At 70.6% G+C, this 53,365-nt stretch carries 43 protein-coding genes and 3 pseudogenes (1 of these 46 running past the window's edge); 26 read left to right on the top strand and 20 right to left on the bottom strand.

Annotation, left to right across the window (positions count from 1 at the left end; genetic code table 11):
• Positions 1-345 (bottom strand): phage holin family protein (locus CLM62_RS19640; protein WP_179382150.1); only part of this gene is annotated, 345 nt, incomplete at its 3' end.
• Positions 346-466: 121 nt separating this feature from the next.
• Here CLM62_RS19640 and CLM62_RS19635 point away from each other — a divergent pair.
• On the top strand, positions 467-1,015 hold the full coding sequence (locus CLM62_RS19635) for a hemerythrin domain-containing protein (protein ID WP_095751191.1): 549 nt from the start codon (positions 467-469) through the stop codon (positions 1,013-1,015).
• A gap of 85 nt (positions 1,016-1,100) precedes the next feature.
• Entirely contained in the window at positions 1,101-1,451 is a 351-nt protein-coding gene (locus CLM62_RS19630) for a VOC family protein (protein WP_095751190.1), read from the top strand.
• Positions 1,452-1,454: 3 nt separating this feature from the next.
• On the opposite strand, the gene CLM62_RS19625 is transcribed toward CLM62_RS19630, so the two are convergent.
• From CLM62_RS19625 to CLM62_RS19600, 6 genes are all read right to left on the bottom strand, one after another.
• Positions 1,455-2,009 (bottom strand): GNAT family N-acetyltransferase, encoded by a 555-nt coding sequence (locus tag CLM62_RS19625; protein WP_095751189.1) that lies wholly within the window; start codon positions 2,007-2,009, stop codon positions 1,455-1,457.
• 142 nt (positions 2,010-2,151) lie between these two features.
• Complete coding sequence (locus tag CLM62_RS19620) at positions 2,152-3,933, bottom strand: CocE/NonD family hydrolase (protein ID WP_373559163.1); 1,782 nt, start codon at positions 3,931-3,933, stop codon at positions 2,152-2,154.
• A 147-nt stretch (positions 3,934-4,080) separates the two neighbouring features.
• Complete coding sequence (locus CLM62_RS19615) at positions 4,081-5,004, bottom strand: LD-carboxypeptidase (RefSeq protein ID WP_095751188.1); 924 nt, start codon at positions 5,002-5,004, stop codon at positions 4,081-4,083.
• A 43-nt stretch (positions 5,005-5,047) separates the two neighbouring features.
• Positions 5,048-6,352, bottom strand: a complete 1,305-nt coding sequence (locus tag CLM62_RS19610; RefSeq protein ID WP_095751187.1) for a M20/M25/M40 family metallo-hydrolase — start codon at positions 6,350-6,352, stop codon at positions 5,048-5,050.
• Positions 6,345-7,178 carry a M55 family metallopeptidase gene (locus tag CLM62_RS19605; protein WP_095751186.1) on the bottom strand — a complete coding sequence of 278 codons (834 nt, stop codon included), beginning with the start codon at positions 7,176-7,178 and terminating at the stop codon, positions 6,345-6,347. The genes CLM62_RS19610 and CLM62_RS19605 overlap by 8 nt, the downstream gene beginning before the upstream one ends.
• Before the next feature lie 257 nt (positions 7,179-7,435).
• Positions 7,436-8,467 (bottom strand): LacI family DNA-binding transcriptional regulator, encoded by a 1,032-nt coding sequence (locus CLM62_RS19600; protein WP_095751185.1) that lies wholly within the window; start codon positions 8,465-8,467, stop codon positions 7,436-7,438.
• Between the two features lie 267 nt (positions 8,468-8,734).
• Between CLM62_RS19600 and CLM62_RS19595 the strand changes: the two genes are divergently transcribed.
• The 5 genes and pseudogenes from CLM62_RS19595 (at position 8,735) to CLM62_RS19575 (ending at position 13,322) form a co-directional block, all read left to right on the top strand.
• Positions 8,735-9,754: a sugar ABC transporter substrate-binding protein gene (locus CLM62_RS19595; RefSeq protein WP_095751184.1), complete on the top strand. Its 1,020-nt coding sequence runs from the start codon at positions 8,735-8,737 to the stop codon at positions 9,752-9,754.
• Positions 9,754-10,059 (top strand): annotated as a pseudogene (locus CLM62_RS19590) (ABC transporter permease); the annotation flags it as partial. The gene CLM62_RS19595 and the pseudogene CLM62_RS19590, both read left to right, overlap by 1 nt.
• A gap of 62 nt (positions 10,060-10,121) precedes the next feature.
• The gene (locus CLM62_RS19585) at positions 10,122-10,979 is read left to right on the top strand and encodes a sugar phosphate isomerase/epimerase (RefSeq protein ID WP_095751183.1); all 858 of its coding nucleotides are present in this window, start codon (positions 10,122-10,124) and stop codon (positions 10,977-10,979) included.
• Positions 10,980-11,100: 121 nt separating this feature from the next.
• Positions 11,101-12,297 carry a Gfo/Idh/MocA family protein gene (locus CLM62_RS19580; RefSeq protein WP_095751182.1) on the top strand — a complete coding sequence of 399 codons (1,197 nt, stop codon included), beginning with the start codon at positions 11,101-11,103 and terminating at the stop codon, positions 12,295-12,297.
• 26 nt (positions 12,298-12,323) lie between these two features.
• On the top strand, positions 12,324-13,322 hold the full coding sequence (locus CLM62_RS19575; RefSeq protein ID WP_095751181.1) for a sugar phosphate isomerase/epimerase: 999 nt from the start codon (positions 12,324-12,326) through the stop codon (positions 13,320-13,322).
• Positions 13,323-13,411: 89 nt separating this feature from the next.
• On the opposite strand, the gene CLM62_RS19570 is transcribed toward CLM62_RS19575, so the two are convergent.
• Positions 13,412-14,470, bottom strand: a complete 1,059-nt coding sequence (locus tag CLM62_RS19570; protein WP_373559162.1) for a hemin ABC transporter substrate-binding protein — start codon at positions 14,468-14,470, stop codon at positions 13,412-13,414.
• A 144-nt stretch (positions 14,471-14,614) separates the two neighbouring features.
• Here CLM62_RS19570 and CLM62_RS19565 point away from each other — a divergent pair, with 144 nt between their 5' ends.
• The 4 genes from CLM62_RS19565 (at position 14,615) to CLM62_RS19550 (ending at position 19,652) form a co-directional block, all read left to right on the top strand.
• A complete protein-coding gene (locus CLM62_RS19565; protein ID WP_257003928.1) occupies positions 14,615-15,352 on the top strand; it encodes an LPXTG cell wall anchor domain-containing protein in 738 nt (245 codons plus the stop codon).
• Positions 15,353-15,413: 61 nt separating this feature from the next.
• A complete protein-coding gene (locus CLM62_RS19560; RefSeq protein ID WP_095751178.1) occupies positions 15,414-16,520 on the top strand; it encodes an HtaA domain-containing protein in 1,107 nt (368 codons plus the stop codon).
• A gap of 10 nt (positions 16,521-16,530) precedes the next feature.
• Positions 16,531-17,049, top strand: a complete 519-nt coding sequence (locus CLM62_RS19555; RefSeq protein WP_095751203.1) for a hypothetical protein — start codon at positions 16,531-16,533, stop codon at positions 17,047-17,049.
• Between the two features lie 56 nt (positions 17,050-17,105).
• Positions 17,106-19,652 (top strand): immunoglobulin I-set domain protein, encoded by a 2,547-nt coding sequence (locus tag CLM62_RS19550; RefSeq protein ID WP_095751177.1) that lies wholly within the window; start codon positions 17,106-17,108, stop codon positions 19,650-19,652.
• A 61-nt stretch (positions 19,653-19,713) separates the two neighbouring features.
• Here CLM62_RS19550 and CLM62_RS19545 read toward each other — a convergent pair whose 3' ends face one another.
• From CLM62_RS19545 to CLM62_RS19525, 5 genes and pseudogenes are all read right to left on the bottom strand, one after another.
• Positions 19,714-20,661: an SMP-30/gluconolactonase/LRE family protein gene (locus CLM62_RS19545; protein ID WP_095751202.1), complete on the bottom strand. Its 948-nt coding sequence runs from the start codon at positions 20,659-20,661 to the stop codon at positions 19,714-19,716.
• A 122-nt stretch (positions 20,662-20,783) separates the two neighbouring features.
• The gene (locus tag CLM62_RS19540) at positions 20,784-21,509 is read right to left on the bottom strand and encodes a class I SAM-dependent methyltransferase (RefSeq protein ID WP_095751176.1); all 726 of its coding nucleotides are present in this window, start codon (positions 21,507-21,509) and stop codon (positions 20,784-20,786) included.
• Positions 21,510-21,691: 182 nt separating this feature from the next.
• Positions 21,692-24,173 (bottom strand): annotated as a pseudogene (locus tag CLM62_RS19535) (SpoIIE family protein phosphatase).
• Between the two features lie 613 nt (positions 24,174-24,786).
• Complete coding sequence (locus tag CLM62_RS19530; RefSeq protein ID WP_095751175.1) at positions 24,787-27,189, bottom strand: MFS transporter; 2,403 nt, start codon at positions 27,187-27,189, stop codon at positions 24,787-24,789.
• Positions 27,190-27,340: 151 nt separating this feature from the next.
• Complete coding sequence (locus CLM62_RS19525) at positions 27,341-27,784, bottom strand: SRPBCC family protein (protein WP_095751174.1); 444 nt, start codon at positions 27,782-27,784, stop codon at positions 27,341-27,343.
• 170 nt (positions 27,785-27,954) lie between these two features.
• Between CLM62_RS19525 and CLM62_RS19520 the strand changes: the two genes are divergently transcribed.
• From CLM62_RS19520 to CLM62_RS19510, 3 genes are all read left to right on the top strand, one after another.
• Positions 27,955-28,992, top strand: a complete 1,038-nt coding sequence (locus CLM62_RS19520; RefSeq protein ID WP_095751173.1) for an Rv2578c family radical SAM protein — start codon at positions 27,955-27,957, stop codon at positions 28,990-28,992.
• A gap of 136 nt (positions 28,993-29,128) precedes the next feature.
• On the top strand, positions 29,129-30,706 hold the full coding sequence (locus CLM62_RS19515) for an alpha/beta hydrolase (protein ID WP_095751172.1): 1,578 nt from the start codon (positions 29,129-29,131) through the stop codon (positions 30,704-30,706).
• A 158-nt stretch (positions 30,707-30,864) separates the two neighbouring features.
• Positions 30,865-31,365, top strand: a complete 501-nt coding sequence (locus tag CLM62_RS19510) for an N-acetyltransferase family protein (RefSeq protein WP_373559164.1) — start codon at positions 30,865-30,867, stop codon at positions 31,363-31,365.
• Positions 31,366-31,369: 4 nt separating this feature from the next.
• Here CLM62_RS19510 and CLM62_RS19505 read toward each other — a convergent pair whose 3' ends face one another.
• The gene (locus CLM62_RS19505; protein WP_095751170.1) at positions 31,370-31,945 is read right to left on the bottom strand and encodes an adenylosuccinate lyase; all 576 of its coding nucleotides are present in this window, start codon (positions 31,943-31,945) and stop codon (positions 31,370-31,372) included.
• Positions 31,946-32,338: 393 nt separating this feature from the next.
• Between CLM62_RS19505 and CLM62_RS19500 the strand changes: the two genes are divergently transcribed.
• From CLM62_RS19500 to pssA, 9 genes are all read left to right on the top strand, one after another.
• Positions 32,339-34,144, top strand: coding sequence for a 3-hydroxyacyl-CoA dehydrogenase family protein (locus tag CLM62_RS19500; RefSeq protein ID WP_095751169.1), 1,806 nt, complete (start codon positions 32,339-32,341; stop codon positions 34,142-34,144).
• Between the two features lie 184 nt (positions 34,145-34,328).
• A complete protein-coding gene (locus tag CLM62_RS19495; RefSeq protein WP_179382151.1) occupies positions 34,329-35,138 on the top strand; it encodes a TetR family transcriptional regulator in 810 nt (269 codons plus the stop codon).
• Positions 35,139-35,524: 386 nt separating this feature from the next.
• Entirely contained in the window at positions 35,525-36,862 is a 1,338-nt protein-coding gene (gene ccrA / locus CLM62_RS19490) for a crotonyl-CoA carboxylase/reductase (protein WP_095751201.1), read from the top strand.
• 99 nt (positions 36,863-36,961) lie between these two features.
• Positions 36,962-39,028: a protein meaA gene (locus CLM62_RS19485; RefSeq protein ID WP_257003932.1), complete on the top strand. Its 2,067-nt coding sequence runs from the start codon at positions 36,962-36,964 to the stop codon at positions 39,026-39,028.
• The gene (locus CLM62_RS19480; RefSeq protein ID WP_257003926.1) at positions 39,025-40,038 is read left to right on the top strand and encodes a CoA ester lyase; all 1,014 of its coding nucleotides are present in this window, start codon (positions 39,025-39,027) and stop codon (positions 40,036-40,038) included. Before CLM62_RS19485 ends, CLM62_RS19480 begins: the two co-directional genes overlap by 4 nt.
• Before the next feature lie 16 nt (positions 40,039-40,054).
• A complete protein-coding gene (locus CLM62_RS19475) occupies positions 40,055-40,567 on the top strand; it encodes a MaoC family dehydratase (protein WP_095751166.1) in 513 nt (170 codons plus the stop codon).
• Entirely contained in the window at positions 40,567-41,772 is a 1,206-nt protein-coding gene (locus tag CLM62_RS19470; RefSeq protein ID WP_095751165.1) for an acyl-CoA dehydrogenase family protein, read from the top strand. The genes CLM62_RS19475 and CLM62_RS19470 overlap by 1 nt, the downstream gene beginning before the upstream one ends.
• Before the next feature lie 170 nt (positions 41,773-41,942).
• Entirely contained in the window at positions 41,943-42,599 is a 657-nt protein-coding gene (locus CLM62_RS19465; protein WP_095751164.1) for a phosphatidylserine decarboxylase, read from the top strand.
• A gap of 22 nt (positions 42,600-42,621) precedes the next feature.
• Positions 42,622-43,440 carry a CDP-diacylglycerol--serine O-phosphatidyltransferase gene (pssA, locus tag CLM62_RS19460; RefSeq protein WP_095751163.1) on the top strand — a complete coding sequence of 273 codons (819 nt, stop codon included), beginning with the start codon at positions 42,622-42,624 and terminating at the stop codon, positions 43,438-43,440.
• 70 nt (positions 43,441-43,510) lie between these two features.
• Here pssA and CLM62_RS19455 read toward each other — a convergent pair whose 3' ends face one another.
• The gene (locus CLM62_RS19455) at positions 43,511-44,629 is read right to left on the bottom strand and encodes a glycerate kinase (RefSeq protein WP_095751199.1); all 1,119 of its coding nucleotides are present in this window, start codon (positions 44,627-44,629) and stop codon (positions 43,511-43,513) included.
• 214 nt (positions 44,630-44,843) lie between these two features.
• Here CLM62_RS19455 and CLM62_RS19450 point away from each other — a divergent pair, with 214 nt between their 5' ends.
• The gene (locus tag CLM62_RS19450; RefSeq protein ID WP_095751162.1) at positions 44,844-45,917 is read left to right on the top strand and encodes an ADP-ribosylglycohydrolase family protein; all 1,074 of its coding nucleotides are present in this window, start codon (positions 44,844-44,846) and stop codon (positions 45,915-45,917) included.
• 22 nt (positions 45,918-45,939) lie between these two features.
• Positions 45,940-46,433 (top strand): annotated as a pseudogene (locus CLM62_RS19445) (NUDIX domain-containing protein).
• A 19-nt stretch (positions 46,434-46,452) separates the two neighbouring features.
• Here CLM62_RS19445 and CLM62_RS19440 read toward each other — a convergent pair.
• Positions 46,453-46,656 (bottom strand): type II toxin-antitoxin system VapB family antitoxin, encoded by a 204-nt coding sequence (locus tag CLM62_RS19440; protein ID WP_095751161.1) that lies wholly within the window; start codon positions 46,654-46,656, stop codon positions 46,453-46,455.
• 100 nt (positions 46,657-46,756) lie between these two features.
• On the opposite strand from CLM62_RS19440, the gene CLM62_RS19435 reads away from it, so the two are divergent.
• Positions 46,757-47,488: a Sir2 family NAD-dependent protein deacetylase gene (locus CLM62_RS19435; protein ID WP_095751160.1), complete on the top strand. Its 732-nt coding sequence runs from the start codon at positions 46,757-46,759 to the stop codon at positions 47,486-47,488.
• Between the two features lie 97 nt (positions 47,489-47,585).
• On the opposite strand, the gene CLM62_RS19430 is transcribed toward CLM62_RS19435, so the two are convergent.
• The 4 genes from CLM62_RS19430 to CLM62_RS19415 all read right to left on the bottom strand — a co-directional run.
• Positions 47,586-47,966, bottom strand: coding sequence for a VOC family protein (locus CLM62_RS19430; RefSeq protein ID WP_095751159.1), 381 nt, complete (start codon positions 47,964-47,966; stop codon positions 47,586-47,588).
• 195 nt (positions 47,967-48,161) lie between these two features.
• Complete coding sequence (locus CLM62_RS19425; protein WP_095751198.1) at positions 48,162-48,653, bottom strand: methylated-DNA--[protein]-cysteine S-methyltransferase; 492 nt, start codon at positions 48,651-48,653, stop codon at positions 48,162-48,164.
• Between the two features lie 11 nt (positions 48,654-48,664).
• Positions 48,665-50,134, bottom strand: a complete 1,470-nt coding sequence (locus tag CLM62_RS19420; RefSeq protein WP_095751197.1) for an AlkA N-terminal domain-containing protein — start codon at positions 50,132-50,134, stop codon at positions 48,665-48,667.
• A gap of 214 nt (positions 50,135-50,348) precedes the next feature.
• Positions 50,349-53,365, bottom strand: the 3' portion of a protein-coding gene (locus CLM62_RS19415; protein WP_095751158.1) for a glycoside hydrolase family 2 TIM barrel-domain containing protein. 886 nt of this gene lie beyond the right edge of the window; the window shows 3,017 of its 3,903 coding nt (coding positions 887-3,903); the start codon falls outside the window, past its right edge; its stop codon occupies positions 50,349-50,351.

Here is a 53,365-nt window from a genome sequence, read left to right as displayed (position 1 = left end):
GCGGTCCCCCTCCGCGGCCAGTTCCGCCGCGCGTTCGGGCGTCGGACGGGACGCCGAGGGCCGCGCGGCACCGCGCAGCACATACGCCACGACGCCGAGGATCACGGCGGTGATCAGGGCGGCGGCCCAGTCCGGCAGACCGGCGGCGAGGGCCAGACCCACGGTGAGCGCGAGGGCCGCGCCCGCGTACAGGGCGACGGCGCCGGACGCGGCGTACAGCATGGCCGTACGGCGTCGCCTGCGTGTCTGCTCGCGCAGTTCGTCGCGTACGGTCTCCCGCGCCACCTGCGCCAGCTCGTCGACCAGATGCTTGTCCAGATGCTCCAGGTGATCCAAGCGGTCCATGGCCGCCGGGTACCCCCGGCCCCGGGCGCGTAACGCTCCTGACCCGGGGTACCCGCCCTGCTCGCAAGCCCCTCATTCAGGGATGAACCCCTTATTCAGGGATTATTCAGGGAGAAAGAGGATGACCGAACGTGTCGACGTCGTGGAGTTGCTCAAAGGGCAGCACACGCGGATCCGAGAACTGCTCGACGAGGTGGCGGCCACCAGGGGCGACGAGCGGAAGCAGGCCTTCCACGACCTCGTCCGCCTCCTCGCGGTGCACGAGACCGCCGAGGAAGAGGTCGTCCATCCCTTTGCCCGCACGCACATCGATGATGGCGAAATCGTCGTCGGGGACCGTATCCAGGAGGAGGAGCAGGCCAAGCAGGCGCTGGCGCGTCTGGACGACATGGATCCCGGCTCCCCCGAGTTCTTCGACCACTTCGCGGCCCTGCGCCAGGACGTCCTGGCACACGCCGACAACGAGGAACGCTACGAGTTCGCGCACTTCGACCGGGTCGCCGACCGCGGCCGGCTGGAGACGCTGGCCCGCGCCGTGCAGGCGGCCGAGGCCCTGGCGCCGACCCGCCCGCACCCGGGCACCGACACGGCGCTCAAGAACGTGGCGGCAGGGCCGGTCGCGGCCGTGGTCGACCGTACACGGGATGCCGTACGCAAGGCCATGGGCTGACCTGAGCAGCCTCCAGGGCGGTCGAGGCGGGGGGATCGCGTGAAAACGATCTCCTCACTCGGCGGCCCCAACTAGGCTCGTCCACATGGACATTCTGGGAGCCACGCTGCGCGTCTGCGTCGACGACCTGGAGACCGCGGTCCCCTTCTACGAACGGCTGGCGGGCGGCAGAGCCCTCCGTTTCGAACGCGGCGGCGTGCAGGTCGCCGCGGTCGGCTGCTTCCTGCTGATGAGCGGGCCCGAGGCCGAACTGGAGGTGCTGCGCAAGGTCGCCGCGACGATCGCCGTGAAGGACGTCGACGAGGCCCGCCAAGTGCTCACCGAGATGGGCGCGCACATCATCGCGGGCCCGGTGCCGACGCCGGTGGGCCGCAATCTGATCGCGATGCATCCGGACGGCACGGTGTACGAGTACGCGGACCGCGGCGGAGCATGAAGATCAACTTCCGGCCCGCATCTCGACGGTGATCGCCCAGCGCTCGTGATCCCGCCACGCCCCGTCGATGAAGATCATGTTCGGCGAGAACCCTTCGAGCCGGAACCCGCAGCTGCGGGCGAGCGCGATGGACGCGGCGTTGAGCGGCTGCACATCGATCTCCAGCCGGTGCAGCCGCATCGGCCCGAACGCGTACCCGACGACAAGATCGAGCCCCTCGCGCATCAGCCCGCGCCCGGCGGCGTGCGCGAAGGCGCCGTAGCCCAGGGCGCCGCACTGGAAGCCGCCCTCGACGATGTTGTTGATGTTGATGAACCCGGCGATGGCCCCGCCCTCGCCCTTCTCGCACACCAGGAACCCGGCCTTGGCCGGGTCCTCGATCAGCCGCCCGGCGTACGCGGCATACGCTCGTGCGCTGTCCGGCGGAAACAGCCACGGCCGGTGCAGTTCCCTGCTCTCCCGGACCCGGGCGGTGAACTCGGCACCGTCCTCGTAGGTGAAGTGACGTATCCCCACGCGAGGGCCTTCGGCAAGGTAACGGGAAGCGCTGTCGGGCATCCGGCCACCCTACGACGCGACGCCCTGGCCGCGCCGCTTCATGAAATACGCTCCGCACAGTGCTCGAAGGTCTTCGGGCTCATACCTCCAGGATGTGCCTGCCGACGCCGTCACGCACGGTGAAGGGTGTTCGCCGGGCGGCTCAGCCGCCCGCCACCGGGAGCTCCAGCACCCCCGTCTCCCCCGGCGCGCTCGCCACGGTCACCGGTTTGATGCCCCGGTTGCCGAAGTACGCGTCGTCGCTCGCCGCGATCACGAACTGAAGACGGTGGCCCTTCTCGTAGCGGTGGACGATGCCCGGGAGGGTCACCGTGAAGCTCTTCGTCACGTCGGGGACTCGGACCGGGGCGACAAGGCGGTGGGCCAGGGTCTTGGTGCCGTCGGGGGCGATGTCGTAGAGCTTGGCGAACAGGACCAGCTTGTCGGCGGCGTCGCCCGAGTTCTGGGTGCGTTCGGCCTTCGGGGAGATCACCTTCAGGGTGGCCCTCGGGGCGCCGACGACATCGATCGTGCGTGACAGCGGCTCGCTGGTCCAGCCGAGGTAGGTGCCCTCGGTGTCGTACGGCGCCGGGTCCGGCAGGCCGATGAGGCGGGCCAGCGAGTGCTCCGAATGGCTGGTGGGGACGAGCCGGTTGGTGTAGGTGCGGCTGCCTCGGACGACCTTCCGGCTGTTGTCGACCAGCTTGGCGTCTCCGGAGAGGTACAGCTTCTGGCTGAGGGCGGGGAGGCGGTCGGCGGTGGCGTAGGTGCTGGTGGGGTCGTTGATCCAGTCGCGGAAGTACGCGAAGGCCGGGCCCGTGCTGACGTCGCCGCGCTTGCGCAGGTAGCGGTCGAACCAGGCCAGGATGCGCCTGCCCACGTAGCTGGTCTCCAAGTTGCCTTCGGCGAGGTTGAATTCACCGCTGGCCGGGGCCGTCGTCCCGCCGCTGTGACCCCACGACTGCCAGATCATCTTGGTGGTCGTCCCCCGGGCCGTGAGGGCCTTGTACGTCGCCGTCGCCTCGTTGAGGTTGAAGAGGCTGTCGGCCTGTCCCTGGACCAACAACGTGGGCGCCTCGATCCGGCTCTGGTACGACTTCGGCGACACGCTGTGCGCGTAGGCGAGCAGTTCGGCGGTCCGGTCCGCCGGGTAGCGGCCGGAGTTCAGCGTGTGGATGGTGTCGCAGGCCTTCGGGACGAAGTGCCGGCAGGGCAGGGAGTTGATCCGGGACGGATCGAGGCTCGGCTGCAGCAGCGGCTGTCCCTCGCCGATGAGGTAGAAGCCGTTCGTCCACTGCCATTTGAAGGCGCCGGGCACGCGCCCGGCGCCCACCGCGTTGTTCGGGTCGAGGGAGTACGCCAGGTCGTTCCAGGTGATCATCGGCACGAGCGCGTCGACGCGGTGGTCGACGGCCGCCGTCGCCAGCTGGATGGCGCCCCCGTAGGAGCCGCCCACCATGCCGACCCGCGGGTCGCCCGCGCTGTCGAGGGTCACGAAGTCGGCGTTGGTTCCGTCGTCGGCGGACCGCTTGCCGCCCAGGAAGTCGATGAGCTGCGAGGCCGCCGCGCCGTCGATCGCCGGGTCGTCGAGCGAGATCAGGCAGCCGGACTCGCCGAAGCCGAGCCCGGAGTAGACGAGTGAGACATAGCCGCGCTGGGCGAAGGCCTTGCCGACGGCGTCCGTCTGGCCGTCCACCTTGCTGCCGCCGAAGCCGTTCGTGGCGAGCACGGCAGGTGCGGGGCGGTCGCGGTTCACGTCGGCGGGCCGGTACAGGTCGGCGTCGATCGTGCAGGTGCGGCCGCCTGCCTGGACGGTGAACGTCAGTGCGGTGACGGTGAAGGGGCCGGCCGCGGACGCGGGAGTGGGGAGGGCGAGGGGTGCGGTGAGCGTGACACCGAGCAGAAGCGCGAGCGGGACTCGGAGTCCGGGCACACGACGGGACACGAAGGCCTCCACACTGAGGACGATCACACGGAGAAACAGCCCGACTTACCGGCCAGTAAGTACTGTCGACAGCCATGGTGTGACACGTGTCAGGCGAGGTCAATCGCCGTGACGGGTGTTTCTTGACAGGTATTCAGGGGAACGGGCTCAGCGCAGAGCCGGTGCGTCGAGCGTCACCGTGCCCGCGTCGGCGTCGAGTTCGGCCGTCACTCCGAAGGGGATCGTCAGCGCCCCCTCGCAGTGCCCGAACCCGAACTCCTCCACCACGGGCACCCCGAGTCCGGCGAGCCGGTCGGCGAGGACCGCACGCACTTCGTCGTACGGACCGCACCCGGCCCAGGAGCCGAGCGCGATCCCGGTGACGCCGTCGAGCCATCCGCTGCGCAGGAGCTGGGTCAGCATCCGGTCTATTCGGTACGTCCGTTCGCCCACGTCCTCGATCAGCAGCAGGCCGCCCCGGGCCCCGGTGCGGGCGTGCGGCGTACCGAGGTCGGAGGCGAGCAGGCTCAGACAGCCGCCCAGCGTGACGCCCCGGGCGCGCCCGGGAACCATGGCCGTACCGGCGGAGGCGATCGTACGGACCGTCTCCGGAGCGAACAGCGTGGCCTTCAGGTGCTCCTGCGCCCGGGCGTTCTTGATGAAGTCGACGCCGGCCGCCGCCGGCCCGTGCAGCGTGACCAGGCCCAGCCGGGTGGCGAACGCCTGGTGCAGCACCGTGATGTCGCTGAAGCCCACGAACACCTTCGGTCCGGCCGCCCGCATCGCCGCCCAGTCGAGCAGGTCGACCATCCGCTGCGCCCCGTACCCGCCCCGCGCGCACAGCACCGCGTCCACGGCCGGATCGCACCAGGCGCCCTGCAGATCGGCGGCCCGGTCGGCGTCCGTACCCGCCAGGTATCCGAACTCGCCGTGCCGGGCCGGCACATGGGGCGCCACCACAGGGTCGAGGTCCCAGCCGCGCAGCACGTCGAGCCCGGCCTGCAACCGCTCCTCGGGCACGGGCCCGCTGGGCGCGACGACGGCCACGCGGGCACCGGGGGCGAGCCGGGACGGCCGCAGGAGTTCCTTCACCGGGCCCGCTCCATCGACGTGTTCCTTCACTGTCTCCACTCGCCTAGGCCGTCCGCAGGAAACGGTCGAGCACCCGAACCCCGAAGTGCAGCGCCTCCACCGGGACGCGCTCGTCCACTCCGTGGAAGAGAGCCTGGTAGTCGAAGCCCTCCGGCAGCTTCAGCGGCGCAAAGCCGTAGCCGGTGATGCCGAGGCGTGAGAACTGCTTGGCGTCCGTGCCGCCGGACATGCAGTACGGAACGACGTGCCCCTCCGGCGCGAACTCCTCGACGGCGGCGCGCATCTTCGCGTACGTCGGCGAGTCCACCGGTGCCTGGAGGGCGACCTCGCGGTGCTGGAACTCCCAGTGCACGTCCGGCCCGGTGAGCCGGTCGAGCGTGGCGCGGAACTCGGCCTCGGCGCCGTACAGATACCGCCCGTCGACGTATGCCGCCGCCTCCCCCGGAATCACATTGATCTTGTAGCCGGCGTCCAGCATGGTCGGGTTGGCGCTGTTGCGGACGGTCGCCTCGACGAGCGCCGCCGCCGGGCCCAGCTTGTCCAGCAGCGCGTCCACGTCGCGCAGATCGGTGTCGATGCCGTACAGCGCGGCGAGTTCGGTGAGCGCGGCGCGCACGGTCGGGGTGAGCCGCAGCGGCCACTCGTGCTCGCCGATCCTGGTGATCGCGGCGGCGAGACGGGTCACGGCGTTCTCGCGGTTCACCTTGGAGCCGTGCCCGGCCCGCCCGCGCGCCGTGAGCCTGAGCCAGCCCGTGCCGCGCTCACCGGCCGCGATCGGGTAGATCTGGCGCCCGCCGCCGTCATGAAAGGTGAACGCCCCTGACTCGCTGATGCCCTCCGTGCAGCCCTCGAACAGCCCGGCGTGCCGGTGGGCGAGGAATCCGGAGCCGTCCTCGGCGCTCGCCTCCTCGTCTGCGGTGAAGGCGATGACGAGGTCGCGCCGGGGCCGTACGCCCTCCCGCGCCCAGGCCCGGACGACGGCGAGGATCATCGCGTCCATGTTCTTCATGTCGACGGCGCCGCGCCCCCACACGACGCCGTCGCGGACCTCCCCGGAGAAGGGGTGCACGCTCCAGTCCCGGGCCTCGGCGGGCACGACGTCCAGATGACCGTGGACGAGCAGGGCGTCGGCCGACGGGTCGGTGCCCTCGATGCGGGCGACGACGTTCGTACGGCCCCGAGCCCGCTCCAGCAGGGTGGGCTCCAGGCCCGCCTCGGCGAGGCGGGCGGCGGCGTACTCGGCGGCGGGCCGCTCCTGGCAGTCGCCGCCGCCCCGGTTGGTGGTGTCGATGCGGATGAGGTCGGAGGTGAACTCGACGACCTCGTCCAGGGCCTGCTGGTCAGCCATACTGCTCCTCCACCGCGGCCGAGACGATCGTGGTGACCGCCTTGAAGGTGCGGATCCCCTCGTACATGCGCTCGCTGGTGTACATCACCTTCCGCTCGGCGACGCGGGTCACGCCCGGTACGACGGTGGCGGCCATCGCGAGGTGCTCTGCGTCGAATTCCAGCGCGATCGTGAACGGGCCGCCGCGCACCGGTTCCTGACGGACCGCCAGGGCGGCGGCCTCCTTCGCCGCGGCCCGGATGTCGGCGGCGGTCCTGCCCGGCGTACGGCACACGGCCGCGTACCGCGACACGTGGTCCTTGACGGCGACCTTCAGCGCCTCGGGGGCATAGCCGAGCGCGTCCTCGCAGGCCACGTCGTCGCCGGTGACGAGCACGACCGGCACGCCGTACTCGGCGACGACGTGCGCGTTGAGCAGCCCCTCGCTCGCCCGTACGTCGTTCAGCCACACCCCGGTGATGGAGTTGGCGAGGTAGGTGTGCGCGAGGACGCCCTCCATGCCGGCGCCCGCGTGGTAGCCGACGAAGGCGATGCCGTCCACGTCGCCGTGCTGCACGCCCTCCACCATGGACAGGGACTTGTGCCGCCCGGTGAGCATCTGCGCCCGCTCGTCCAGCTGTTCGAGCAGCAGGTTGCGCATGGTCCAGTGCGCCTCGTTGACGAGCACCTCGTCGGCGCCGCCGTCGAAGAATCCCAGCACGGCGGCGTTGACGTCCGAGGTGAACATCGCCCGGCACCGCTCCCACTGCGGCGTTCCCGGCAGCACGTCGGCGGGCCACGTCACACCGGTGGCTCCTTCCATGTCGGCGCTGATCAGGATCTTCATGCTGCGTCACGTTACGCGCCGACGAGGGAACCTGCCACGAAGGGGACGGGAGGTTCGGCAGCGTTCCCGCGCCGGCGTCAGTAAGGCCGCTTCCCTCCGTCCGGGCCGGAAGTACCTCTCCTGAGGGTGCGTCAGTCCGTCGGTCCAGGCGATTGGGCCGAATGGAAGAGGGGTGACGGCTCCCCCCAACCTGCCGGCCTCTGAGCGAAGCGGGGGCCCGACCGTCCCGCCCACGGCGACAGGGCCGGCGGAGCGTGTCAGGCGGGCTCGGCCGTGGTGCCGCGTACGACGAGATGCGGGGGGAGGACGACCTCGCGGGGGGCGGTGCGGCCCTGGTCGAGGCGTTCGACGGCGGCGGTCACCGCGTGCCACGCCTGCTCCCGGGCGCCCTGGCTCACGGTGGTCAGGTTGAAGCAGCTCAGCCGGGAGAGGGTGTCGTCGTCGTAGCCGACCACGGACACCTCGCCCGGGACGGCGACGCCCGCGCGACCGAGGGCGGTCAGGACGCCGATGGCGCACTGGTCGTTGAAGGCGACCACGGCGGTGGGCAGGCTGTCGCCGTCGAGGAGATCGCGCGCGGCGCGCTCGCCGGCCACTTCGGTGTGGTCGCCGCGCAGCACCCGGATGTACTCGTCCAGGCCGTGACGGCGCATCGCGCCGCGGTAGCCGCGGCGCCGGTCGGTGGCGATGACGCCCTTGCCGCCGTCGACGTACGTGATCGCACGGTGGCCGAGGCCCACCAGATGGTCGACGATCTGGCCCACTCCGTCGTCGTCCGCGGTGCGTACGACGTCCAGGGCGGCGTCGGCGATCCGGCGGCCGACGGCGATGACGGGTGACTTGCGGTCGAGGGCGGCGAGGGTGTCCGCGGGAGCGGTCGGGCCGAGCAGGATCAGCGCCTCGCTGCGGAAGGCCAGCAGCGTCTCGACGGCGGTGTGCTCGTCGCGGGTACGGGTCTGGGTGCTCAGGACGAGGTCGTAGCCGACGTCCTCGGCGGCCGTGTGCAGATGCTCGACCAGTTCGGCGTGGAAGGGACTGTGGATGTCGACCATGACGCCGAGCAGCCTGCTGCGCCTGCTGGCCAGCACGCTCGCGGTGCGGTCCACCTGGTAGCCGAGGTCGGCGGCCGCCTTCAGGACGCGCTGCCGGGTGCGTTCACTGGGCCCGGGCACACCGCGCAGCACCAGGGACACGGAGGCGGTGGACACGCCCACCCGGGCGGCCACGTCCTCCAGCCGAGGACGCTTGTTCGTGCCGTTCCGGTGATGCTCGGCACCGCTGTCGTCCACTTGAGCCTCCTGGCGGCAATCTCCTCGCGCAACACCCTTGACACGCTCACGAAACGAGCCGATAGTACCAGGACTTAAAGCGCTTTAAATTGTCCTGTTGTTCCAACGTAGCCAGCCCGGCAGTGCGGCGCCCCACATCTCGCGCCCTCCGGCTCCCACGGCACCGCGACGCCGACCGAGGCCGTCGCGACCGCCCCGGCCCCACCAAGCAGCCGCGGATCCACCGCCCCCTACCTCCCCTCCCATGCACAGCGAGGTGCATCAGTCATGAGTCGCACATCCCTCCCCCGTTCCCGCGGAATCGTCCCCGCCGTGGCCGTCGCCGCCGCGACCGCCCTCACCCTCGCCGGCTGTTCCAGCGGCTCCGGCGGCAAGAAGGCCGAGGAAGCCGCGAACGACATCTCCGCGGGCAAGGCGAATACGCCCCGCATGACGATCGCGATGGTCACCCACGCGCCCGCGGGCGACACCTTCTGGGACACCATCCGGAAGGGCGCCGAGGCCGCGGCCGCCAAGGACAACGTCAAGCTCGTCTACTCCAACGACGAGAACGCCGCCGACCAGGCCAGCCTGGTCCAGAACGCCATCGACCAGAAGGTCGACGGCATCGCCGTCACCCTCGCCAAGCCCGACGCCCTGAAGGACGTGGTCGCCAAGGCCGAGCAGGCCGGCATCCCGATCGTCGGCTTCAACGCCGGCACCTCCGACTGGAAGGAGCAGGGCCTGCTGTCGTTCTTCGGTCAGGACGAAACCGTCTCCGGCGAGGCGCTCGGCACGAGGCTCAACTCCACCGACGCCAAGCACGCCCTGTGCGTGGTCCAGGTCCAGGGAGCGGTCAACCTGGACCAGCGCTGCGCGGGTGTGGAGAAGGGCTTCAAGGGCAAGACCACCAAGCTGTACGTCAACGGCGCCGACATGCCGTCCGTGAAGTCGACGATCACCGCCAAGCTGAAGCAGGACTCCTCCATCGACGAGGTGGTCACGCTCGCCGCCCCGATCGCGCTGACGGCCGCGCAGTCGGTGGACGAGACCGGCAGCAAGGCGAAGATCGCCACCTTCGACCTCAACAAGGAACTCATCTCGGCCATCGAGAACGACAGTATCCAGTTCGCCGTCGACCAGCAGCCCTACCTCCAGGGCTACCTGGCGGTCGACTCGCTGTGGCTCTACAAGAACAACGGCAACTACAGCGGTGGTGGTGAGCAGCCGGTGCTGACCGGTCCGGCCTTCGTCGACAAGTCCAACGTCGCCAAGATCGCCGGGTACGCCGCGAAGGGCACCAGGTGATGAGCATGGCCCAGACAACGGCTCCGGCGACGGGCTCCCCGTCGCCGGCTCCGCCGGCCGGCGAGAAGGACGGCCGCACGGCGGAACGTCCCCTGGCGCTGCGGCTGCTCGCCCGTCCCGAGGTGGGTGTCTTCCTCGGCGCGGTGGCGGTGTACGTGTTCTTCCTGATCTCGGCGCCGCCGGTGCGTGACGGCAGCTCGATGGCGAACATCCTGTACCAGTCGTCGACGATCGGGATCGTGACCATACCGGTGGCGCTGCTGATGATCGGCGGCGAGTTGGCACAGGTCCGGGGCGTGGACGTCGAGGAACTCCCCGAAGAGGCGGACCTCGCTCTCCAGATCGACGGTCGTTGAAAGGCACCCTCATGAAGATCGCTCTCGACCCCTACATGATCCGCAACGTCCCGCTCCTCGAACTCCCCGGCGCGGTGGCCGAGTTGGGTTACGAGTGGATCGAGCTGTCCCCCCGCGAGGACTTCATCCCGTTCTTCCGGCACCCACGGGTGGACGACGCCACCGTACGGAAGTTCCGCAAGGCGCTGGACGCGGCGGGCGTCGGCATCTCCTCCCTCCTGCCCCTGTTCCGCTGGTCCGGCCCCGACGAGGACGCCCGGCAGGCCGCCGTACGGTATTGGAAGCGGTCGATCCAAATCGCCGCCGACCTCGGAGTGGACAGCATGATCTCCGAGTTCAACGGGCGCCCCGAAGACGCCGACCGCAGCGAGGCGCAGTTCTGGAAGTCGATGGACGAGCTGCTGCCGCTGTTCGAACGCGAGGGCGTCCGCCTCGCCCTGGAACCGCACCCGGACGACTTCATCGAGAACGGCTACGACGCGGTCAACCTGATCCGGGGCGTCAACCACTCCAACGTCACGTTCCTCTACTGCGCCCCGCACACCTTCCACATCGGCGACGACGCCCCCGGCATCATCAAGTACGCGGGACACCTGCTCACGCACGTCCACCTGGCCGACGCCTTCGACCACACCGCGTCCTCCGGCAACCGCTACATCCTCAACCCGCCTGGCACGCCGGCCCGCATCCACCAGCACCTGGACATCGGGCAGGGCGAGGTCGACTTCGACGAGCTCTTCCGCGAGCTGCGTGCGAGCGGCTTCGACGGCACGCTGACGGCGTGCGTCTTCGCCTGGGAGGAACGGGCGAAGGAGTCGTCCCTCTTCATGCGGGAGAAGATCGCGGAGTACCTGGCCGCCGGGGCCTGACACGAGTGTGCCACGGCGTCGACACCCGCTTCGTCGGTACGTCGGACATCGCGCCGACACCGGTGACCGCGCTCATACGCACTCAACCAACAACAGCTCACAGCCCCCGAAAGGCACTCCCATGACCACGTCCGCCAAACCCCTCTCCGTCGCGGTGATCGGCGCCGGTATGGCCGGCCGCAGCCATGCCGCCGGCTACCGCAACGTCAACACGGTCTTCGGGGCGGGCCTGCCGCCGATCCGTCTGGCCGCGATCGCCGACGCCAACGTCGCACTCGGTGAGGATGCCGCCCGCCGGTACGGCTATGAGAAGGCGCTCGCGAGCTGGGAGGCCGTCGCCGAGGACCCGACGATCGACGCCGTCAGCATCGTCGTGGGCAATGCTCTGCACCGGCCGATCGCTCAGGCGCTGATCGCCGCGGGCAAACACGTGCTGTGCGAGAAGCCGCTGGCCGGCTCGCTCGAGGACGCCCGCGCGATGGCCGCGTGGGAGCGCACCGCCGATGTCGTGACCGCCGTCGGGTACACCTTCCGGCGTTCCCCCGGCATCGCCGCGATCCGGGATCACGTGCGGCGCGGCGAGCTGGGCGATCTGTCGCTGTTCAGCGGCCGGTACTGGTGCGACTACGCGACCGACCCGAGCGGGCCGCTGAGCTGGCGGTTCAAGGGCGGCCCCGGTTCCGGTGCGCTCGGCGACATCGGCTCGCACGTCATCGATGTCGCCGAGTACGTCGCCGGGCCCATCGCCGCGGTGTCCGGTGCCTCGCTGTCGACGCAGATCCCCAAGCGGCCGCTGCCGCTGGGCGCGGTCGTCGGGCACAACGCGGCCCCCGTGTCCGACGAGGTGGGAGAGGTCGAGAACGAGGACACCGCGTCCTTCACCGCCCGCTTCGAGTCGGGGCTCGTCGGCACCTTCTCGGTGTCGCGCACCGCGTTCGGCCTGCCCAACGGTCTCGCCTTCGATGTCGTGGGCCTCGGCGGCCGGGCCGCGTTCGACCAGCACCGGCCCGCCGAGTACCTCTTCGACGACGCCCAGCCCGACACCCGTACCCGCGGCGCCCGGCAGATCATCGCCGGCCCGAACCTGCCGTACTTCGCGGGCGGTGTCCCGATGGAGGCGCCGGGTGTCGGCGCAAGCAACGGCGACAACTTCACCTACCAGGCACGCGCGTTCCTCGACCAGGTCGCGGGCGTCGCCGAGCCGCTGCCGGCCTGCCCCACGTTCGCCGACGCGCTGCGCACGATGGAGATCATCCGGGCCGTCGTCGAGTCCTCCGAGAACGCCGGCGCCGCCGTCACGATTCCGCCCGTCGCCTGACCCCCACCCATCGAAGGAGCACCCTCATGGCCCTCAAGCTGGGCGCCTACACCGCCTGTCTGCACGACCGGACGCTCCCCGAGGCCCTCGACATCCTGAAGGCCAACGGCCTGACCTCCGTGGAGGTCAACGCCGGCGGCTTCATCCCCTCCCCGCACTGCCCCGTCGACCTGCTGCTGTCCTCGGCCACCGCGCGCGAGGAGTACCTGGCCACCTTCGCCGACCGCGGGATGGAACTGACCGGGCTCAACTGCAACGGCAACCCGCTCAACCCGCTCCCCGGGGTGGGCCCGAAGCACGCCGACGACCTGCGCCGCACCATCCGGCTCGCCGGTCTGCTCGGCGTCAAGCACGTCGTCACCATGTCCGGCACCCCGGGCTCCGACCCCGATGCCAAGTACCCCTCCTGGGTCGTCAACCCGTGGGACGGCGTCTACATGGACGTCCTGGACTACCAGTGGGGCGTGGCCGTCGAGTTCTGGCAGGAGATCGACGCGCTGGCCCGGGAGAACGACGTCCGGGTCGCCATCGAGATGCACCCGCACAACGTGGTGTTCTCCCCCGTCACCCTCAAGCGGCTCGTCGACGAGACGGGCGCGACGAACATCGGCGCCGAGATGGACCCCTCCCACTTGATGTGGCAGGGCATGGACGTCATCGAGTCGATCAAGTGGCTGGGCCCGCTGGTCTTCCACGCCGCCGCGAAGGACGCCACGCTCTGCCCCGGCGCCGACATCCGCGGCGTACTGGACACCTCGTTCACCCGGGTGCCTGCCGACGCGCCCGACAAGGTGCCCACCGGCTACGGCTTCTGGTGCAACGCCTGGCCGGAGAACCCGGCGTGGAAGTTCGTCGCCGTCGGCCTCGGGAACGACGTCCCCTTCTGGACCGGGTTCCTGCGCGCCCTCGCCGAGATCGACCCGGACATGGCCGTCAACATCGAGCACGAGGACGCCGCCTACTCCCAGACCGAGGGGCTCGCCCTGGCCGCCAAGAACCTGCTCAGCGCCGCGGCCGGCCTGTAACGCACTCCCCTCGTGGCCCCGTTCCCGCCGGCCGGGAACGGGGCCACGGCTGCACCCATCCATTGAGGACAGGGGATACGGCCTTCCGCTCAGCCCCCGTGAATGCGGTCGACGAGGATGTCGATGACCAGCGGCGTGCGCGGCCCGAAACTGAGCAGCACACCGTCCTCCAGGGTGACGACCCGTCGGTTCGCGCCGGCCGGTGTCTCGCGGATGCCCGGGATGTCGACGAGTCCGTCGACGCCGCCGACGGACTCCAGGCCCTTGTCCATCATGAGGATCACGTCCGGCTGGGCGCTGACGAGCGCTTCGCTGGTGAGGGGTGTGAACGGCTTGTCCAGACCCGCCTCGACGCCCGCGTCCACCGCGCCCGCGGCATCGATCAGCGAGTCGGCGCCCGACCCCTTGCCGCCCATGAGATAGACGGCCGCGCTGCCCCGCATGTACAGGAAGGCCACCTTGGGCTCGCTGCCCTTCGGAACGGCGGCGCGGGCCGCCGAAAGTTCCTTGTCCATACGGGCGTTGAGGGCCTTGCCCGCCGCTGGAACGCCGAGGGCCTCGGCGATACGGGTGGTGCGCGTGGAGACGTCGGCCAGCCTGGTGGCCGGGTCGAGGACGACGACCGGGACGCCGGCGTCCCTGATCTGGTCGACGGCCTCCTTCGGCCCGGTGTCGGTGTCGGCCAGCACCACGGTCGGCCTCAGCGACAGCACGCTCTCGGCGCTCACGTCGTGCGCCTTGGTGACCTGCGGGAGCTTCTTCGCCTCCGCGAAGGTGGCGGTGATGTCACGGCCGACGACCCGGTCGCCGAGCCCGAGCGTGAACACGATCTCCGCCACGCCGCCGTTGAGCGGCAGGATGCGCGAGGCGTCCTCGACAGTGACCCGGCGCCCGTCGGAGGAGTCGACGGTGACCGGCAACTCGGGTGTGGGTGCCTTGCCTTCGAGGGGCACGAGGGTGTTCTTGTCGAGCTGTTTCTCGGCCGCCGCCGCCCGCGCGCTCGCGGACACCGGGGACGCGCCGGCCTCCGAGTCCGTCCCCGAGGAGTCGGAGCCGCCGCCCCCGCAGGCGGCCGTCAGCAGCGCGAGGGCCAGGGCGAGGGGGGCAATTCCCCGGCGCCGCAGGGACTTTGGGGAACTTCCGGACATACGCATCGCTCGGCCTTTCGAGTCTCCCGTGTGGCATGCATGCGAGCAGTAGCTTAGGTTAGGTTTACCTTAATTACTCTTGTTGGGGGTGTTGGCGTGAATGGGGCAAGTGGCTTGCGCGGCAGGCGAGTTGCAGGGGCCGCCGTGGTCGCGGCGATCGCTCTGACGCTTCCGACGGCCTCGCCCGCGGCGGCCGCGGGCACCTCGGCGACCGGGCCGGAGGGGCAGAAACTCACCGCCTCCAAGGCCTCCGGACTCGACCCGGCGGGCGAGACCGTGACGGTGTCCGGCACCGGCTACAACACCGAGAAGGGCATCTACGTCGCCTTCTGCGTGGACAACGGCGCCGGCAAGACGCCGACCCCTTGCGTCGGCGGTGTCGACATGTCCGGCGAGTCCGGGGCGTCCGCGTGGATCTCCTCCCACCCGCCGTCGTACGGCGAGGGACTGGCGAAACCGTACGGCGGCAGCGGGCACAAGGGCACGTTCAGCGTGCGGCTCAAGGTCCGCGCCAAGGACGCCAACACCGACTGCACCAAGTCCGGCGTGACCTGTGCCGTGATCACCCGCAACGACCACACGCGCGGCGGTGACCAGACCCAGACGGTCCGCATCCCGGTGACGTTCGGCGGCAGCGGCGGAAGTTCGGCGGGCGACGGCACCTCGGCGACGCCGAGCCCCACCGCGAGCACGAGCGCGAGCGCCACGGGCGGTTCCGGCGACACCGGCGAGAAGACGTCGAGCGGGCCGCTGGCCAGTACCGGTTCGGCCACCCTGACGGTCGGGCTCACCGCGGCCGGGCTGGTCGCGGCCGGCACCGGCACCTGGTTCTGGGCGCGCCGACGCCGGGCCGGGCAGGCGGGCGGCGCGAGCGCCGGCTGACCTCGGGCGCGTGCGCTCGCTGACATCGACTCAACCTCATAGCGCAGAGGGAGAACTGAAGATGGCGAAGAGACCCGGCGCCGCCGCTCTGGCGGGCGGCGCGCTGCTCGCGTTGCTGTGCCCGGGCCCCGCGACCGCACAGGACGGGGAGACGTTTCCCCGCGAGGTGTCCGGCGGTTTCGCGAGCTGGGCCACGGCCGAGGCGGAGCTGACCGACCGCGGCGTGTCGATCGACGTCGCCGAACCCGCCGTACAGGGATCGGGCGACCGCGTCTGGTTCCCGGCGACGGGCGGTGGCACGGACCCCGAAAGCGGCGACGCCGAAGTCGAGTTGGCCGGTACGGCCCGGTTGGCCGGGTCCGCCGCGGCCGTGCGGCCCCTCACACTCGGCGGGCTGCGACTGGAGCTGCGCGGCGGCGGGGGCGCGCTCTTCGCGCGTACGGCCGTCGACGGCGAGGCCCGCGAACTGGCCCTGGCCGATGTGGCGGCAGGCGACGCCTCCCCAGCCGTACGCACGGGCGGCGTGACGTGGACCGGGCTGCGGGCATCCCTCACGGACGACGGCGCACAACTGCTGTCGGAGTGGAGCGGGCAGCGGTTCGCGGCGGGGGACGGACTCGGCCTCCTCGACGTGACGGTGGGGACCGGTGGCGGCGGCGACGCACCCGAACCGCCGGCCGCGCCGGCCGGGACACCTCAGCCGTCGCGGGGCGCCACCGCCCCGGAGAAACAGCGGACGGCGCCGCGGCAACAGCGCGAACCCTCGGCTGCGGTGGCGCACGCCGACCTCGCCGCGGGCAGCGAACAGGAAGTCACCGGCGCGGGTTTCGAGCCCGGTGAGGTGGTGCTCGTCGCGATCGACGAGGACACCCGGTACCAGGTGGTGGCCGACGAAGAGGGCCGTGTCTCCCGGACCTTCCCGGTGTACGGGACCGCCACCGAGGGCGCGCACACCGTCGAGCTCTACACGGCCTCCGGGGAGCGCAGGGCCGTCACGCGGTTCGAGGTCCTGCAACCGGCCGCACGGCCCGCCCCTCGGCCTGCCCAAGTCCCTTTCTACTCCCGGGAGTTGGAAGTTCCATGCGATCCGTTGACAAGCAGCCCGAAATCGTATTTAGGTTTGCCTTACCTAACCCCTTGCGGGATTCCCGCGCACCGAGAAAGGTGAAGTGCTCACCATGAGAGCCATTCCTTCCGCCCTCGCCGTCGCCGCCTCCGCCGCCCTCACTCTGGGCCTGGCGACCTCGGCTTCCGCCGCCACCTCGACCCGCACGATCGTGGACGGCGGCACCACCTACAACCTGTCGGTGACCGCGCCGGACACCGCTGCGGCTGCGGGCCAGGTCATCACCGTCACCGGCTCCGGCTTCAACACCGGCCAGGGCATCTACGTCGGCCTGTGCGTGGTGAACGGCGCCCCGGGCGCGAACAAGCCCACCCCGTGCCTGGGCGGCCAGGACGAGGACGGCTCGACCGGTGCCTCGCACTGGGTCAACAACACCTTCGGCGGGATGTTCGCCAACAGTTCCAAGTTCGGCAGTGGCGGCACCTTCAGCGCGCGGATCTACGTCAAGGCGACCCTCGAGGACGGCCGGGTCTGCGGTGACGACGTCACCTGCGCCATCGTCACGCGTGCCGACCACTTCGACACCAACGACCGCAAGTACGACGTGCACGTCCCGGTCACCTTCCAGTAAGCGTCTGTCCGGCGAGCCCCGGGTGCGGGGCGCACCCGACCAGTGAGGAACTCTCCATGCATCGCAGACGCCCGGCGGCGCTCCTCGGCGCCGCCGCGCTCGTCACCGCTTCCGTTGCCGTCGGCTCCACCGCGCAGGCCGCCGACACGCCGAAGACGGCGCTCGGCAAGGACAGCCAGAAGCTGACCGTCTCCGCCTCTGCCCGCCTCGACCCGGACGGCGAGACCCTCCGCGTCACCGGCTCCGGCTACGACGACACCAAGGGCATCTACGTCGCCGTGTGCAAGGACAACGGCGACAACCGCATCCCCAGCCCCTGCCTCGGCGGTGCCGATCAGAGCGGAACCAGCGGCGCGTCGAAGTGGATCATCCCCGAGGGCGCCCCGGACGAAGGCGCCGGCGACGTCGCCATCCCGTGGGGCGACGGCGGCACCTTCGACGTCGAGCTCGAGGTCAAGGCCAAGGACGGCGGCCTCGACTGCCTCCAGGTCACCTGCTCGGTCGTCACCCGCGTCGACCACAACGGCACCGGCGACCGCTCCCAGGACGTCCGCATCCCCATCGCCTTCGAGGGCCAGGACCCCGGTGACGGCGGCGGCGACGGTGTGGACGTACCGGCGGGCACCGTCAGTTACGCGCGGTCGGCCGAGTTCACCACCGCGGGCCGGCCGCTGGACCTCATGCTGCACCCCGACTCCGGGAAGCTGTACGTCGGTTCGGACAACATCCCCGACACCGCGGACGTGGCCGAGCAGGGCCTGTACGCCCTCGACCCCAAGGACGGCAAGGTCCTCAGCCACATCGCCCAGGCCCCCGGCTCCACCGGCGCCCTGGCCGCCCGGGTGGTCCGCCGTGTCGTCGCACCGCTCCCCGGCGACGGGGTCGTGTTCCACTACCCGCTGCGCGGCATAGGCACCGCCAAGGACGGCGACACGGCCGCGAAGGGCGTCTGGCTCACCGGCACCGAGGTCACCGACATCGGCGCGGGCGCCGACACCGCCGGCGTCCTGGTGGCGCAGGGCCCCGCGCTCTCCGAGGTCGAGACGGCCACGGGCGCCGTCAAGCGGACCCTCACCCTCGACGGCGGCTACCACCTCGGCGTGGACACCGCCCACGACGCCGCCTGGTCCACCGGCCTCACGGGCGGGCAGCTGCGGCGCGTCGACACCGGCTCCTTCAAGGTCACGGCCACGGCGGAACTCCCCGACGCCTCCGTGTTCTTCGTCGAACCGGACCCGGCCACCGGCAACGTCTGGGTGGGCAGCGGGGACGACGTGCTCGTCTTCGACAAGGACGCCAAGCTGCTGACCACCCTGAAGGGCAAGGACCGCCCCACGGCGGCGGGCTTCGACAAGACCACCGGCGAGGCCTTCGTCCTCCGGGAGGACTACGGCAACGCCGACAACGGCGCGGACAACACCGGCTCCCTCCAGGTGTTCGACAGCGTCACCTTCGAGCAGGCGGCCGAGCCCGTCGCCCTGCCCGGCAGCCGCGCCGGCACCTACGCGGGCCTCGCCGTGGCCCCGGGCGCCACCTCCGTCTACCTCACCAACCAGGAGGAGAGCGAGGTCGTGAAGTTCGACCGCCGTATCTCCCCCAAGGTCACCCAGTCCCCCACCGACCAGTCCGTCTCCCCGGGCGACGAGGTGACGTTCGTCGCCGCCGCGGAGGGCACCCCGGAGCCCACCGTGCGCTGGCAGGTCAGCCCGGACGACGGCCAGACCTGGTCCGCGGTCGAGGGCGCGACGAAGAACGCGTACTCCTTCACCGCGAAGGCCTCGCAGGACGGCTACCGATATCGCGCGGAGTTCACCAACTCCGCAGGCACGACCCGCACTTCGCCCCTCACCCTCACGGTCACCGAGGCCCGCGGCGACAACGGCGGCGGTGACGGGGGCGACGGCGGCGACACCGCGCCGTCCGGCACCAAGACGGTCACCGGCCCCGAGGGCCAGAAGCTCACCGTCACCCCGGTCAACAACCTGGCCACCGAGGACCAGACCCTGAAGATCACCGGCTCCGGCTACGACGAGGACAAGGGCATCTACGTCGCCCTGTGCGTCGACAACGGCGCCGGCGAACTGCCCACACCGTGCATCGGCGGCGTCGACATGACCGGCGGGTCCCACTCCTCCGCGTGGATCTCCTCCAACCCGCCGGACTACGGCGAGGAGTTGGCGATCCCGTACGACGAGGGCGGCTCCTTCGAGGTCGAGCTCACCGTGGACGCCAAGGACGAGTTCACCGACTGCTTCAAGGCGACGTGCGTGCTCGCCACGCGCGCCGACCACACCCTCTCCGGCGACCGCTCCCAGGACGTGAAGGTCCCGGTCGGCTTCGTCGGCCAGGACCCGGTGGACACCGACCCCGGCACCGGTGACACGGGCGGTACGGGCGGCTCCGGCACCTCGGGCGGTACCGGCACCACAGGCGGCGGCACCTCCGGCTCCACGACCGGCGGCACCGGCACCACGGGCGGCACGTCGACCGCGGGCGGCAGCCTCGCCTCCACGGGCGTCACCGTGCTGTCCGTCGCCGCGCTCGCGGCCGCGCTGCTGGGCGCGGGCTGGGTGGCGTACCGCCGCGGCCGTGCGGCGGGCTGACGGCGTCCTTTACGGTGATGGGCCCTCCGGCGCCGGAGGGCCCATCACCTCTCGACCGAGGTCAGAGGGAGACCGCGACGGCGTTGTACGTCGTCTCGGGCGTGGGCGGGGTCGTGAAGCGTGCGTTGACCAGGTAGAGGCGGTCACCGAAGCGCGCGGCCGTGGTGGGCACGTCGAAGCGCGGGTCGGTGATCGTCTTGCGCAGGGTGGCGGTGGTGACCTTCTTGTCGAGGTCCCAGACGCTGATCAGGTTGAGGCGGTTCTGTACGACGTACAGCGTGCGGCCGATGCGCCACAGGCCGTCTCCGTTGGCGACAGTGTCCTGTCCGACCAGCTTGATCCTGGTGGCGTGACCGGTCCTGGGGTCGACGTGGTAGAGCTCGCCCGGCGTGCTCTTGACCACGATCAGGCCGCGGCCGTCGGGGGTGCCGACGATGCCGTTGGCGTTGTTGACGTCGGGCAGTTGCACCCAGTCGCCGGTGAGCGGCAGGGTGCGTATCTCGCCGTCCTTGCCGCCGCGCGGGACGGCGTAGAGGGCGGCGGCGCGCGAGTCGGTGAACCAGGCGCGGTCGCCGACCAGAGCGACATCGTTGATGAAGTGGCCGGTGGCCTCGCTCAGTTGGTGGGTGACGAGGAGCTCGCCGGTGCGGGAGTCGTGCACGCGGCCGACGCCGGTGTTCCCGGCGACGTACAGAAGGCCCTCGCGGTCGTCGGCCTTCAGGCCGACGGAGATCAGGCCGGTGCCACCGGCGAAGAGGACCTTGCCCTCGCCGGTGCGCAGGTCGGTGCGGTAGATGGCGCCGTTGGCACGGGATCCCATGTAGGCGTACGGCTTGTCGCCGATGGCGATGCCCTCGGGGAGCCAGCCGTTCGGGAGCGGGAATTCCGTCGGCCAGGTGGCCTTCGGGGTCGCGCTCGCCTGACCGGCGCCGACCGTCACCGCCAGGGCGGCCAGCGCGGTGCCGCCGAGCACGGCACGCCGGGTCGGGCGGGGGTGGGTCGAGGTCATGGTGGGGCCCTCCATGATGTCGGTTTCGTTGACAACTGCATCGACAACTGCGTTGACAATTCCGCGAGTTGACAACGATCCGATGTCCCGGAGAGTTCCCTGCGACCCCGACGCCACGGGCGTCACACCGTGCGCCCCACCACCAGCCACTTCGACGGCAGCTCGATCCGGGTGCCGTCGGGCCGGTACTCCGTGGTGGTGAGCGGCAGTTCACCACTCTCCAGGACGGTCAGCCCGGCCGCGTGGAGATACAGCGGGACCGCGTCGTCGGCGACCTCGCCCGGCGCGATGCCGTGCCGGAAGATCGGCGCCAGCTTGGGCGGCGGGCCTGCCGGGTTCTGGGCGAGGCCCAGCAGGACGGGCTTGGCGGACTCGGAGAGTTCGACGAGGAAGGCACGCCCGCGCTCGCCGACGAGTGCCGCGAGCCCGTCCGCCAGCGGCTGCCGGTCGTCGGGGTCGGCCTGGTGGAGGACGCCTCGCATGTAGACGTTGGCGTCGCCGAGTTCCGCGTGCAGCGTCTTGGCCTCGCCCGTCTCGGCGGCGTCCAGGAGCCGGTACGTCGCCTGACCCGCCGGGTCGGCGCGCCGGGCGTGGTCGAGGGCCGCGGCGGACAGGTCGGCGCCGATGACGTGGGGGAAGCGGTCCGCGAGGAACCGCGTCTGGGTGCCGTTGCCGCAGCCGAGGTCCACCATGGGCAGGCCGTGGTCGACCAGATGGGGCTCGAAGAGGGCGAGGTGTGCACCGGCGGTCAGCATCGGTTCCGCGTCCCAGAGCACGGCCCCCTGCTCGCCCGGAGCCTCACGCCAGAAGCCCTCCCAGGCCTCCCGATAACGACTCGTCACGCTCATGACCAACTCCCCAGGGTGCGACGGCCGCCCGCCGCAAGTGACGGGCCAGTACGGTGTATCGCGCCCCGGTCACGGCGACAAGCGCCCGGCGCATTCCTTCACTGCGCGTTCGACGCAGGTACGCCGTAGTGCATCCCGCGCACCTTGTGCGCCTCCTGCGCGCTGTGCCGCCACGGGGTCTGTCAGCGCCGTGGGAGCGTCAGCTCGAACCAGACGGTCTTGCCGGCCTTCGTCCGGCTGGTGCCCCACTCGCGCGCGAGGGTGCTGACCACGCGCAGGCCGCGCCCGGACTCGTCGCTGGAGCGGGCGTTCAACAGCGTCGGCAGGTCGTGGTCGTCGTCGTCCACCTCGCACAGCAGGGTGTCGCCGCGCACCAGGCGCAGGTCGACGGGGCGGCTGTGGGAGTGCCGTACGGCATTGGTGACGAGCTCGCTGACCAGCAGCTCGGCGGTGTACGCCAGCTTCGCCAGCCCCCAGTCGTGGAGCTGCTCGCGGACCACCGCGCGGGCCCGGCCGACCTCCCCGGGATCGAGGCGGAGCCGCCATTCGGCCACGTCGTCCGGCTCGATGCCGCCCAGTCGGGCCATCAGCAGGGCCACGTCGTCCTTGCGGCCGCCGCGGCCCGCTTTGGAAAATGTCACCGCGAGGGCGCGGATGATCGTGTCGCAGGCGTCGTCCATGGACGCGGCCGGGTGCGCGGCGGACTCGCACAGCGTGGCGAGCCCTACGCCGATGTCCTCGCCGCGCACCTCCACCAGTCCGTCGGTGCATGACGAGCCGGTCGCCGGGCTCCACGCGCACGCGTACCGCCTCGAAGGGCACCCCGCCGACGCCGATGGGCGCGCCCGTCGGCAGGTCGAGCAGCTCGCTGCGGCCGTCCCGGGCGCGGACCAGGACGGGCGGGATGTGACCGGCGTTGGCGAGGTGGAGCTCGCTCGCGATCGGGTCGTAGACGGCGTACAGACAGGTCGCTAGGTAGGTGTCGCCGAGGCGCTGGGCGAGGTCGTCGAGGTGGCGCAGCAGCTGGGCGGGCGGCAGGTCGAGGGCGGCCATGGTCTGTACGGCCGTACGCAACTGGCCCATCATCGCGACGGAGTTGAGGCCGTGACCCATGACGTCGCCCACGACCAGGGCCGTGCGGGCGCCGGGCAGTTTCACCGAGTCGAACCAGTCGCCGCCCACACGCCCGAGGAGCGTGCCGGGCAGATAGCGGGTGGCGATGTCGCAGCCCGCCATGCGCGGCGGGATGTGCGGCAGCATGCTGTCCTGGAGGGTCTCGGCGACGCTCTCCTGGTAGGTGTACATGCGCGCGTTGTCGAGCACGAGGCCCGCGCGGGCGGCGAGTTCGGCGCCGGTGACCCGGTCCATGTCGTTGAACTCGACGCGCTCCGGGTGCCGCAGCAGGATCATGAAGCCGAGGACGACATTGCGTGCCTTGAGCGGTACGACGAGCATGGAGCGGCCCGTGATGAGGGGCCGGATGTCCCGCTTCTCGAACTGCGAGGCGATGGCGTGACCCATCTGCTCGCTGATACGCGGCACGAGGACGGGTTCGCCGCTGGTCATGCACTGGAAGAACGGCGTGTGCGCCGGGAACGGCATCGCTTCGCCGACCGGTACGACGTCGTCCCAGCGGCCGGGTTCGTCGGTGTGCTCGACGGCGACCCGGTGCCACATGGTGGTCGTGTCCGGCACGCCCTCCGGGAAGCCCTCACCGGCGACGACCTGTTCGCGCAGATAGGTGCCGGCGACATCGGTGAAGCGGGGCACGACGGCCTTGCTGACCTCGACGATCGTCCGGGACAGGTCGAGGGAGGTGCCGATGCGGCCGCTGACCTCGTTGAGGAACTCCAGGCGTTCGCGGACGGCGGCGTACTCGAGGTCCTCGCCCTCGTCGGCGAGGTCTTCCGGCAGGGGCTGACCGGCCGCGACCGCGAGCGCCGCCCGTTCCCGGCGGGCCCTGCGCTCGGCGCGCCGGGGCACGCCCCAGTCGGGGGTGACGGGCACTCGGTCGTTCTGGCTGAACTCCAGGACCGGGTAGCCCAGTTCGAGGATCTGCGCGACGATGCGGGCGCCTTCGTCGACGCTCATGCTGGGCAGGATCTCGGGGAGCCGGCGGGCGAGTTCGTCGGCGCCGGGGAAGTCGGTGTGCAGCGCGAAACCGGGTGCGATCCGCTCGAACGCCACGTTCTCGGCGCCCTCTTCGGCGTAGTCCGGCCGCAGCCCGCCCGCGTCGGCGGCCAGCACCAGCAGCCGCTGCCGACCGGGGCCCACCAGAGGGTAGGCCCACCACAGGACGTCGACCCGGTCGCTCCCGGGTACGGTGAGGCGGGCGCGGCCCGCGGCCGGGTAGGACAGCCCTCCGTCGAGGGACGACTCGAGATCGGGTCCGAGGCCGTCGTACGCCGCGTCCGCCCCGTAGGGCGCGGTGTCCTCCTCGGGCAGCGCTCCGGAGACGGGCAGCAGATCGACCGCCTGCCGTCCGATCGCCTCCTCCTTGGCGGCACCGAACAGGCGTCGCGCACCTGTGCTCCAGTGGGACACCAGGCCGTCACGGTCCACCACGACCACGGCCAGCGGGATACGGCCGACGGCGGTGTGTCCCGCCGCGCCGTCCCCAGCTCCGCGGCTGGGAGGTGCGTCCCTCTCGGTGCCACGGTCCATGGCCCAGGCCCTCTCTCCCCACGGCTCCGCAAGATCTGTGCCGCCGCCACCACCGTACGGCGCCCGTCGGTCACGATGTGCGGCAACGGGGGAATTGCTTTCAGGGGGATCGCACCGGCGCACGAACTCACACGCGGCGCGCGCCGGAGCTCGTGCTCGCGGCTGGGCGCGGGGGCGTGTGGGCCGGGGCGCGGGTGCCCGTGGGCGGTTTCTCGCCCCCGCCGCCCCTACCCTTCCCATCCCCAGGGGCTCCGCCCCTTCGACCCCGCCAGGGGGCTCCGCCCCCTCGACCCCCGCGGGGCTCCGCCCCTGCACCCCGCCGGGGCTCCGCCCCTGAACCCCGGCGGGGACTGCGTCCCCTGCACCCCTCGCGGGCAAAACTCGTCGCGCGCGGACGCCGGGACTCATGGGTCGGCGCGCCGGACTTGGTAGCGCGGGGACGCCGGCCCTCGTAGCGCGGGGACACTGACACTCGTAGGGCGGGGACGCTGACGCTTGTAGGCCGGGCCCGCTGACGCTCGTACGGCGGGAACGCTCACCCTCGTAGGCCGGGCCCGCTGACGCTCGTACGGCGGGAACGCTCACCCTCGTAGGCCGGGCCCGCCGGATCGTCTCAGTCCTCGTGTCCCAGTTGGAGGTCCCGTTCCGTGCGTCCCCCGCCCGCCACCTGCAGCATGGTGGCGACCGGCGGATAGCCGACGGCGATGACCGTGTACTCGCCGGAGGCCAGGTCGACGAACCGGAAGGTTCCGTCCGGGCCGGTGGTCAGGGTGTCCACGACGTTGCCCGCCACGTCCAGCAGGGTCACGCGCGCGTCCTCGACCGGCCGTCCGCCGCCCGCCCGCACGGTGCCGCCCAGCAAGGCGCCGCCCGCGAGTTCGACGTCCTGGCGGGTCTCCCGGGAGGCCTGCACGGTCACGGGCAGCGCGGCCGGGCGGAACGCGTGCGCGCCGACGGCGAGGGTGTACTCGCCGGCCACCAGCTCGGTGATGACGTAGCCGCCCTCGGGGCCGGTGCGGGTGGTGGCCACGACCTCGCCGTGCGCGTTGGTGAGCGTGACGGTGGCGTCGCGCACCGGGGTGCCATCCGGGGTGCGCACGGTCCCGGCGAGGCGGCCGGCGCCCCCGAGGACGACGTCCAGCTCGACGGGCCGCTCCCCGGCGGTCACGGAGACCGCCTGCGGCTGGTGGCCGCCCGCCGCGGCGATCAGGACGTACGCCCCCGAGCCCGGCGTGGCCAGCGCGTACCGCCCGTCCTCGCCGCTCGCACCCCGCCCGACCTGCTGGCCGGTGACGTCGATCAGGGTGAGCGCCGCGCGGGGTACGACGGTCCCGTCGGGGTGCAGCACCGTGCCGCAGACGGGGATTGCGGTGGCGTACGACGAACGGGCCTGTGGAAGGGGGGCGTTCATCTGCGCGGCCTCCGGCTCGGCGGGGGGCGCGTTGTCCGACCCTGCGGCGTTCACCAGGGGTTTCTCCTTGAGGAAGAAAGCGATGAGCAGGCCGAGGACGAGGACCGGCACGAGGTAGAGGAAGATCCTCGGCATGGCGTCGGCGTACGCCCGGATGTAGCCGTCACGGACCGCCGGGGGCAGCGCGTGGACGAGCTGCGGGGTGATGGACTCGGGGTCGGGAAGCTGTGCGCCCGCGCGCGGGGGGAGGCGTTCGTGCAGGGCGTCGGCGAGCCGGTCGGCGAAGAGGGTGCCGAAGATCGCGGCTCCGACGCTGCCGCCGATCTGCCGGAAGTAGTTGTTGGCGCTGGTGGCGGTGCCGAGGTCGGCGGGGCGCACGGAGTTCTGCACGGCCAGGATGAGGACCGGCATCACCATGCCGATGCCCGTGCCGAGGACGGCCATCCAGATGCTGTAGTGCAGTCGGGGCGTGTCGGCGTCGAGGCGGGACAGCAGCCACATGCCGGCCACGGCGAGGAGGCTGCCGAGGATCGGATGGATCTTGTAGCGCCCGGTGTGGCTGATGAGTTGGCCCGAGATGATCGAGGCGCCGACGATGCCGGCCATCATCGGCAGCATCAGCAGGCCCGACTCGGTGGCGGACGCCCCGTCGACCATCTGCAGGAAGGTCGGCAGATAGCTGGCGGCGCCGAACAGGGCGACACCGATCACAAGGCCCACCAGGCCGGTGACGTTGAAGACGGAGTCCCTGAACAGCCGCAGCGGGATGAGGGGTTCGGCGGCGAAGTGCTCCGCGACGAGGAACAGGACGGTGGCCGCCATCGCGCCCGCGCCGAGGCCCAGGACGACGCGCGAGTCCCAGGCGTACTCGGTGCCGCCCCAACTGGTCACCAGCACCAGGCAGGTGGAGGCGGCGGCGAGCAGCAGCGCACCGAGGACGTCGAGCCGAGGCTTCGCCGTCGGCTTCGGCAGCTTCAGTACGACGGCGACGACGGCCAGGGTGATCAGGCCGAAGGGCACGTTGATGTAGAAGCACCACCGCCAGGACAGGTGGTCGGTGAAGTAGCCGCCGAGCAGGGGCCCGGCGACCGACGCGAGGCCGAACGCGGCGCCGATGAGGCCCATGAACCGGCCGCGCTCCCGGGGCGGCACGATGTCCGCGATGATCGCCTGCACGCCGATCATCAGGCCGCCCGCGCCGACGCCCTGCACCGCGCGGTAGGCGATCAGCTGGTCCATGGTCTCGGCCCGGCCCGCGAGGGCGGATCCGACGACGAAGACGACGATCGCGAACTGGAAGACGCCCTTGCGGCCGTAGAGGTCGCCCAGCTTGCCGTAGATCGGCAGTCCGACCGTGGCCGTGAGGAGGTAGGCGGTGATCGCCCAGGACATCTTGTCCAGGCCGTGCAGCTCACCGACGATCTTCGGCAGCGCGGTGGCGACGATCATCTGCTCCAGCGCCGCCAGCAGCAGCGCGAGCATCAGTGCGAAGAAGACCAATCGCACCCGGCGCGGGCTGAGTTCGGCGCTCGCCTCCGGCGGCGGTGCGGGGCTCTGCGGGGATGCCGTGGCCGGTTCGTCCTGTACCAGAGTGATGCCGCCCACGTATCGCTCCCCTCGTCGCGCTGCCGCACAATTCCCGCGTAAAGCGGCAACTGTGCGCAAGCGCGACGAGTTACGGCGTACCGACGGGCGGCGAGGAGATCCACTCGAACCGGTGAGGGGGCCAACACACGGTGAAGGGTGGCCGGTTGGGCTACTTCTCGACCTCGGTGGCCAGCTTGCCGAGCACGGAGTCGTAGATCCGCCCCAGGCCCTTGGGCGCGAAGGTCTTCTCGAAGAAGCCGCCGATGCCGCCGGCGCCCTGCCAGGTGGTGGTGACGACGACCCGGGACTTGCCCTCGCCGGCCGGGGTGACCCGCCAGGTGGTGACCATCGAGGAGTTGCGGTCCTTCTCGACGAGCTCGCCGTCGGTGGGCTCGCTGACCTCCAGGAGGCAGTCGCGGATGCGCTTGCTGGTGGCCTGGAGCTTCCAGTGGACGAGGGTGCCCTCGCCGTCGCCGCCCCCGCGCACCTCGTACTCGCTGAAGTGCTCCGTCAACAGGTTCGCGCGCGTGCCGGTGTAGTCGGCGAGGGCGTCGAACACCTTCTCCGCGTCCGCCGCGACGATCCGCTCCGTAGTGGCCTCGACCTGCGCCATTGACTTCCTCCAGGACCTGAGTTCTCGGGCTTGGGGCAAGCCAACCACCCCGCTCCCCGGCCGCCCAAATCGGGGGGCCGGAAGCGATCGCACAGTGATCGAACATACGGGTCGCACGATCAAGGGAACATGTGTTCTATTCTGTGGCGCAGTGCAACCGAGGAGGGCTCATGCGCTGGGAGAACCTCACAGAGTCCGGCGAACACAGCCGGGCCGACGCCGCGCTGTTCGGCGCGGACGCGGTGACCACCCGTACCTTCGACACGCCCGAGTTCCGCGGAATCACCTTCCATGAGGTGCGGGCCCGCTCGATCATCAACCGGGTGCCGGGTGCCTCGCGCATGCCGTTCGAATGGACGGTCAACCCCTATCGGGGCTGCTCGCACGCGTGCGTGTACTGCTTCGCCCGCAAGACGCACAGCTACCTGGACCTCGACACGGGCCTGGACTTCGACTCCCAGATCGTGGTCAAGGTGAACGCCCCGGAGCTGCTGCGCCGCCAGCTCGGCTCGCGCCGCTGGCAGGGCGAGCACATAGCGATGGGCACGAACGTCGACTGCTACCAGCGCGCCGAGGGCCGCTACCGCCTGATGCCGGGCATCCTCTCCGCCCTGCGCGACCACGCCAACCCCTTCTCGATCCTGACGAAGGGCACGCTGATCCTGCGCGACCTCGACCTGCTGACGCAGGCGGCGGAGGTGACGGACGTCGGCATCTCGGTCTCGGTCGGCTTCACCGACTCCGACCTGTGGCGCACCGTCGAGCCGGGCACGCCGGCGCCGGAGCGGCGCCTGGAGGTCGTGCGGACCCTCGGTGAGCACGGCATCGGGTGCGGTGTCCTGATGGCGCCGGTCATCCCGTTCCTCAGCGACCATCCGGCCCAACTGCGGGACACCGTACGGGCCATCGCCGCCTCCGGGGCCACGTCGGTCACGCCTCTGGTGCTGCATCTGCGCCCCGGGGCCCGCGAGTGGTTCATGGCCTGGCTGACCCGGGAGCACCCGCATCTGGTGCGCCGCTACGAGCGGCTGTACGCGGCCGGCGCCTACGCCCCGAAGTGGTACCAGCGCCGGATCACCCGTCAGGTCCACGAGCTCGCCCAGGAGTACGGCATCGGACCCGCCCACGGGGGGATGCCGCGGCGCATCCGGGAGCCGGAGCCGGCTGATCCGGATCTGACCGAACCGACCCAACTTACGCTTATCTGAGATCATTCGAGCGCATCCCGCGACCCAATTGGGTCAAGTATTGCTAGAACGCGTTCTTCCGAGCGTGCTTTCCGGGACGATGCGGCGTGGACCGTGACCCTCGCGGTCCGCAACCCCTCCGTCCTGGGAGGACTCCATGAGAAAACGCGCAGCCGCGCTGTGCGGTGCCGCCGTCGTCGTGGCCGGGACCGTCACCGCCCTGCCTGCCGAGGCGAGCGCTCCACGGACCGTGGAAACCGCTCGAGCCGCGAAACTCACCTGGAAGAAATGCGGCACCGCCGACTATCCGACTCTCCAGTGCGCGTCCCTCGAAGTGCCGCTCGACTACGCGAACCCGCACGGGCGGCAGATCACGCTCGCACTGTCCCGCGTCCCCCACACCGCGAACAAGTACCAGGGCCCGCTGCTGGTCAACCCCGGCGGCCCCGGGGGCAGTGGTCTGACGCTCGCCGGATATGTCGCGTCCTCGCTGCCCAAGGCGGTCGCGGCGCAGTACGACGTGATCGGCTTCGACCCGCGCGGGGTGGGCGCGAGCAAGCCCGCGCTCAACTGCGAGCCGGGCTACTTCAACGCGGAGCGCCCGGACTCCGTACCGAGCACCCCCGCGATCGAGAAGGCCAACCTCTCGCGCGCCAAGTCCTTCGCCGCCGCCTGCGGCAAGAAGTACGCGAGCGTACTGCCGTACATCAACACGATCAGCGCCGTGAAGGACATGGACTCGATCCGCGGGGCACTGGGCGCCCAGCAGATCAACTACTTCGGTTACTCGTACGGCACCTATCTCGGCGCGGTCTACGGCAAGCTCTACCCGCACCGGGTGCGGCGCCTGGTCCTGGACTCCGTCGTCGACCCGACCGGTGTCTGGTACGACGACAACCTCGCCCAGGACTACGCCTTCGACGACCGCCACCGGGCACTGATGGCGTGGATCGCGAAGTACGACGCCACCTACAAGCTGGGCACCGATCCGGAGAAGATCGAGGCCAAGTGGTACGCGATGCGCGCGTCCCTCACCAAGAAGCCGGCCGGCGGCAAGGTGGGCGCCTCCGAGCTGGAGGACACCTTCCTCCCCGGCGGCTACTACAACGGCTACTGGCCCTACCTGGCCGAGGCGTTCGCCGCCTATGTGAACGACAAGAACGCCGACCCGCTGGTCGAGGCGTACGAGAACTTCGCCGCCGTCGACGCCGCGGGCGACAACAGCTACAGCATCTACACCTCGGTGCAGTGCCGGGACGCCTCCTGGCCGGGCGACTGGAACCAGTGGCGCAAGGACAACTGGGCGGTGTACGAGAAGGCGCCGTTCATGACCTGGAACAACGCCTGGTACAACGCGCCGTGCGCGTTCTGGCCGACTCGGTCGCTGCACCCGGTGAACGTCGCCAACGGCAAGCTGCCGCCGGTGCTGCTGTTCCAGGCGACGGGTGACGCGGCCACCCCGTACGAGGGCGGCGCGACGGTCCACCGGCTGCTCGCCCGCTCCAGCCTGGTGGTCGAGCAGGGCGGCGGGAACCACGGCATCTCGCTGAGCGGGAACACCTGCCTGGACAAGTATCTGGCGGACTACCTCACCGACGGCTCGGTGCCGCGCGGCGTGGGCGAGGCCGACGCGGTGTGCCAGGCGCTGCCCGATCCCGAGCCGCTGAACTCGAAGGCCGCGTCGACGTCGTCGCGTGGCTCGACCCTGCACGGGCTGATCGGCTTCCGCGGCTGAGTCCGGCCTGACGTCCCGTCGGGGGCGACTTTCGTCCGGGGCGTTGTCAGTCCCATGGTCCACCATGGACGCATGGGTGAGCTGACGAGGATTCCCGCCCCCGACGGAGTCGCCCCGGTGGTGGGCGGGTGACGGTTCCGCGGGTGGTGGTGCGGGAGATGATCCTCGCCGACTGCGAGCGGGTGGCCGAGATCCGCGTCCGCGGCTGGCAGAGCGCCTACGTGGGCCTCATGCCGCAGCCGTATCTCGACGCACTCAGCGTGACCGAGGACGCCGCGCGGCACCGCGCCCGCCTCCTCGGGGGAGATGACAGCGTGGCGAACCTCGTCGCCGAGGAAGCCGGCGACATCGTCGGCTGGGCGTGCCACGGGCCGTACCGGAACGGCGAAGTACGCACCGCCGACGCCGAGTTGTACGCGCTCTACGTGGACCCGGGGCGGTACGGCGGCGGCATCGGGCAGGCGCTCCTCCAGGCGTCGGTACGGCGATGCGCCGACGCGGGGCAGGAACACATGTTCCTCTGGGTCCTGGAGGGCAACCTCCGCGCCCGCCGGTTCTACGAGCGGGCGGGATTCCGCGCCGACGGCTCCGAGGAACCCTTCGAGGTGGACGGCGTCGCCGTCCCCGAAGTGCGGTACGCCAAGAAGCTCGGGGACTGACGACTCACCGCTGCCCAGAGATCCGCGCCAGCGCGTGCACCGCCGCCTCGGCGAGCGCCGGGTGCGCGAGGGCCTCGTTCAGTACGGGTCTGGCCCGGGCGTCGCCCAGCGTGCCGAGCCCCTCCACGCAGGCGAGGGCCACTCGGCGGTGGGGGTCGTGCGGGCGCAGCCGTCGTTCAAGGGTGGTGATGAGTGCCGGTACGGCCTCGGGGGCGCGCAGTTCCACCAGGAGCCGGACCGGATGCAGGGCGTAGGCGACGCGCAGTTCGTTGGTGGCCAAGGCGGCGGCCGCCCGGGCCGTGCGCGGGTCCCCGAGGCGGGCCAGGGCGTGGGCGGCACAGGCGCAGCGCGGCGGGTCGCGGTGGTTGAGGAGCAGGACGAGGGACTCGAAGGCACGCCGGTCGCCCGCGACGCCGAGCCGGAAGGCGGCCAGTTCCCTGGCCCACAAGGGCTGCCCGGGCTCGGTGAGCACTCCGGCCAGCTCGTCGAGGTCCTCCGTCGCCACCAGACGGTCGTACGCGGCCGACGCCCCGGACTCCTGCCGTAAGCGCTCCGTGAGTGATCGCAACTCTTCGTCCATGAAACCGAGATTATGCGGACGGTTCGCCCCTCGGGACCTACATCACAAACTCCGGGGGTGGCGCGCTCGTTACCCGCGAGTTAAGCTCAGACGAGCGAGTTACCCACTCGTGGATCCGCTCGTGGTGGCCTGGTGACGCAGCCACCGCGAGAGCAGTCGGTTCGGTACATCGCGTACCTCAGTACGGCTCGGCCCCGGGACAGGGCCGGTCGGTTCCCGCCGTTCTCCGGGCGTGTGTGCGCCCGGCACCACGGCACCGGGCGTGTGCGCTCGCAGCCCGACAACACCCGCATTCCTCTCGCACCCGGTGCGCTCGTCGGTCCGGCTTCGGCCGGGCCTCACCCGGCGCACCCGGGCGCGCTCCCAGTCGTCACCCTCACCTGGAGTCCCGCGATGGCCACTCCCCTGTCCGACACCCCTCTGTCCCCGCTCAAGACCGTCGCCGTCATCGGCCTCGGCACCATGGGCACCGGCATCGCCGAGGTCCTGGCCAAGGCCGGCCGCGAGGTCGTCGGCATCGACATCAGCCAGGCCGCCGCCGCCCAGTCGGTCGCCACCCTGGAGGCCGCGACGGCCCGCGCCGTCGAGCGCGGGCGTCTGACCGAGCAGGAGCGCGCGGACGCGCTCGCCCGGATCCGCACCTCCACCGATCTGCGAGCCGCGGCCGACGCCGACCTGGTCATCGAGGTCGCTCCGGAGTCGTACTCGATCAAGCAGCAGATCTTCCGCGAACTCGACGGGATCGTGCGGCCCGAGACGATCCTGGCGACCGGCACCAACGCCCTGTCGGTCACGCGGCTGGCCGCCGACTCGGCCCGCCCCGAGCGCGTCCTCGGGCTGCACTTCTTCAACCCGGCCCCGGCGATGCGGCTGGTCGAGGTGGTCTCCTCGGTGCTGACCGCGCCGCAGGCCGTCGCCGCGGTCACCGACCTCGCCATCGAGCTGGGCAAGGAGCCCGTCGCGGTCGGCGACCGGCCCGGATTCGTCGCCGACGGGCTGCTGTTCGGCTACCTCAACCAGGCGGCCGCGATGTACGAGGCCAAGTACGCCTCCCGCGAGGACATCGACGCCGCGATGCGGCTCGGCTGCGGGCTGCCGATGGGCCCCCTCGCCCTGCTCGACCTGATCGGCGTCGACACCGCGCGCACGGTCCTGGACGCCCTTTACGCCGAGTCCGGCGACCGCCTGCACGCCCCCGCGCCGATCCTCAAGCAGCTCAGCGAGGCGGGCCTGACCGGCCGCAAGTCGGGCCGCGGCTTCTACACGTACGAGGCCCCGGGCAGCGCCACCGTCGTGCGGGACGCGCTGACGCCGCTGGAGGGCACCGACCTCACCCCGGGCCGTCCGGTGCGCTCGGTCGGCGTCGCCGGCTCGGGCACCATGGCGTCCGGCATCGCCGAGGTGTTCGCCAAGGCCGGGTACGAGGTCGTGCTCGCCGCCCGCAGCGAGGAGAAGGCACAGACCGCCAAGGCCCGGATCGGCAAGTCCCTGTCGCGCTCTGTCGACAAGGGCCGGCTGACCGCCGAGGCCGCCGCGCAGACCCTGGACCGGATCACTCCGGCGGCCTCGTACGACGCCTTCGCCGACGTCGACCTGGCCGTGGAGGCCGTCGCCGAGGACCTGGAGGTCAAGCGGCAGCTGTTCGCGGCGCTGGACAAGGTGTGCAAGCCGGGCGCGGTGCTGGCCACCACGACGTCGTCGCTGCCCGTGGTCGCCTGCGCGCGTGCCACCTCGCGTCCGCAGGACGTGATCGGGATGCACTTCTTCAACCCGGCGCCGGCGATGAAGCTGGTCGAGGTGGTCCGAACGGTGTTGACGGCGGACGACGTCCACTCCACGGTCCGCGAGGTCTGCGTCAAGATCAAGAAGCATGCGGTCGACTGCGGAGACCGGGCCGGCTTCATCGTCAACGCGTTGCTTTTCCCGTACCTCAACAACGCGATCAAGATGGTGCAGGAACACTATGCGTCTCTTGACGACATCGACGCGGCGATGAAGCTGGGCGGCGGCTACCCGATGGGCCCCTTCGAGCTCCTGGACGTCGTCGGCCTCGACGTGTCCCTCGCCATCGAGAAGGTTCTGCACCGTGAGTTCCGCGACCCGGGCCTGGCTCCGGCGCCGCTCCTGGAGCACCTGGTGGCCGCGGGCTGCCTCGGCCGCAAGACCGGCCGCGGCTTCCGCGAACATGCCCGGCGCTGAGGGCCCCGGCGACTGGTTCGGAGCAGGACAGGAGTGGGGTGGACTGCTCGATCCGGCCGGTCCACCCCCGCCCTCCCGGCACGGCTCGCCCCCACCCGCCCGTCCCGGCAATCCCCCGCCCCCTCAGGGCGGGGGAACCCGGGGACATGCGCATCAAGCTGCACACATGCAGTACGTTCACCTCATGTCCCAGCCCGCCAAGTCCTCACGTACACCAGCTACGCCCGACGCGCCGGAAAGTGCCGCGGGCAGCCGCGCCGCCGCCCAACGGCTCAAGATGCGCCGAGAACTGGCGGCCGCGGCGATGGAGCTGTTCGCGACCAAGGGGTACGAGGCGACCACCGTCGACGAGATCGCGGCCGCGGCCGGGGTCGCCCGCCGCACCTTCTTCCGCCACTTCCGCTCCAAGGAAGAAGCGATCTTCCCGGACCACGACGACACGCTGATCCGGGCCGAGGCGGTCCTCAACGCCGCCCCCGCACACGAGCACCCGCTCGACACGGTGTGCCGCGGCATCAAGGAAGTCATGCGGATGTACGCGGCCCGGCCGGAGATCTCGGTCGCCCGCTACAAACTCACCCGCGAGGTGCCCACCCTGCGCGAGGCGGAGATAGCGTCGGTGGCCCGCTACGAGCGCCTCTTCACCCGCTACCTGCTCGGCCACTTCGACGAGCACGCGCACGACGACGATGCCAACGACGACCCGCTGCTGGCGGAGGTCGCCGCGTCCGCCGTGGTCACCGCCCACAACCACGTCCTGCGGCGCTGGCTGCGGGCCGGCGGCCAGGGGGACGTCGAGGCACAGCTGGACCACGCCTTCGCGATCGTACGGAAGACGTTCAAGACGGGGATCATGGCCGGCCGGACCACGTCCACGAAACCGGCTGCGGCGACGGCTGCCGCGCAAGGGGAGGTGCTGGTGACCGTCGCCCGCACCGACGCCCCGCTCGACGAGGTCATGCGGACCATCGAGCAGGCCCTCAAGGACCGCTGAGCCCTCCTCTCCGCTGTGACGACGGCCACCCCACCGGGTGGCCGTTTTGGCATGTCAGGGGCCCTTTTCGCCTCTCCTGAAGAGGGCATTCGATCGATCATCGCTCATTTGTTACGTAAAGATTTCATTTGAGAGCAGGTTCTGGCACTCAGTGCCTTGCGGGGTGACACGCGGTGTCATACCTTGAAGGAGTCCGGGCTGCTGTCCCAGCAAGGCCCATCCCCTGCGCACCCGGACGCCTGCGTCACAGGCAACCTCCCGCGCCACAAAGCGCTGCCGAACAGCACCACCGCCGAACCGACGGCAAACCCTCATCCCTCAGCAGCACCGACGTAACCCTCAGCGTCTCCCTCAAGACGCCATTCGCCGGAGGCAATACCGTGACCATGAAGGACATCCTGGACGCGATCCAGTCACCGGACTCCACGCCGGACGACTTCGCCGCTCTGCCGCTCCCCGAGTCGTACCGCGCGATCACCGTGCACAAGGACGACACGGAGATGTTCGCGGGCCTCGCGACCCGCGACAAGGACCCCCGCAAGTCCATCCACCTGGACGACGTGCCGGTGCCGGAGCTCGGCCCGGGCGAGGCCCTGGTGGCCGTCATGGCCTCCTCGGTCAACTACAACTCGGTGTGGACCTCGATCTTCGAGCCGCTGCCGACCTTCGGTTTCCTGGAGCGCTACGGCAAGCTCAGCGAGCTCACCAAGCGCCACGACCTGCCGTACCACATCATCGGCTCCGACCTCGCGGGCGTCGTCCTGCGCACCGGCCCCGGCGTCAACGCCTGGAAGCCGGGCGACGAGGTCGTCGCGCACTGCCTCTCCGTCGAGCTGGAGTCCTCCGACGGCCACAACGACACGATGCTCGACCCCGAGCAGCGCATCTGGGGCTTCGAGACCAACTTCGGCGGCCTCGCGGAGATCGCCCTCGTCAAGTCCAACCAGCTGATGCCCAAGCCGGGCCACCTGAGCTGGGAGGAGGCCGCCGCTCCCGGGCTGGTCAACTCCACCGCGTACCGGCAGCTCGTCTCCCGCAACGGCGCCGGCATGAAGCAGGGCGACAACGTCCTGATCTGGGGCGCGAGCGGCGGACTCGGCAGTTACGCCACGCAGTTCGCGCTGGCCGGCGGTGCCAACCCCATCTGTGTGGTGAGCAGCCCTCAGAAGGCGGAGATCTGCCGGGCCATGGGCGCCGAAGCGATCATCGACCGCACGGCCGAGGACTACAAGTTCTGGAAGGACGAGCACACTCAGGACCCCAAGGAGTGGAAGCGCTTCGGCAAGCGCATCCGTGAACTCACCGGCGGCGAGGACGTCGACATCGTCTTCGAGCACCCCGGCCGCGAGACCTTCGGCGCAAGCGTCTACGTCACCCGCAAGGGCGGCACGATCGTCACCTGCGCCTCCACCTCGGGCTACACCCACGAGTACGACAACCGCTACTTGTGGATGTCCCTGAAGCGGATCATCGGCTCGCACTTCGCCAACTACCGCGAGGCCTGGGAGGCCAACCGGCTCATCGCGAAGGGCAAGATCCACCCGACCCTCTCCAAGGTCTACTCCCTGGAGGACACCGGGCAGGCCGCCTACGACGTCCACCGCAACCTCCACCAGGGCAAGGTCGGCGTCCTGTGCCTGGCGCCCGAGGAGGGCCTCGGCGTGCGCGACGAGGTCAAGCGCGCCCGGCACATCGACGCCATCAACCGCTTCCGGAACGTCTGAGCCGAGGTCCCGCACATGACTGAGCGTCAGACAGCGCCTACGACCGAGGGCGCACCGGTGTCGAAAGAGACGAAGACAAGGGAGCGCAGCGACCGCGGGCTGAGGAACGTCGACACCGGCACAGAGCGCCCTCGGTCGCAGGCGCAAAAAGAAAGGGACCGGCCGTGGCTCATGCGGACCTACGCCGGTCACTCCACGGCCGAGGCGTCCAACGAGCTGTACCGGCGCAACCTCGCCAAGGGTCAGACCGGTCTGTCGGTCGCGTTCGACCTGCCGACGCAGACGGGCTACGACTCCGACCACATCCTCGCCCGCGGCGAGGTCGGCCGGGTCGGCGTGCCGATCGCGCACCTCGGTGACATGCGCCGGCTGTTCCAGGACATCCCCCTGGAGCAGATGAACACCTCGATGACGATCAACGCCACCGCCATGTGGCTGCTGGCGCTCTACCAGGTCGTCGCGGAGGAGCAGGGCGCGGACGTCACCAAGCTCCAGGGCACGACCCAGAACGACATCGTCAAGGAGTACCTGTCGCGGGGCACGCACGTGTTCCCGCCGGGGCCGTCGCTGCGGCTCACCACCGACATGATCGCGTACACGGTCTCCCACATCCCGAAGTGGAACCCGATCAACATCTGCAGCTACCACCTGCAGGAGGCGGGCGCCACGCCGGTCCAGGAGATCGCGTACGCGATGTCGACGGCGATCGCCGTGCTGGATGCCGTGCGGGACAGCGGCCAGGTGCCGCAGGAGCGCATGGGCGACGTCGTCGGCCGTATCTCCTTCTTCGTGAACGCGGGCGTCCGCTTCATCGAGGAGATGTGCAAGATGCGGGCATTCGGCCGCATCTGGGACCGCGTCACCCGTGAGCGGTACGGCATCGAGGACCCCAAGCACCGCCGTTTCCGCTACGGGGTCCAGGTCAACTCCCTGGGCCTGACCGAGGCCCAGCCCGAGAACAACGTCCAGCGGATCGTACTGGAGATGCTCTCGGTGACCCTCTCGAAGGACGCACGCGCGCGTGCCGTGCAGCTCCCCGCCTGGAACGAGGCGCTGGGGCTCCCCCGTCCCTGGGACCAGCAGTGGTCGCTGCGCATGCAGCAGGTGCTCGCGTACGAGAGCGACCTGCTGGAGTACGAGGACATCTTCGAGGGCTCGAAGGTGATCGAGGCCAAGGTGAGCGAACTCGTCGAGGAATCGCTCGCCGAGATCGAGCGGATCCAGGAGATGGGCGGCGCGATGGCCGCCGTCGAGTCCGGCTACCTGAAGTCGCAGCTCGTCGCCTCGCACGCCGAGCGCCGGGCCCGTATCGAGTCCGGTCAAGAGAAGATCGTGGGCGTCAACGTCTTCGAGACGACCGAGCCCAATCCACTGACGGCCGACCTCGACACAGCGATCCAGACGGTCGACCCGGCCGTCGAGGCCCGTGTCATCGCCTCGCTCCGGCACTGGCGCGACACGCGCTACCAGCCGCCCTTCAACCACCCGCGCCCCTGCAAGGCGCTGGAGAAGCTGAAGGAGGCCGCCAAGGGCACCGCCAACCTCATGGAGGCCACCCTGGAGTGTGCCCGCGCCGGGGTCACGACCGGCGAGTGGGCGGGGGCACTGCGTGAGGTGTTCGGCGAATTCCGGGCGCCGACGGGCGTGTCGTCCGCGCCGGTGGCCGTCGCCGCCGCGGAGGGGAGCGCGATGGCCCAGGTGCGCCGCGGGGTGGACCGGACGGCGAAGGACCTCGGCGTCGGCAAGCTCCGCTTCCTGGTCGGCAAGCCCGGTCTGGACGGCCACTCCAATGGCGCCGAGCAGATCGCCGTGCGGGCCCGGGACGCCGGGTTCGAGGTCGTCTACCAGGGCATCCGGCTCACGCCCGAGCAGATCGTGGACGCGGCCCTCGCGGAGGACGTGCACGCGGTCGGCCTCTCGATCCTCTCCGGCTCTCATGCTCAACTGGTGCCGGACGTGCTGGAGCGGCTGCGTGTGGCCGGTGCCACAGACATTCCGGTGATCGCGGGTGGCATCATCCCCAACGGTGACGCCGAGCAGCTCAGGGCCGCCGGAGTGGCCGCGGTCTTCACTCCGAAGGACTTCGACATCACCGGAATCATCGGCCGCATCGTCGACGAGATCCGCAAAGCGAACAAGCTCGACCCCCTGGAGGTCCCCGCATGACCGCCCACCCGTCGCCCACCACCGCCCTTCCAACGGGCGGCTCCGCCGCGCCCCCTTTTAACCGTCTTCGCCCGCGGCGTTCCTGCCTGGCTGTACCGGGCTCGAACCCCCGCTTCCTGGAGAAGGCGCAGGGCCTCCCGGCGGACCAGGTCTTCCTGGACCTGGAGGACGCGTGCGCGCCGCTCGCCAAGCCCGAGGCTCGGCACACCATCGTCAAGTTCCTCAACGAGGGTGACTGGACGGGCAAGACGAGGGTCGTGCGCGTCAACGACTGGACGACCGAGTGGACGTATCGAGACGTCGTCACGGTCGTCGAGGGCGCCGGCCCGAACCTCGACTGCATCATGCTGCCGAAGGTGCAGGACGCCCAGCAGATCGTCGCGCTGGACCTGCTCCTGACCCAGATCGAGAAGACCATGGGCTTCGAGGTCGGCCGCATCGGCATCGAGGCGCAGATCGAGAACGCCCAGGGCCTCAACAACGTCAACGAGATCGCGCAGGCCTCCCCGCGCGTCGAGACGATCATCTTCGGCCCTGCCGACTTCATGGCGTCGATCAACATGAAGTCGCTGGTCGTGGGCGAGCAGCCGCCCGGCTACCCGGCGGACGCCTACCACTACATCCTGATGAAGATCCTGATGGCCGCCCGCGCCAACAACCTCCAGGCGATCGACGGCCCCTACCTCCAGATCCGCAACGTCGAGGGCTACCGCGAGGTCGCCCAGCGCGCCGCCGCGCTCGGCTTCGACGGCAAGTGGGTGCTCCACCCGGGTCAGGTCGAGGCCTCCAACGAGATCTTCTCGCCCTCCCAGGAGGACTACGACCACGCCGAGCTCATCCTGGACGCGTACGACTACTACACGTCCGAGGCGGGCGGCAAGAAGGGCTCCGCGATGCTCGGGGACGAGATGATCGACGAGGCCAGCCGCAAGATGGCCCTGGTCATCGCGGGCAAGGGACGCGCCGCCGGCATGCGGCGCACCAGCACGTTCGAGATTCCCGCCAACTAGAGGGGCCGTGACGGCGATGCAGTTCGGACGCACCTACGAGGAGTTCGAGGTCGGGGCGACGTACAAGCACTGGCCGGGCAAGACGGTCACGGAGTACGACGACCACCTGTTCTGTCTCCTCACCATGAACCACCACCCGCTCCACATGGACACCAACTATGCGGAGAAGACGACGGATTTCGGCCAGAACGTCGTCGTCGGGAACTACATCTACTCGCTGCTGCTCGGCATGTCCGTGCCGGACATCTCCGGCAAGGCGATCGCCAACCTGGAGATCGAGTCGCTCAAGCACGTGGCGCCGACCTTCCACGGTGACACGATCTACGGCCAGACGACCGTGCTCGACAAGTGGCCGTCGAAGTCGAAGAACGACCGCGGCATCGTCCACGTCGAGACCAAGGGCTACAAGCAGGACGGCACGCTCGTGTGCGTGTTCCGCCGCAAGGTGATGGTGCCCACCGAGACGTACATCAAGGAGCGCGGCGGCGAGCAGCCGGGCCGCCCGGAGCTGAAGTCCCAGGAGAAGTGATGAGCCGCCTCGCCCAGACCGCCGGTCTGACCGACATCCAGCAGGAGATCCTCTCCACCGTCCGCGACTTCGTGGACAAGGAGATCCTCCCGGTCGCCACCGAGCTGGAGCACCGCGACGAGTACCCGCAGCAGATCGTCGACGGGCTCAAGGAGTTGGGCCTGTTCGGTCTGATGATCCCCGAGGAGTACGGGGGTCTGGGCGAGTCCCTCCTGACGTACGCGCTGTGCGTGGAGGAGATCGCCCGTGGCTGGATGTCGGTGTCCGGCATCATCAACACGCACTTCATCGTGGCGTACATGCTCAAGCAGCACGGCACGCAGGAGCAGAAGGACTACTTCCTGCCGAAGATGGCGCTGGGCGAGATCCGCGGCGCCTTCTCGATGTCGGAGCCGGGCCTGGGCTCGGACGTCTCGGCGATCACGTCGAAGGCGGTCAGGGACGGCGACGAGTACGTCCTGAACGGCCAGAAGATGTGGCTCACCAATGGCGGAACGTCAACCTTGGTTGCCGTACTCGTCCGAAGTGACGAAGGACACCCCGAGGGCACCGCGCCCCACAAGTCGATGACGACCTTCCTGGTCGAGAAGGAGCCCGGCTTCGGAGAGGTCCGCCCCGGCCTCACCATCCCCGGGAAGATCGACAAGATGGGCTACAAGGGCGTCGACACCACCGAGCTCATCATGGATGGCCTGCGGATTCCGGCCGAGCGCGTGCTCGGCGGCGCCACCGGCCGAGGTTTTTACCAGATGATGGACGGCGTGGAGGTCGGTCGCGTCAACGTGGCGGCGCGTGGCTGTGGCGTCGCTCAGCGTGCGTTCGAACTGGGCGTCCAGTACGCCCAGCAGCGTCACACTTTCGGCAAGCCGATCGCCCAGCACCAGGCCATCCAGTTCAAGCTGGCGGAGATGGCTACCAAGGTGGAGGCCGCTCATGCGATGATGGTGAACGCGGCACGCAAAAAGGACTCCGGGGAGCGAAACGACCTTGAGGCAGGGATGGCGAAGTACCTCGCCTCCGAGTACTGCAAGGAGGTCGTGGAAGACTCCTTCCGGATCCACGGCGGCTACGGCTTCTCCAAGGAGTACGAGATCGAGCGCCTCTACCGTGAGGCTCCGATGCTGCTGATCGGTGAAGGTACCGCCGAGATCCAGAAAATGATCATCGGTCGCAGGCTGCTCGAAGAGTATCGTTTCCAGGGCTAGATGTGCGGGTTGGGGTGTTTTCTTCGAGAAGAAGATCACACCCCGTCAGCACTCTTCAGCCGCCGACTCGGCTTCCTGGCTTGCTCAGTTGTGGCCCGCGACCGGTACGATCCCGGGAAAGCCGCCGTCCCCCTCACGCAGCGCGGCATCATCCGCTACGAAGGTCATCCATGCCCCACAGCCAAACCTCTGCACATCGCGACAGCCTGGCAGGCGTACGCCTCGCGCGCGGAGCATCGCCGTGGCTCCTCCCGACCGTCGCCACCGCAGCCCTCAGCCTGGTACGCGCGCGCAAGTCCGGCGCCGCCAAGGCCGTCGCCGTGCCCGCCACCGCGCTCGCGGCGGGCATGCTGTGGTTCTTCCGCGACCCCGAGCGCGAGATCGCCGCGGGCCGGGTCATCTCGCCCGCCGACGGTGTGGTGCAGAGCATCATGCCGTGGAAGGACGGCCGCACCCGCGTCGCGATCTTCATGAGCCCGCTCAACGTCCACGTCAACCGTGCGCCGCTCTCCGGCACGGTGACGTCGGTCGAGCACATCCCGGGCGGGTTCGTTCCGGCGTTCAACAAGGAGAGCGAGAACAACGAGCGCGTAGTCTGGCATTTCGACACCGAACTCGGCGACATCGAGATGATCCAGATTGCCGGCGCGGTGGCCCGTCGCATCGTGCCGTACATCCCCCAGGGCACGAAGGTCGAGCAGGGCGACCGCATCGGTCTGATCCGGTTCGGCTCACGCGTCGACATCTACCTGCCCGAGGGCGTGGAGGTCGCGGTCGAGGTCGGCCAGAAGACCGTGGCTGGGGTGACTCGCATTGACCGTGATTGATCCAGAGACCCAGACGGGCTGGGTGCCCGAAGTGGACGAGGCGGACGAAGAGGAGGAGATGCCCCTCTCTCTCCGCCTCTCGATAGCGGACACCCTCACGCTCGGCAACGCCACGTGCGGCTTCATGGCGGTGTACTTCACCACCACCGGCATCCTGATCCCGCACCTCACGGGCAGCCAGGAGTCCGGCATGGCCCGCCACAGCGCGGCCACGGCGGTCATCCTGATGCTGTGCGCGGCGGTCTTCGACCTGTTCGACGGCCTGGTGGCGAGGAAGCTGCGTTCCTCTCCGATGGGCGCGGAACTGGACAACCTGTCGGACCTGATCAGCTTCGGCCTGGCACCGGCGTACTTCGTACTCGTGTACGGCATGGTCGCCGACGACGCGCACCAGCGGGTGGCGGCGCTCGGCGCGATCGTCGTACTGCTGGCCGTGGTGCTCCGCCTCGCGAGATTCTCCTGCGTGACGGTGAAGGACGGCACCTTCCAGGGCATGCCGTCGCCGTTCGGCGCGCTGACGGTGGTCTCGATCGTGCTCCTCGAGCTGCCCTTCGTGGCGACGCTGCTCGCGATCCTCGGCACGGCGTGGCTGATGGTGAGCCGGGTGGAGTACCCGAAGCCGCGGGGCCGACTCGCGGTGGCGATGCTCTCCTGGATCGTCCTGTCGATGGGTCTGCTGGCCGCGTGGGCGTTCGACGCGCCGAGCGGACAGCTGCTCCTTCAGACGGGCTGCGCGCTCCAGCTGGTCATGGGCGCGGTGATCCCGCTGTTCGCCACGGCTCGCCGGGTGAACAACTTCCGCGACAACCGGCGTGAGGCGCGAGCGGCGCAGTTGCCGTAGCGGTCGCAGGACAAACCGAAGGGCCCCGAGCTGCTTGGCTCGGGGCCCTTCGGCTTTCCCGTGAGCTCCCTCAGGTGAGGAAGTCCCGCGCGATCCGTTCCGCCACCCGCTCCAGGATCGGCCCCGCGTCCGCGATGCACTTCGCCACGTCCGGCTCGACATCCGTCAGCGGATAGGCCCGCCGGATCCCGGCCCCGCCGAGCGCCTGCGGCGCAAGGGCGAGGCGTCCGCACACCGCGACGACCTCCTTGCCCGCCGCACGGGCCGCCGCGGCGACGCCCGCCGGGGCCTTGCCGTGCAGGGTCTGCTCGTCCAGGGAGCCCTCGCCGGTGATCACCAGCGTGGCCTTCTCCAGCGCGGGCGCGAAGCCCAGGACGTCGAGCATGACCTCGATGCCGGGGCGGAAGCGCGCACCGAGGAGGAGGGCGCCGTAGCCGATGCCGCCCGCCGCGCCCGCGCCCGGCGAGGCGGCGTGTCCCGCGGCCTTCGTCCCGACGGTCTCCTCCAGCACCTTCGCGTAGTGGGCCAGCGCGGCGTCCAGCGTCTCCACGTCGTCCGGCGAGGCGCCCTTCTGCGGGCCGTACACCGAGGGCGCGCCCTTCGGGCCGGTCAGCGGGTTGTCGACGTCGCTGGCCAGGATCAGTTCGACGGAGGCCAGGCGCGGGTCGAGGCCCGAGAGGTCCGCCGAGGCCAGGCCGGCGAGGCCGCCACCGCCCGGTGCCACCGGCTCCCCGTCCGCGTCCAGAAACCGCGCGCCCAGCGCGGACAGCATGCCGGCGCCCCCGTCCGTGGTCGCGCTGCCGCCGACCCCGAACACGATCGTCCGGGCGCCCGCGTCCAGCGCGGCCCGCAGCAGTTCGCCGGAGCCGTACGTGGACGCCGTGAGCGGCGCGAAGACGCCGGCCGGCAGCCGCTGCAGCCCGCTCGCCTCCGCCATCTCCACGACCGCGGTGTCGCCGCGCAGCGCGAACGCCGCCGTCACCTCCTGGCCGAGGGGACCGGCGACCCGTACCTCCCGCCGTTCGAATCCGGCCGCGACCGCCGCGTCCACCGTCCCGTCGCCGCCGTCGGCCACCGGCAGCGCCTCAGCCTCGACGCCCGGGGCGACCCGGCGCAGCCCGGCCGTCACCCGCTCGGCGACCTGTACGGCCGTCAGCGACCCCTTGAACTTGTCCGCGGCGATGAGCACCCTCTGGGCACCGTTCACTGCAGCGTCCGCCACCTTGCCATCCCCTTGCTCTCCGGGCCCGACGCACGTCAGGGCCAGTCGCGCCGCTGCGACCTTAACCGCAGGAGCACCCCGCCGTCATGCACCGACCGGCCCGTGGACCGAAGCCGACAAGCGCCTGTGCGGGCGGCCCGAACCCCGCGCGGGCACCGCCGGAATTGGGTAAACCGGTGCTATGACCCCTGTGGGCACTGAGCCAGAGCTCGCCGACCGCGTCCTGGGGGGCTGGCTGGGCCGGATCGCGGGCAACATGCTCGGCAAGCCGGTCGAGCAGGGCGACCTGTGGACGCGGGACCGTATCGACCGCTATCTGCGGCAGGCCGCCGCCCTGCCGCTCACCGACTACCTGCCCGAGCCCGTCGGCGAGAGCGACGGCTTCGAGCTGCGCCCCGAGTGGCGCCAGTGCGTGCGCGGCCGTATCCACGGCAGCTGCCGCGACGACGACGTCGACTACGCCATCCTCGGCCTGGACCTCCTGGAGACCCACGGCTTCGGCTTCAGCACGGAGCAGGTAGGCGATCTGTGGCTGCTGCGGCTGCCGTATCTGCAGACCTTCACCGCCGAGCGGGCCGCCTACCGCAACCTCGCGAGCGGGCTGAAGCCGCCGCTGACGGCGACGTACGACAACCCGTACCAGGAGTGGATCGGGGCGCTCATCCGCGCCGACATCTACGGCTGGACCTGCCCCGGCGTCCCGCGGCGCGCCGCCTCACTCGCCCGCCGCGACGCCGTGCTGTCCCACACCGGCAACGGCGTGTACGGCGCGATGTGGGCGGCGGCGCTGATCTCGGCGGCGTTCACGGCCGACACGGTGCGGCAGGCCGTGGACCAGGCGCTGACCGTCGTACCGGCGAGCAGCCGCCTCGCGCGTACCGTACGCCGGGTCGTCTCCCTCCATGACACCCGGATGACCTGGGAGGACACGCTCACCACGGTCGCCGAGGAGACCGCCGGGCTCGGCTGGATCCACACCATCCCGAACGCCGCCGTGCTGACGGCGGGGCTCCTGTACGGCGACGGCGACTTCACCCGCACCATCACGCTCACCGTCCGCGGCGGCCTGGACACCGACTCCAACGGCGCGACCGCGGGCTCGGTGGCCGGCGTACTGACCGGCGCGGACGCCATCCCGGCGCAGTGGAAGGACCCGCTGGAGGACACGGTGCGCAGCGCGGTGTTCGGCTTCGACGGCGTGCGGATCAGCGAACTGGCTCAGCGGACACTGCGGCTGGTGGAGACGGAGGCCTGACTCAGCTGGTTACCCTTCCTGGATGACGACCGTTCAAGACTTCGCCACGTACATCGCGGGCCTGCCCCGCGTCCTCGCCGGAGCCGCCGCCCTCTTCCGTGACGCCGAGGGCCGGGTGCTGCTCGTCGAGCCCAACTACCGTGAGGGCTGGGCGCTTCCGGGCGGCACGATCGAGTCCGACGACGGCGAGACCCCGCGCCAGGGCGCGCGCCGGGAGACCGCCGAGGAGATCGGCCTGGACCGCGATCTCGGCCGGCTGCTCGCGGTGGACTGGGTGCACGGGACGGCCCGGCCGCCGCTGGTGGCGTATCTGTACGACGGCGGCGTCCTCGGCGAGGACGACTTCAAGGCGATCCGGCTCCAGGAGGAGGAGCTGCTGTCCTGGCGGCTGGTGCCGCGCGAGGAACTCGCCCAGTACCTGCCGGGCGCCACGGGCCACCGCGTGCTGGCCGCGCTGGACGTCCTCGCCGAGGGCACGGGACGGCGGAGCTGGAGAACGGGCACCGGGTCGGCTGACGCCGACGGGACGGGCTGCTCAGCCCTCGACGTCCCGCGGCTTCACATCCACCTCGCGCAACGCCTCGTCGCGCGCGGCGATCCGGGCCTCCGTGCGGTGACCGCGCTCGATGTAGTCGCGGACGGCGAGCTCGACCGCGTCCTGGGGGCTGCCCACGCCCGCGAGGACCATGATCTCCACGACGAGTTCGGCATCGAGCGACACAGTGACCTTGGCTGCCATGCGCGGACCCTAACACCGGGGATCCCGGCGGACCGGCGCTTCCGTTCGGCTGCCGGATATCCGTTCGCCGCTCCGGACCGCCCGTCCTACCCTCGGTGACATGACCAAGCCCCTCGTCGCCATCCTGAGCGGCGCCGGTATCTCGACCGACTCCGGCATCCCGGACTACCGCGGTCCGAACGGGCTGTGGCGGCGGGATCCGGGGGCCGAGAAGCTGGCGACGTACGAGTACTACATGGGCGATCCGGAGATCCGGCGGCGGTCCTGGCAGATGCGCCGCAAGAACCGCACCCTCCAGGCCGAGCCCAACGCCGCGCACCGGGCCGTCGCCGAGCTGGAGCGGTCCGGGGTGCCGGTGCGGGTGATCACGCAGAACGTGGACGGGCTGCACCAGCTCGCCGGGATGCCCGCCCGCAAGGTGCTCGAACTGCACGGCACCGCACGCGGTGTCGTCTGCACCAAGTGCCATGCGCGCGGCCCCATGGAGGACGCGCTCGCCCGGGTCGAGGCCGGTGAGGAGGATCCGCCGTGCCTGGAGTGCGGCGGGATCCTGAAGTCGGCCACGGTGATGTTCGGCGAGCGGCTCGACCCGGTGGTACTCGGCGAAGCCGTCGCCGTCACCAAGGCCTGCCAGGTGTTCGTCGCGGTCGGGACCAGTCTGCAGGTGCAGCCGGCGGCGGGGCTCGCGGGTGTCGCCGCCGACCACGGGGCACGGCTGATCATCGTCAACGCCGAGCCGACACCGTACGACAACCTGGCCGACGAGGTGATCCGGGAGCCGATCGGCACGGCGCTGCCGAAACTGCTGCGCGGGATCGGCGGTGGCGTTTGAGTCGGTTGATTCCGCGTTCGACGGCGTGCCGGGCTCGGTAGTCGTCCGGGCCTCGTCAGACCCTGGCTCCCTGGTGTCGAGGCGTGACCGATGAGCATCAGAGTGGGTTGAGGCGGGCCTTGAGCAGGCAGAACTCATTGCCTTCGGGGTCGGTCAGGACATGCCACTGCTCCTCCCCTGTCTGGCCGATGTCGGCCGGGCGAGCACCGAGCTTGAGAAGGCGTTCGAGCTCGGCGTCCTGATCGCGGTCGGTGGCGTTGACGTCGATGTGCAGCCGGGACTTCCCCGGCTCCGGCTCGTCCCTGCGACTGAGGATGATCGTCGGCTGCGGACCGCCGAACCCTTCGCGCGGCCCGATCTCCAGCGTGCCGTCGTCCTCGCGATCGAGCACGACGAAGTCCAGGACCTCGCACCAGAACCGCGCCAGCACCTCGGGGTCGCGGCAACCGAGCACGAGCTCACTGATACGACATGCCATGAACGAAACCTACTCTCAGCCTGGGAACTGCAGGGGAGGCCACACGCGAACCTCATGGCTCCCAGCAGCGAAAACGATCCCGAGATCGTACCGGACGAGGCGAACACGGGCGAAGTGATTTCAGGGCTGCCCCTGTCCGGGCAGCCGGGCAAGGCCGTTGGCCATGCAGTCGGGAAGCTGACTTTGAGACACGACCTAGAAGAGTGCAGTTCCCCTCTCGAAGTCCAGCAACCGCTGCTTGCGGTCAAGGCCGCCTCCGTAGCCCGTGAGGCTGCCGTCGGCGCCGACGACGCGGTGGCAGGGGACGATGATGCCGATCGGGTTCTTGCCGTTGGCGAGGCCGACGGCGCGGGAGGCGCCGGGGTTGCCGAGGGCGTCGGCCAGTTCGCCGTACGTGCGGGTCTCGCCGTAGGGGATCTTGCGGAGCTGGTCCCAGACGCCGCGCTGGAACGGGGTTCCGTGCAGGCGGAGTTGGACGGAGAAATCCTTCAACTCGCCCGCGAAATAGGCCTCCAGCTCTTCCTCCGCCTCCACGAAGGGGGCCTCGGCATGGGCGCCGAAGGTCTCCTCGGCGGGGCGGTGGCGCTGGTCGGTCATGTAGAGGCCGCACAGGACGCCGCCGTCGGCGACGAGAGTCAAAGGGCCGTAGGGGCTGTCGATCACGGTGTGCTGCTTCGTCGGGCTCATCATGAACGTCCTTATATGGGAAGGAAGTTGATCGGGTGGCTGTCCGTCGCCCACAGGTACTGGACCGCGTACGCCCGCCAGGGGCGCCAGGCCGCCGCGCGGGCCGTGAGCGCCGCCGGGGTCGACGGCAGGCCCAGCTCCTGGGCGGCGCGGCGGATTCCGAGGTCGGTCGGGAGGAAGGCGTCGGGGTCGCCGAGGGCGCGCATCGCGATGACGTCGGCCGTCCAGGGGCCGAAGCCGGGGAGCGTGAGGAGCCGGGCGCGGGTTTCCAACCAGTCGCTCTCCACGCCCAAGTTGAGGGCGCCGTCCGTGAGTTCGCGTACCAGTGTGGTGAAGGTGGTGCGGCGCGTGCGGGGCATCGCGAGTGACTCGGGGTCGAGTGCGGCGAGCGCCTCGGGGGCCGGGAAAAGGTGGGTGAGGCCGCCCTCGGGGTCGTCCACCGGTTCGCCGTGCGCGATGACCAGGCGGCCGGCGTGGGTGCGGGCGGCGGCCGTGGAGACCTGCTGGCCGAGTACCGCCCGTACGGCGAACTCCGCCTCGTCGACCGTACGCGGGACGCGTCGGCCGGGCGCCTTGTCGACCAGGGGCGCCAGAACGGGATCCGTACGCAGTTGGTCGTCGACAGCGACCGGGTCGGCGTCCAGGTCGAGCATGCGGCGGCAGCGGCTGATGGCGACCGTCAGGTCGCGGAGATCGCTGAGGGTGAGGCGGCAGGCGATGTGGTCGGGGCGCGGGGCGAGGGTCACGACGCCGTGGCCGTACGGCAGTCGGAGCGTGCGCCGGTAGGCGCCGTCCCGCCACTCCTCCACGCCGGGGACCGCGGTGGCCGCGAGGTGGCCGAAGAGGTTGTCGGGATTGAGGGGGGCGCGGAAGGGGAGGCGGAGGGTGAGGGCGCCGGGGGTGGCCTGGGAGTTCGTCTTCGGCACCCGGGCGCGCAGGTCGCTGGGTGACAGGGCGAAGACCTCGCGCACGGTGTCGTTGAAGGTGCGGATCGAGGAGAAGCCGGCGGCGAAGGCGATCTCCGCCATCGTGAGCGGGGTCGTCTCGATGAGGAGCCTTGCCGTCTGGGCGCGCTGGGCGCGGGCCAGGGCGAGCGGGCCCGCGCCCAGCTCCGCGAGCAGTTGGCGTTCGATCTGCCGGGTGCTGTAGCCGAGCCGGGCGGCGAGACCGGGCACGCCCTCGCGGTCCACGACGCCGTCGGCGATCAGCCGCATGGCGCGGGCCACGAGGTCGGCGCGCTGGTTCCACTCCGGGGATCCGGGGCTGGTGTCGGGCCGGCACCGCTTGCAGGCCCGGAAGCCGGCCTGCTGGCAGGCCGCCGCACTCGGGTAGAACGTCATGTTCTCGGGCTTGGGCGGCACCACCGGGCAGCTGGGCCGGCAGTAGATGCGGGTGGTCAGGACAGCCGTGAAGAACCAGCCGTCGAAGCGGGCGTCCTTGGACTGAACGGCGCGTACACAGCGCTCGGTGTCGGTGTGCATCCCCATCTGCATGCGTCCAGCATCGGGCACGGGCCGCGCCGGGGCTGGCGAGAATCCGACATCAACCTCGTGTGTCCTGGACCCTGCCGGATCGCCACCCGACTCCCGCAGCAACCGCAGCATCAGTGACGCCGCCGATCAGTGAAGCCCCCTAGAGGGAACCCCGGCCCGGCAGGGCGCGGAGCACGCCCTGCCGGGAGCCGTACGCGGTGCGCTACCCGGCGAAGTCCGTCGCCGTGGGCCGCCGCGAGGCCGCCATCGCCTCGTCGACGTCCGTGAGGGGCCGCAGCCGGTAGCTGTACGAGTAATCGCGGTTCGCGAACAGCTTGAACTCGTCGTGCGTGTGCGCACCCCAGCTGTTGTCACCGCCGACGCCCATCTGCCGGTGGTTCACGCGCAGGACGACCTCCTCGCGCGGGGTGAGCTGGTAGTCGTGACGCACGCCGGACGACAGGTCCTCCGGCGTGAAGTGCGAGGCGTTGACCTCGAGGAGCGGCTCGCCGGAGACGAGCAGTCCGGTTCCGTCGCGGCCGGTCAGGGCGATCCAGCGGACGTCGGTCTTGTTGCCGTTCTCCTGTGGGCGGATGTAGGAGGTCCACTGCCCGGAGACGGTCCCGGAGTAAATACCCACGTCCGTGCCGTAGTTGCGGTCCCAGTGGTTCTCCTCGGGGCCGCGGCCGTAGTAGCGCAGCTGCTCCAGGCGGCCCGGAAGGAACAGCAGGCTGCCGACCTCCGGGATGTACGGCAGGTTCGCCGCGCCGGGGTGCAGGGTGTGGTCGACCTTGATCTCTCCGTTGCCGAAGACCGTGTACGTGGTGGTGTACGTCGACTCCGTGGTCGTCGGCAGTGTGCCGCTGACCTTGATCTCGACGGCCTTGTCGCGCAGGGCGCGCACGCTCACGTCCGTCACCTTGCGGCGCGCGCCGGCGTCGCGCCAGGTCTGGTTGCGGGTGTGCTGGCCGTTGCCGTGGTCGTTGTCGGTGGGCGCACGCCAGAAGTTCGGCGCGGGTCCGGAGGTGATCAGCCGGGTGCCGCGGGCCTCGTACGACGTGATGACGCCGCTGGTCTTGTCGACGGTGACGGAGAAGCCCTTGCCCTTCACCGTGATCGACCCGTCGCTCTCCTGGTGGCTGAGCGTCGGCACGCTGTCCAGCGGCACCGGGGTCACGGCCGGGCTGCCGGCGTCGAGGGCGAGTTGCTGTACGGCCACCTCGAAGCCGGCCTTCGCCCAGGGGGTGGCTTCCTTGGTGGTGAAGGACAGTTCCAGGAAGTACTCCGTGCCGGGTGCCGGGTCGGCCGGGAGTCGCAGCGGCACCGTGACGTCCTTGCTCGACAGTGGCGGCACGTCCAGCTGAGCGCGGGTCAGCTTCCCTCGCTGGACGACCCTGCCGTCCGCGACGAGCCGCCAACTCCCGTCGAACTCACGGAGGTTGGTGAAGAGGTTCTCGTTGATGAGGGTGACCGCACCGGCTCCGCCGCCCGAGGCGGCTGCCGCGTTGATCGCCTGGTAGACCCGCTTGATCTCGGCCGCCTTGCCGGTGTGTCCCCGGTCGGCGGTGACGACGCCGTCGGCGACGAAGTTCCCGTCGTTGGGGTTGTCGCCCCAGTCGCCACCGTACGCGAAGAACGTCTTCTCCTTCGACCGCTTCTCGGTGACGCCGACGGTGGCCGCGTCGAACCAGAACCGCACGCCCTCGTCGCCGGATCCGCGGCTGTCGGAGGCAAGTTCGGCGGCGCTGAGGGCACGGGCGTAGACGCGGGCCCGGCGGATGGTGCCGCTGAACTCCCGTGTGATGTTGTCGACGTCGGTGGCGAGCGCGAGGGGCGCGGTGTTGCTGCTGGGACGCCGGGTGGTGGTCCGGGTGGCCCTGGCCTGGCCGTCGACGTAGAGGGTCAGCGTGCCCGCGTCCGCGTCGAAGACGCCGGCGATGTGGTGCTCGGTGCCGGTCCAGTCGTCCGGCAGCGCCCAGGTGGCGGTGATCCACTGGCCGCCGCCGTGGATGAAGAACTCCAGGTTCCGGCCCGATTGCTTCAGCGCGTACTGCGTGTCGCCCTTGGCGATGATCGGCTGGTGGTAGCCGGTCACGTGCGGGGTGACCCAGGCCTCCAGGGTCAGCGAGCCGGTCAGGTCGAGGCTCGCGTCACGGGCGAAGACGGTGCCACCGTAGACGCCCTTGGCCCGGTCGAAGGTGCCGCTGGGGGCGAGGATCTCGCCGCGCAGCCTGCCGGGGCCGGTCTCGGTCAGAAGTTTGCGGGTCGGGGTCGGCCAGCTGAGCGACTGGTCGACGAAGTCCCAGATCCAGCCGCCCTGGAGGACGTCGTGGCGGCGGATGATGTCCCAGTACTTCTTGAAGTTGCCGTTCGAGTTCCCCATCGCGTGCGAGTACTCGATCATCACGTACGGCCGAGTGTCCGCGGTGTCCTTCGCCCGCTGTTCGACGCGCTGGGGCGTCTCGTACATCTCCGAGCGGATGTCGCTGATCGTGGGGCGGTCGTCGCCCTCGTACTGGATGACCCGCGTCGGGTCGTACGACCGGATCCAGTCGTGCATGGCGACGAACGTGCTGCCGCCACCGGCCTCGTTGCCGAGCGACCAGATGACCACCGAGGCGTGGTTCTTGTCGCGGTGGACCATGTTCTGCGCGCGGGCCACGCACGCCTCGGTCCAGTCGGCGTGGTTGCCCGGGTACTCGCTCCGGATGCCGTGGGTTTCGAGGTTGGTCTCGTCGACGAGGTACAGGCCGTATTCGTCGGCGAGTTCGTTCCACAGCGGATTGTTGGGGTAGTGCGAGGTGCGGACCGTGTTCATGTTCAGCCGCTTGATGATCTGGATGTCCTCGATCATGTCCGCGCGGGTGAGGGCGGTGCCGCGGGCGGGGTGCATCTCGTGGCGGTTGGTGCCGCGGAAGGAGACGGGCTTGCCGTTGATGCGCATCAGCCCGTCCTTGAGCGCGAACTCGCGCAGGCCGACCCGGTGCGAGAGGGTCTCGATCACCCTGCCCGCCGGGTCGCGCAGCCGCAGGACGGCGGTGTAGAGGTTGGGGTGTTCGGCCGACCACAGCTTCGGGGCGGGTACGGCCTTCGCGGCCTGTACGGTCGCCTCGGCACCGGAGCCGAGGTCGACCCTCTGCTGGAGCGGCCGGGACCAGACTTGGTGCCCGTCGGCGTCATACAGCATCGCGTCGACGGTATACCGTCCTCCGGATCCGCCCTCGTAGTCCCGCACGCTCG

The sequence above is a fragment of the Streptomyces sp. SA15 genome, from assembly GCF_002291145.1.
Taxonomy (GTDB): domain Bacteria; phylum Actinomycetota; class Actinomycetes; order Streptomycetales; family Streptomycetaceae; genus Streptomyces.
This window is presented reverse-complemented; position numbering and strand designations above follow the sequence as displayed.

Coding starts and splice junctions, on each gene's coding strand:
- CLM62_RS19635 (WP_095751191.1), top strand. CDS start 467: ATGACCGAACGTGTCGACGTCGTGGAGTTGCTCAAAGGGCAGCACACG.
- CLM62_RS19630 (WP_095751190.1), top strand. CDS start 1,101: ATGGACATTCTGGGAGCCACGCTGCGCGTCTGCGTCGACGACCTGGAG.
- CLM62_RS19625 (WP_095751189.1), bottom strand. CDS start 2,009: ATGCCCGACAGCGCTTCCCGTTACCTTGCCGAAGGCCCTCGCGTGGGG.
- CLM62_RS19610 (WP_095751187.1), bottom strand. CDS start 6,352: ATGGCTGACCAGCAGGCCCTGGACGAGGTCGTCGAGTTCACCTCCGAC.
- CLM62_RS19605 (WP_095751186.1), bottom strand. CDS start 7,178: ATGAAGATCCTGATCAGCGCCGACATGGAAGGAGCCACCGGTGTGACG.
- CLM62_RS19595 (WP_095751184.1), top strand. CDS start 8,735: ATGAGTCGCACATCCCTCCCCCGTTCCCGCGGAATCGTCCCCGCCGTG.
- CLM62_RS19585 (WP_095751183.1), top strand. CDS start 10,122: ATGAAGATCGCTCTCGACCCCTACATGATCCGCAACGTCCCGCTCCTC.
- CLM62_RS19580 (WP_095751182.1), top strand. CDS start 11,101: ATGACCACGTCCGCCAAACCCCTCTCCGTCGCGGTGATCGGCGCCGGT.
- CLM62_RS19575 (WP_095751181.1), top strand. CDS start 12,324: ATGGCCCTCAAGCTGGGCGCCTACACCGCCTGTCTGCACGACCGGACG.
- CLM62_RS19570 (WP_373559162.1), bottom strand. CDS start 14,470: ATGTCCGGAAGTTCCCCAAAGTCCCTGCGGCGCCGGGGAATTGCCCCC.
- CLM62_RS19560 (WP_095751178.1), top strand. CDS start 15,414: ATGGCGAAGAGACCCGGCGCCGCCGCTCTGGCGGGCGGCGCGCTGCTC.
- CLM62_RS19555 (WP_095751203.1), top strand. CDS start 16,531: ATGAGAGCCATTCCTTCCGCCCTCGCCGTCGCCGCCTCCGCCGCCCTC.
- CLM62_RS19550 (WP_095751177.1), top strand. CDS start 17,106: ATGCATCGCAGACGCCCGGCGGCGCTCCTCGGCGCCGCCGCGCTCGTC.
- CLM62_RS19545 (WP_095751202.1), bottom strand. CDS start 20,661: ATGACCTCGACCCACCCCCGCCCGACCCGGCGTGCCGTGCTCGGCGGC.
- CLM62_RS19540 (WP_095751176.1), bottom strand. CDS start 21,509: ATGAGCGTGACGAGTCGTTATCGGGAGGCCTGGGAGGGCTTCTGGCGT.
- CLM62_RS19525 (WP_095751174.1), bottom strand. CDS start 27,784: ATGGCGCAGGTCGAGGCCACTACGGAGCGGATCGTCGCGGCGGACGCG.
- CLM62_RS19520 (WP_095751173.1), top strand. CDS start 27,955: ATGCGCTGGGAGAACCTCACAGAGTCCGGCGAACACAGCCGGGCCGAC.
- CLM62_RS19515 (WP_095751172.1), top strand. CDS start 29,129: ATGAGAAAACGCGCAGCCGCGCTGTGCGGTGCCGCCGTCGTCGTGGCC.
- CLM62_RS19510 (WP_373559164.1), top strand. CDS start 30,865: ATGATCCTCGCCGACTGCGAGCGGGTGGCCGAGATCCGCGTCCGCGGC.
- CLM62_RS19505 (WP_095751170.1), bottom strand. CDS start 31,945: ATGGACGAAGAGTTGCGATCACTCACGGAGCGCTTACGGCAGGAGTCC.
- CLM62_RS19500 (WP_095751169.1), top strand. CDS start 32,339: ATGGCCACTCCCCTGTCCGACACCCCTCTGTCCCCGCTCAAGACCGTC.
- CLM62_RS19495 (WP_179382151.1), top strand. CDS start 34,329: ATGTCCCAGCCCGCCAAGTCCTCACGTACACCAGCTACGCCCGACGCG.
- ccrA (WP_095751201.1), top strand. CDS start 35,525: ATGAAGGACATCCTGGACGCGATCCAGTCACCGGACTCCACGCCGGAC.
- CLM62_RS19480 (WP_257003926.1), top strand. CDS start 39,025: ATGACCGCCCACCCGTCGCCCACCACCGCCCTTCCAACGGGCGGCTCC.
- CLM62_RS19475 (WP_095751166.1), top strand. CDS start 40,055: ATGCAGTTCGGACGCACCTACGAGGAGTTCGAGGTCGGGGCGACGTAC.
- CLM62_RS19470 (WP_095751165.1), top strand. CDS start 40,567: ATGAGCCGCCTCGCCCAGACCGCCGGTCTGACCGACATCCAGCAGGAG.
- CLM62_RS19465 (WP_095751164.1), top strand. CDS start 41,943: ATGCCCCACAGCCAAACCTCTGCACATCGCGACAGCCTGGCAGGCGTA.
- CLM62_RS19450 (WP_095751162.1), top strand. CDS start 44,844: ATGACCCCTGTGGGCACTGAGCCAGAGCTCGCCGACCGCGTCCTGGGG.
- CLM62_RS19440 (WP_095751161.1), bottom strand. CDS start 46,656: ATGGCAGCCAAGGTCACTGTGTCGCTCGATGCCGAACTCGTCGTGGAG.
- CLM62_RS19435 (WP_095751160.1), top strand. CDS start 46,757: ATGACCAAGCCCCTCGTCGCCATCCTGAGCGGCGCCGGTATCTCGACC.
- CLM62_RS19430 (WP_095751159.1), bottom strand. CDS start 47,966: ATGGCATGTCGTATCAGTGAGCTCGTGCTCGGTTGCCGCGACCCCGAG.
- CLM62_RS19425 (WP_095751198.1), bottom strand. CDS start 48,653: ATGAGCCCGACGAAGCAGCACACCGTGATCGACAGCCCCTACGGCCCT.
- CLM62_RS19420 (WP_095751197.1), bottom strand. CDS start 50,134: ATGCACACCGACACCGAGCGCTGTGTACGCGCCGTTCAGTCCAAGGAC.